Raw genomic sequence first — 57,671 nt, 5'->3', positions numbered from 1 at the left:
ACGAGGCGCAGGAGCTGCTCGCGACCATCGGGCGCAGCTCCAAGCGCGACGTGGAGCTGGGCTCGGGGCGCGAGGAGTTCCTGGGCCAGTTCGGCATCGGGCTGCTCTCGGCGTTCATGGTCGCCGACGAGATCGAGCTCGTGTCGCGCTCCGCCCGCCCGGCGCCCTCGGGAGGACGCGCGGCCCCGGTCCGCTGGCGGGGCCGCGCGGACGGGCGGTACGAGCTCGTCGAGCTGGGCCCGGACGACCCGGACGCGCCCGCGGGGCCGGGGAGCGTCGTGCGGCTGCGCCCGCGCCGGGACACCGAGCACTGGCTCGCACCGGAGACGGTGGTCGCGCTCGCGCAGGACTTCGGCTCGCTCCTGCCCGTCGAGCTGCTCGTCGAGACGCGTCTCGACGGCGAGGCCGCGGACGGCGTGGACGCCCCCGTCGTGCTGCGCCGGCTGAGCGTCGACGAGCTCCCCTGGCGCGCCGCGCACCCGACGCCCGCCGCGCGCGACGCGGCCCTGACGGGCTACGCCGAGCGGACGCTGGGATTCGGGCCGCTCGCCCGGATCGACCTCGACCTGCCCCTCGCAGGCCTGTCCGGCGTGGCGTACGTGCTCCCGGCCGCGGTCGCGCCGACGACCACGGCGCGGCACCGGGTCTACCTCAAGCGCATGCTGCTCGGCAGCGCGGTCGACGACCTGCTGCCCCCGTGGGCGTTCTTCGTCCGGTGCGTCCTCGACGCGTCCGTGCTGCGGCCGACCGCGTCGCGCGAGGGCCTGTACGAGGACGAGGTCCTGCTCGCGACCCGGGACGCGCTCGGCGCGCAGGTCCGCCGGTGGCTGCTCGAGACGCTCGCGGCGGACACCGTCCTCGCGCGACGCTTCCTGGAGACCCACCACCTCGCGGTCCGGGCCCTCGCGCTCACCGACGACGAGATGCTCGACGTCGCGGCGCGCGTGCTGCCGTTCGAGACGACCGCCGGGGCCGGGACGCTCGCCGACCTCGCGGAGGCGCACCCGGAGGGCCGCCTGCTCTACACCTCGAGCGTCGAGGAGTTCCGCCGGATCGCCCCGGTCGCGGCCGCCCAGGGCCTGGCCGTCGTCAACGGCGGGTACGTCTACGACGCGGACCTGCTCGAGCGCGTCGCGGCGCGGTTCCCGCAGTGGCGGCTGTCGCCGGTCTCCGCCACCGACGTCGCGCACGGCCTCGCCGAGGTCGAGCCCCTGCGCGAGCTCGAGGTCGCGGAGGCGCTCGCGTCGGTCGACGCCGCGCTCGCCGACCAGGACTGCGACGTCGTGCTGCGCCGGTACGAGCCGGAGGCCCTGCCCGCGATGCTGCTGCACGACCGTGACGGCGACCACGCGCGGGAGGCGGCCCGCGTGGCCGAGACGGACGACCTGTGGGGCGAGATCCTCGCGGGTCTCAGCGGCCCGGCCCGCCCCCGTCGGCTGGTCCTCAACGACGCGAACGACACGGTGCGCGACCTGCTCGCGAGCCCCGACGCCGAGGTCCGTGCCGCGGGGGCCCGGTCCCTGTACGTCACCGCGGTGCTGGCGTCGGGCAAGGCGCTCCAGCCCGTCGAGGCCGCGCTCATGAACGACTCGCTGTCGCTCCTGCTGGCCCGTGCCCTCGCGCGCCCCCGCACCGAGCAGCACACCGACCAGCACACCGACGAGGAGAACCGATGACCCGGTCCGTGGACCAGGTGAACGCCGCGCTGTACGACGTCCGCCGCATGCCCTACGGCCTCGCCCGCTCCACGGCCGCCGCGGCCGAGGTCGAGCGCGTCGAGGCCGAGGGGCCGGACGGGGCGCGCGCGTACGCGCTCTTCGTCCTCGTCGAGTCCTTCGTCTGGGGTGGCGAGGTCACCAAGGCCTACCTGCCGTTCACCAAGATGCTCCGCTGGTGGGACGAGCACCCCGAGCACTTCGACGCCGAGGACGCGCACTCGCTCTTCTGGTCGTTCAAGTGGATGGTCGGGCACCTCATGGAGTTCCCCTCGGTTCCCGCCGCACAGATCGAGCGCACGCTCGACGACATGGCGCGGCGCTACGCGCTCGCGGGGAACGGGACGAACGCCGTCGAGCTGGAGCGCTTCGAGTGGGCCCGCGAGCGGGGCGGCGCGGACGTCGAGGACGCCTATCGCGCCTGGGTCGCGACCCCGCGGGACGAGTACTCCCAGTGCGAGGCGTGCGAACCGGGCGATCGCGCCGCGTACCTCTTCGAGACGGGCCGCCACGAGGAGGGCATCCGGCTCCTCGAGCAGGTGCTCCAGGGGTCGCCCTCGTGCGCCACGGAGCCAGGTGACATGCTCTCCCACCTCCAGCTCGCGTACCTGGAGGTGGGAGACGCCGAGGCCGCCGCACGCACGCACCGGCGCGGCCTGCGACACCTCGACACCGGTGTGTCGATGACGGGGCCGAAGGGCCGGCACGTCGAGTTCCTCGCGCGCACGGGCAACGCGTCGCGCGCGCTGCGCCTGCTCGGCGAGCACCAGGCGTTCCTCACCGAGGCCGACTCGCCGGGCGACCGCCTCGGCTTCCTCACGAGCGTGAGCGTCGCGACGGGCGTGCTGCGGGCCGAGCACGCGGACGCGCCGCTGGCCCTGCGCGACGTGCCCGCGTCGACCGTCGCGGAGCTCGACGACTGGGTCCGCCGCGAGGCGGCCGAGCTCGCAGCCTCGTTCGACGCCCGCAACGGCACGCTCGCGGCGTCCCAGCGTCTGCGGGCCGCGTGGGACCACGGGTCGCACACGGTCCCCGTCGACCTCTCGGTCCTGTCGGCCGCGCCGGTGCCCGGAGCGGGCGACCCGGTCGGTCTCGCGGTGGACGACGGCGCGGCGGACGTCCGGGCGGCGTCCTCACCGGGCGGCACGACCCCGTCGCTCCCCGGCGGCGCGACCGGGGCAGACCCCGGTACGGAGCACGGCTCCGGGCACGTCGGGCACGCCGCGGCCGAGCCCAGCGACGCCGACGGGCTGCTCCGGCTCGCCGACGACGTCGCGGGCGAGGACCCGGTGCGTGCGGCGCAGCTCCTGCGGCGCGCGTCGACGCTCCTGGAGTCGGCGGGCCACCTCGACCGGGCCGGGTTCGCGCTCGCCGAGGCGGCCCAGCTCGCCGCGGTCGAGGGCGACGCCGAGGGCGCCGCCCCGGCGTTCGTGCACGCCCTCGCGCTCGTCCGCGCGGGCGGGGTCCCACCCCGGTTCGTCGGCCCCGTCGTCCGTGCGTACGCCCGGCTCGAGGCCGAGCGTGGCGACGTGACCGGAGCGCTCGCGCAGCTCCAGCGCACGCTGGACGACCTCGACGCAGCCGGGTCCGCCGTCGCCGAGCAGGCCCCCCGTGCTGCCGACCTCGTCGAGCGGGACGCGGCGGCCGACGCGCAGGAGCGTCGCGACCTGCGGGACACCCGAGCCCGGCTGCTGGCGACCGCGGGAGAGCTCGACGCCGCCGCGACGCTCGCCGAGGACGTGGCAGAAGAGTTCGCGCGCGCGGGGCAGGTCGGCGACGCCGCTCACGCGTTCTGGCTCGCGGGGCGCTCGCGCTGCGAGGCCGGTGCCGACGCCGAGGCCGTCGACCTCCTCGAGTCCGCGATGGAGGGCTTCGCGATCGTCCACGACCGCGACGCCCGGACGCTGGTGGCGAACGAGCTCGTCGCGACCCTGCGTCGCCTCGGTCGCGAGCAGGACGCGGCGGCCGTCGGAGCGGGGCTCAGCGGCTGACGGGCCTGCCGGCCGGGGCGGTGGGAGCGACGTCGTCGTACCAGCGCACCTCGTAGTGGTGCTGCTCGTACTCGCCCGTCGCGACGTGACGGTGACCGGCGTCGGGCGCGGCGCCGAACCCGGCGAGCACCGCGTCGGGCGCCGCGGCCCGCGGGTCGTGCACCACGACGAGGCGCGCGCCCTGCCGGGCGAGGCTCGCGCCGAGCGCGTGCGCGGCGGGCGGGTCGGCGTCGTCGAGCTCGACGACGTCGACGGGGCCCGTCCAGCCCGCGCCGGCCAGCGCGAGAAGCCCCACCGACGCGGCCGTCCCCGCTACCGGGCGGTCCTGCGTACCCGGACGTGTCGCGACGGCCCACGTGGTGTCGAGCCAGGGGTCCGCGACGCCCGCCGCCGCGAGCGACGCCCGCGCCGGACCCCGCGTCTTCGCCGCTCCCGGCGCGACGACGACCACGGGCGCGGTCCCGTCCCCCCGCACGAGCCGGACACCGTCCACGAGTCGGACCAGCGCCGCGAGCGCCGCCGCGCGCGTGTCGTCGAGCACCGTGCTGCCGCCCGCGGCGCCGGGGACGAGGAGCGGGGTACCGGGCAGGACGACGGCGCGGACGGTCACGGGCCCACCGTAGCCGTCGTTGCGACGACCTCGGGCCGACCCGGAGGCCAGCGCCGGACGGCAGCGGCCGGAGGTGCCCCACGGGGTGCACGCGGCGATGCGGCGCGACCGTGCCGTCCCGACGTCGCGCAGCGGTCTGCGCGACCCGGGTGCGCCGCCGCGAGCGCCCGCGGACGAGGTCCGCGATGCGACGTCCAGGGGCGCGCGCGAGTACGGTGGGTGGGTGAGGTTCTTCGGGGCGCGGGACGACGACGACCGGCGGGACGGTGATCCCGGCGAGGTTCCGGACGGCGGGGCGGTACCCGGCCGCGCCGGGGACGAGCTGCAGTCGCAGGTCGAGGACCTCCTGGCGCGAGAGCTGGGACAGGTCGCGACCGACGTGCTGCGCCCCCCGACCCCGCTGGCGCTCTCCCGGGTCGTCGAGTGGATCACGGACAGCGGCTACAGCTACTTCGTCGACTCCGACGGTGACGTGGGCGGGCTGTGGCACGGCCGCCTCTTCTACTTCCTGCTCTTCGGCCACGGTGACGAGATCCTCCAGGTCCGCGGCCAGTGGAACCGCGACCTCGCGCTCGAGCGGCTGGAGGAGATCCTCGAGTTCTGCAACGAGTGGAACGCCGACCGGATCTGGCCCAAGACGTACACGCGCGTGCGCGACAACGGGATGATCCAGGTCTTCACCGAGGTGACCGTCGACCTCGAGCACGGGGTGACGGACGACCAGCTCGACCAGCTCCTCCAGTGCGGGTTGAGCACCGGGTCGATGTTCTTCGACGCGCTCGACGAGTTCTACCCCGACCCCGCGAGGCAGGCGCCATGACGCAGGCCCGCACCAACTGGTTCACGCGCCTGTTCGGCAACCGCCGGCCGAAGGCGCCCGACTCGCTCCCCCGCGAGGAGGAGCTGCCGCGCGCGCTGTCGATGGCGCGCATCGGCGACCACCTCACGCGCCGCGGGTACCACTTCCGCGTGGACGACGACGGCGACATCACCGGGACGTGGGACGGGCACCGGTTCTGGTTCCTGCTGCTCGGCGACCGTTCCGAGATCCTCCAGGTCCGGGGCCGCTGGTCGACGTCGCTCCCCCTCGAGTCGCGGCTCGTGACCCTCCAGGCCGTCAACGACTGGAACCGCGAGCGCATCTGGCCCAAGGTCTACGTCCGCGAGGAGGCGGGCCGGCTCGCACTCTACGCGGAGGTCTCCGTGGACCTCGAGCACGGCGCGACGGACGACCAGCTCGCGCAGACCGTCTCGTGCGGTCTCGGGACCGCCGTGCAGCTCTTCCACGCCATCGGCGCGCAGCTGCCCCCGGGAACGCTGGACGGCTGACGACGGCCGTCGACATCGGCTCACGATCGCGGCTCTGACGCCCGGTCGCGCTCGACGCCGACCTACCCGTCCTGCCTGACCCGCCCGCGCTCGACGTCGGACGTCCGGGGGTTCAGGCGCGGAGCGTGGGGAGGCCCAGGACGACGGGGCCGGACGGGGCGCCGCCGCCGTGTCCGTGCCCGTGGTCGTCTTCGCCCCCGCCGAGGCGGGCGCGCTCGCGCGTCGCCCAGGCGTCGCCGGAGCGGGTGCGGCGCACCGCGAACGTGCCGCCCGCGAGCGCCGAGTCGGCGATGAGGTGGTGGGGGGCCGAGCGCGTGACCTCCACCGTCACGACGTCGCCGGGCCGCGGCAGGCGAGGGTCGAGGCCGTCCGCGAGGCGCGGGTCCGCGGACCCGGGCGTCGCGGCGGACGACGCCGCGGCGACGGCGGGCGCCGTGGGCACGACGTCCGCGGGGAGCGCGAGGTGGACGAGCCGGTTGTCGGGGGCGCGACCGGTCACGCGGTGCGTCGCGCCGTCCTTGCGGCCGGCGCCCTCGCCGACGAGAACGTCGATCGTCCGGCCGACCTGACGGGCCGACTCCTCGCCCGCGATGCGCTCCTGGAGCGCCTGTAGCCGCTCGAAGCGCTCCTGCACGACCTCCTTGGGGAGCTGGCCGTCCATCGTCGCGGCGGGCGTCCCGGGGCGGGGCGAGTACTGGAACATGAAGGCCGAGGAGAAGCGGGAGGCCTCGACGACGCGCATCGTCTCCGCGAAGTCCTCCTCGGTCTCCCCGGGGAACCCGACGATGATGTCGGTCGTGATCGCGGCGTCCGGCATCACGGCGCGCACGCGGTCGAGGATGCCGAGGAAGCGCTCGGAGCGGTAGGAGCGGCGCATGGCGCGCAGGATCCGGTCGGAGCCCGACTGGAGCGGCATGTGGAGCTGGGGCATGACGTTCGGCGTCTCGGCCATCGCCGCGATGACGTCGTCGGTGAACGCGGCCGGGTGCGGCGACGTGAAGCGCACGCGCTCGAGGCCGTCGATCGTCCCGCACGCGCGCAGCAGCTTGGCGAACGCGCCGCGGTCGCCGAACTCCACGCCGTAGCTGTTCACGTTCTGGCCGAGCAGGGTGACCTCGATGGCTCCTGCCTCGACGAGCGCCCCGACCTCGGCGAGGACCTCGCCCGGGCGACGGTCGCGCTCCTTGCCGCGCAGGTGCGGGACGATGCAGAACGTGCACGTGTTGTTGCAGCCGACGCTGATCGAGACCCAGCCGGCGTAGACCGACTCGCGCTTGGTCGGCAGCGTGGACGGGAAGACCTGGAGCGACTCGGCGATCTCGACCTGCGCGGCCTCGTTGTGGCGCGCCCGCTCGAGCAGCACGGGCAGCGCGTCGAGGTTGTGCGTACCGAACACGACGTCGACCCACGGCGCCTTCTCGACGATCGTGCCGCGGTCCTTCTGGGCGAGGCACCCGCCGACGGCGATCTGCATGCCGGGCCGCGCGGCCTTCACCGAGGCGAGCTGGCCGAGGTTCCCGTAGAGGCGCGTCGCGGCGTTCTCCCGCACCGCGCACGTGTTGATCACGACGACGTCGGCGCGGTTCGCGGCCTCGTCGTCCGCGCTCGCGCGCGTGTATCCCGCCTCCTCCAGCATCCCCGCCATGTGCTCGGAGTCGTGGACGTTCATCTGGCAGCCGAGCGTGCGGACGACGTAGGTGCGCGGGTGCGCGTCGTCGACCGGCGCACCGAGGGTGGCACCGGGTGCGAGTGCGGCCGGGACGGGGGCGGGGGCGATCGTGGACATCACCGTCCAGGGTACGGCGCCGGGTGCCGTGTTACTGAACTGTTGCCCGACTGTTGCCGGATGAGGTGGCACCGTGCAACAGAAGGGACATAGTATCCAGGAATGGCCGACGAAACCTCTTCGCCGTCCGACGCGCAGCGCAGCGCGCAGGACGCTCAGCCCCTCCCCGCCGAGCAGGTCCTCGGTGAGCCGCTCGTCGAGCTGCGCGACGTCAACAAGCACTTCGGGGACCTGCACGTGCTGCGGGACATCAACCTCACGGTCCGGCGCGGCGAGGTGCTCGTCGTCATCGGACCGTCCGGCTCCGGCAAGTCGACGCTGTGCCGCGCGATCAACCGGCTGGAGACCATCGACTCCGGGGAGATCCGCGTCGACGGGCAGCCCCTGCCCGAGGAGGGCAAGGAGCTCGCCCGCCTGCGTTCCGACGTCGGCATGGTCTTCCAGTCCTTCAACCTCTTCGCGCACAAGACGATCCTCGACAACGTCACGCTCGGCCCCGTCAAGGTGCGGCGTGAGAAGGGGAAGGTCGCGAAGGACCGCGCCCTCGCGCTGCTCGACCGCGTCGGCGTGATGAACCAGGCGCAGAAGATGCCCGCCCAGCTCTCCGGCGGGCAGCAGCAGCGCGTCGCCATCGCCCGCGCGCTCGCGATGCAGCCCAAGGTCATGCTCTTCGACGAGCCCACCTCGGCGCTCGACCCCGAGATGATCAACGAGGTCCTCGACGTCATGGTCGCCCTCGCCAAGGAGGGCATGACGATGATCGTCGTCACGCACGAGATGGGCTTCGCCCGCAAGGCCGCGAACCGGGTCGTCTTCATGGCCGACGGCCAGATCGTCGAGGAGGCCCACCCCGAGGAGTTCTTCACGGCGCCCAAGAGCGACCGCGCCAAGGACTTCCTCTCGAAGATCCTCACCCACTGAAGCACGCCGGGCGCCCACGGGCCCGGCCCGACAGCCCCAGAACCCGGTCGACCGTCGAGGCACACCTTCGACGGGCGGCCACCACTCACGAAGGGTAGGAACGATGCGCACACGACACGCAGGTGCTGCCGTGCTGGCCGCTCTCACCGCGCTCACGCTCGCGGCGTGCGGCGGCGGCGAGGTCGGCGGCGAGGACACCGCGACCGACGGGGCCACCGACTCGGGCGACACCGGCGGTGGCGCCGAGGGCTCGATCAAGATCGGCATCAAGTTCGACCAGCCGGGTCTCGGGTACCAGGACGGCTCCAGCTACACGGGCTTCGACGTCGACGTCGCCACGTACGTGGCGGGGGAGCTCGGGTACGGCGAGGACCAGATCGAGTGGGTCGAGGCGCCGTCCGCCCAGCGCGAGACGATGCTCCAGACCGGTCAGGTCGACATGATCTTCGCGACCTACTCCATCACCGACACGCGCAAGGAGACGGTCGCGTTCGCCGGGCCGTACTTCGTGGCCGGGCAGGACCTGCTCGTCGCCGAGGACAACACGGACATCACGGGGCCGGAGTCGCTCGAGGGCAAGAACCTGTGCTCCGTCACGGGCTCGACGTCGGCGCAGCGCATCAAGGACGAGTACGCCGCGGGCGTGCAGCTCCTCGAGCGCCCCGGGTACGCCGAGTGCGTCACCGCGCTCACCGCGGGCCAGGTCGACGCCGTCACGACCGACGACATCATCCTCGCGGGCCTCGCCGCCCAGCCCGCCAACGCGGGCAAGGTCAAGGTCGTCGGGGCGCCGTTCTCGACCGAGCGCTACGGCGTCGGGCTCCCCCAGGACAACGACGTCTGCGAGGACGTCAACGCCGCGATCGAGAAGATGATCGAGGACGGCTCCTGGGAGGAGTTCGTCACGAAGAACACCGAGGGCACCGGGTACACGCCCAACGCCAGCGAGAACCCGCCGACGGTCGACCCCTGCGCCTGACCGTCCACGGTCGGGGGAGCCGCGCGCGGGTGCGCCGCTCCCCCGGCCACCGGGCCGTCGACGCGGCCCGGCACGTACCCTCCCGGAGGACCACCAACCGTGGGTGACTACCTGTCGCAGACCTGGGCGCTCGCCCGGGAGTACGACGTGCTCGGCGCGTTCTGGGTCAACATCCAGCTGACGTTCTGGGCCGCGATCCTCTCGCTCGTGCTCGGCACGGCGCTCGCGCTCATGCGGATCTCCCCCGTACCGAGCCTGCGCTGGGCGGGGACCGCGTACGTCAACGTGTTCCGCAACACCCCGCTGACGATCATCATGACGTTCATGGTGCTGGGCCTGTGGGGACAGCTCAACGTCACGCTCGCCCCCGACTTCGCGGCGAACTTCTTCCGGCTCGCCGTCGTGGGCCTGGCGATCTACCACGCCGCGTTCGTGTGCGAGTCGATCCGGTCGGGCGTCAACACGGTGCCGATCGGCCAGGCGGAGGCGGCGCGGGCGATCGGCCTGTCGTTCCTGCCCGCGGCGCGGCTCATCATCCTGCCTCAGGCGTTCCGCGGCTCGGTCGCGCCGCTCGGCAACACGCTCATCGCGCTGCTGAAGAACTCCACCGTCGCGGCGGCGGCGAGCGTCACGACCGAGACCTCGAGCCTCATGAAGACGATGATCGAGTTCAACTCGAACTACATCTACGGGATCTTCCTGACGTTCGCGATCGGCTACGTCATCCTCGTCATCCCCATCGGCCTGCTCACCACGTCCCTCTCCAACCGACTGGCGGTCCGCCGATGAGCACCCAGCAGTCCGTCCTCTTCGACGCCCCAGGTCCCCGCGCGCGCCGCGCGATCCTGCTGGGCAACATCGTCGGCGCCATCGTCGTCCTCGGGGTCGCCGCGCTCGTGCTCGTGGCGCTCGGCAACAAGGGCCAGCTCGCCCCGGAGCTGTGGTCGTCGCTGTTCACGGCCGACGCCTGGCAGTACTACTTCATCCCCGGTCTCCAGAACACGCTGCGGGCCGCCGGGTTCGCCATCGTGGGCGCGCTCGCGTTCGGGCTCCTGTTCGGCACCGGCCGGCTCTCGCACCTGCGCGCCGTGCGCGTCGTGAGCGGCATCGTGGTCGAGTTCTTCCGGGCGGTGCCCGTGCTGCTCATGATGATCTTCTTCTGGCTGCTCCTGGGCTTCAACAACGTCGACGACGCGCCGTTCCTCGCCGTGGTCTTCGCACTCGTGCTCTACAACGGTTCCGTCATCGCCGAGCTCGTGCGGTCGGGCGTCGGCAACCTCCCCAAGGGGCAGGGCGAGGCCGGGCTCGCGATCGGGCTCACCCAGGGTCAGACGCTGCGCTCGGTCCAGCTCCCCCAGGCGCTCATCGCGATGCTCCCCGCACTCGTCTCGCAGCTCGTCGTCGTCCTCAAGGACTCCGCGCTCGGGCAGATCATCACGTACAACGAGCTCCTGCGGGCCGCGCAGCTCTACGGCGTCGGCAACGGCAACATCCTGCAGTCGCTCGTGCTCGCCGCCGTGATCTTCATCGTCATCAACTGGATGCTCACGCTCGTGGCGCGGTGGCTCTCCCGCTTCCTCAGCGGCCGCACGGCCGGCGCGACCGCCGCCGGCCCCGGCATCGGCAACCCCACGGTCGTCGCGGGCGGACCGACCGAGGACGCCCCCGCCGTCTCCGCGACCCGCTGACGGCCTCAGTCGAGCGGGGGTCCGGAGGCCTCGGCGTCGAGCTCCCGCTGGACGATCTCGAACGCCAGCGACGGGCTGTAGCCCTTGCGGGCGAGCGCCCCGACGGTCCGGCGCACCCGCACGTCGCGGTCGAGGCCGCGCGTGCGGGCGAGGCGCGTGCGGGCGAGCTCCAGGGCCGCATCGGCCTCGGAGTCGTCGTCGACCTGCTCGAGCGCCGCTGCGCCGACCTCGCCGTCGATGCCGCGTCGCCGCAGCTCGGTGGAGATCGCCCGGCGTGACAGTCCGCGCTCGGCGTGCCGGGTGCGGACGATCATCTCGGCGTACTGCGCGTCGTCGACGAGACCGACCTCCTCGAACCGGTCGAGGATCGGCAGGACGACGTGCTCGGGATAGCCCTTGCGCGCGAGAGACTGCGCGAGCTCGGCGCGGCTCTTGGGTGCGGCCGTGAGGATGCGCAGCACCGTCTCTCGCGCGCGCTCGGCGAGGTCGGCGTCGCTGATCTCGCCGCGCTCCACGAGCTCGTGCAGGGTCGGGCGCGGGCGCCGCACGGCCTTGCGGCCGGCGCGGCGCCCGTCGTCCTCCTCGGACGGGCCTGACGGCCCGAAGCCGTCCTCGCCGTCCTGCTCGTCGATCAGAACGGCGACTTCTTCCCCTTCGCGGCCGCGGCCGGGGCCTTCGCCGCGGCGGGCGCGGCCGCGCCGTCGGCCGGGACCGTCACGCCCGCGGCCGGGTCGGCCGGAGCGTCGATCTTGGCCCCGACGCCGAGCTTCTCCTTGATCTTCTTCTCGAGCTCGTTGGCGAGGTCCGGGTTGTCGCGCAGGAACGAGCGCGCGTTCTCCTTGCCCTGACCGAGCTGGTCGCCGCCGTAGGTGAACCACGACCCGGACTTGCGCACGAACCCGTGCTCCACGCCCATGTCGATGAGGCCACCCTCGCGGGAGATGCCGACGCCGTAGAGGATGTCGAACTCGGCCTGCTTGAAGGGCGGCGCCATCTTGTTCTTGACGACCTTGACGCGGGTCCGGTTGCCGACCGCGTCGGTGCCCTCCTTGAGCGTCTCGATACGACGGATGTCCAGGCGGACGGACGCGTAGAACTTCAGCGCCTTGCCACCGGTCGTCGTCTCGGGCGAGCCGAAGAACACGCCGATCTTCTCGCGGAGCTGGTTGATGAAGATCGCGGTGGTCCCGGAGGCGCTGAGCGCACCCGTGATCTTGCGCAGCGCCTGCGACATGAGGCGGGCCTGGAGACCGACGTGGCTGTCACCCATCTCGCCCTCGATCTCCGCCTTGGGCACGAGGGCCGCGACGGAGTCGATGACGATGATGTCGAGCGCACCCGAGCGGATCAGCATGTCCGTGATCTCGAGCGCCTGCTCGCCGGTGTCCGGCTGGGAGACCAGGAGCGCGTCCGTGTCGACGCCGAGCTTCTTGGCGTACTCCGGGTCGAGGGCGTGCTCGGCGTCGATGAACGCCGCGATGCCGCCCGCGCGCTGCGCGCTCGCGACGGCGTGCAGCGCGACGGTCGTCTTGCCGGAGGACTCCGGTCCGTACACCTCGATGACGCGACCGCGCGGCAGACCGCCGATGCCGAGCGCGATGTCGAGCGCGATGGAACCCGTGGGGATGACCTCGACGGGGGCGCGGCCCTCCTCGCCGAGGCGCATCACGGAGCCCTTGCCGAAGCTCCGGTCGATCTGGGCGAGGGCTGCCTCGAGCGCCTTCTCGCGGTCTGCGGGTGCGGGCATGTCAGTCCACCTTCGGTTCGACGTTCATCTGTTCGTTGTGGCCCGACGCTACGGGCAGCCACCGACACGCGGCTTCCGGCGACCCTCGAGCCTGTGGACCGTCGTGCCGGACCGGCGTCCTGGACCCGCCGGAGCGCGCCCTGTGCACAACTCTAGCCGAACACGTGTTCGATCCGGGAACCCGCCCCGGCGTGTCACGACCGCGCCGCTCACGCGTCGTCGGACGACGACCACGACTCCCCCGGGCGCAGGACCACGACGCGGGTCCCGGGCGCCTCGCGCTGCGCGGCCGCCTCGAACGCCGCCCCCGCGTGGTCCATCCAGCCGCGCGGGAGGTGCCGCCCGCCCGGCGCGTGGAGCGTGCCCCAGTGGACCGGGATCGCGACGCCCACGCCCACCTCGGCGCACACGCGCGCCGCCTGCGCGGGGCCGAGGTGCCCGCCCGACAGGCGCGGACCCCACCCGCCGACCGGCACGAGCGCGACGTCCACCGGACCGCCCGCGAGCGCCGGCAGGTGGACCATGTCCGGGTAGTGCTCGGTGTCCCCGACCGCCCACACCCGCACGCCGCCCGGGCCGTCCGCTCGCACGAGGTGCCCGTTCGCCGCGTTGGGCCGGTGCGGCATCGGCCGGTGCCCGTGCACCGCCGCCACCAGGCGCACCTCGACCCCCGCCGCGTCCGGCCCGACCGCGTGCCACGCGTCGTCGAGCCCGACCCCGCGCAGGCCCTTGGCGCGCAGCCACCGCGCGTTCGCCGGGGCCGTGAGCACGGGCGCGTCGCCGAGGAGGCGCAGCGAGCGCACCTCCGCGTGGTCGTGGTGCAGGTGGGACAGCAGGACGGCGTCGCTGTCCTGCCACGCCGCGGCGGGCCGCTCCCCGCGCCGCCGCAGCATCCCCGCGTGCCGGTGCAGGAGCGGGTCGGTGACGAGGCGCACGCCCGGCGCCCCCGCGCGGCCGGACCGCACGTCGAGGACGACGCTCGAGTGGCCGAGCCACGTCACGCGGACGCTCACGGCTCCCCCACCCGCCGCCCCACGTCGCCCGCCGCCGGGGCGACGGACCGCACGCCGAGGTCGACGAGCCACGCCACGAGGCGCCGGTGCACCGCCTCCGCGCCGACGAGCATCGGCGTGCCGTCCACGTCCTCGAGCTCGTCGTCGGGCAGCTCGAGGTGCGCGGGGCGCAGCAGGACGGCCTCGTTCTGGGCTCCGCCGAGGCCGCCGTGCGAACCGACCAGCCCTTCGAACGCGTGCACCATCCCGACGTCGTCCACGCGCGAGACGAGCACGAGGTCGCCCGCGTCCTCGAGCCCCGCCACGCGCAGCAGGTCCGCCGCCGCGCGCGACCCGTGGCCCGCGAGCGGGTCCTCGCCCACGACCTCCCCGGTCCGCAGGTCGCGCGAGCCGCCACGCCCGTGGGCACGCACCTCCCCGCCCGCACCGCGCTCGACGACGACGCCGACGGCCGGGTTCGCGACGAGACCCGGGAGCAGCCGCGGCCACCGTTCGCGCACCTCGTCGCCCGTGAGCCGGCGGGGCTCGCGGGGGAACCAGACCATGCCCAGGTTGCCCGACCCCACGACCGCGACCTCCGGGAGCTCGGGCAGCGCGGCGTCCTCGGCGCCGGGGTGCCGCTCGCTCCGGTCCGGACCGACCATCATGCGCCCGTGGCCCGGACGAGCACCGTCGTCCTCGCCCGACGCCCCGGGCCGCAGCGCGTTGAGGGCGGTGTTGGCCGGGCCCCACGACTCGCTGTCCGGCGAGGTGGCCCGACGCCGTCCCTCGGCTCGGGCGGCCTCCCCGCCGCGGCGGACCCCGGCGCGCGGGCCGGGCTCGGGCGCCATGAGGCGCCGGACCTCGTCGAGGAAGGACCGGCCCTCGACCTGCTCGAACGTGGCGCCGAGCGACTGCCCGTGGTCGGACAGCACGACGACGTCGTAGCGGCGGGGTGCGACGGCGGCGACCTGCTCCCAGAGCCCGACGACCCGGTCGAGGCCCTCCAGCGCGCGCAGCGACTCGGGGCGCAGCGGCCCGGCGTGGTGGGCGATCTCGTCGTAGTCGACGAGGTCGACGCACACCACCGGCGCCCCGCGCACGAGCTGCTCCGCGACGAGCGTCGTGTTGAGGTCGCGCAGCACGACGTTCGTCACCGCGCGCAGCACCGGGTACCAGCCGAGGCGCGACACCCGGGGCTCGACGCCCCGCACGGCCTGCTGCCAGCCCTGGTAGAGCTCCTTGAAGAACTCCCCGAGCGCGACGACGACCGCGCGCACGAGCACGAACGGGCTCGCGAAGAAGTGCACGAACATCTGGCCGGGCCCGAGCCCCTCGCGCGCACGGCTCATGACGAGCAGGCTCGTCGCGGCGTCGCCGGAGAACATGGTCGAGACGGCGACGCCGCCACCTGCGAGCAGGCCCGCGCCGTCGCTCGTCCGGGCCTCGACCGCCGCCGCGTCGGCGGGCCGGTTCGTCACGACGAGCCGGCCGAGCGCGCGCGACCACCAGCGGAACGCGGGCACGTGGTCCGTCGAGCCGTGCAGGAGGCCGATCGTGGAGGCCGGCGTCGTCGCGGGCACGCGCGCCCACCATGTCGTGAGGTGGTGGCTCCCGCTGCCCAGCCAGCGCGCGAGCGTCGGGGCGAGCCCGGCCTGGAGCGCGTAGTCGAGCGTCGGGCGCGCGACGCCGTCGAGCAGGACGACGAGCAGTCCCGCCGGGCGCTCGCCCGCACCCGCGGTCCCCGGGTCGCGTCGCGGCACGCCGGCCTGCCGGCGCGCCCTCCGGAGCAGGTCGCCGAGGACGTACTCGTTGTCGCTCGCCCCGACCACCCAGCGCCCGAGCGCCATGAGGACGGCCGCGAGCACCAGCACCGCGAGCACGTCCACCCACGAGCCGCTCCGGAAGCCCGGCAGGTACGTGAGCGCCGCCCACGCGACCGCGAGCTGGGCCACCACGCCGGACACGAGCGCGCCGACCACGCCGAACCGGTGCGCCAGACGCCGGAGCACGGGGCGCAGGAGCACGTCGCCCAGCCCGACCGCGAGCGCCGCGAGGACGAGCGACCACGGGTTGGTGACCTCGACCCCGGGGACGAACCAGATCGCGAGCCCGAGGCCGACGGTCGTCGAGACGAGCGACCAGACGGCTCCGCGCACGTCGGCCACGGTCACGCGGACCGCGGCACGGCCTCGGGCAGGAGCGCTCATGCGGCCATCATCGCGGCGCGCGGCCCGTCGCGCTCCTCGGCCGTCCCCAGTCGGCCGGCGCCGGCGGGGTCAGCGGCGGGGCGGGGCCTGGCGGTGGTCGTCGTGGCCCCAGCGCCGCGCCTCGGGTACGTCGAGCGCGTCGCACAAGGCGTGCCAGACGACGCGCGGCTCGACGCCGTCCTCGAGCGCCTGGGCGGCCGTCCGGTCGTCGAGCGCGGACAGCACCTGCTCGCGGACGTAGGCGCGTCCCAGGGACGCGCCGAACACCTCGTCGACCAGCTCGGAGAACTCGCGGTAGCGCACGGGACCAGCCTCCCACGCCGCGCGCACTCCCGGTCCGCGGCCGAGCGCTGCGTCCGTGCGCGAGCGATGCGTCCCGGGACGCCTCGCTCGCACGCCGACGCAGCGCTCGGACGACTGAGCTCGCGCGGGCGGGCCGACGGTCTCCCGTCACGCGGCGCGTGTGGGTGGTCGCGGCGAGAATGGGCCCGTGACCACGGACCTGCTCGCTCGCTTCGCCGCGCCCACGCGCGCCTGGTTCTCGGGCGCGTTCGACGCCCCGACCGCGGCGCAGGCCGGCGCGTGGGACGCGGTGTCGAGCGACCGGCACGCGCTCGTCGTCGCCCCGACCGGGTCGGGCAAGACGCTCGCGGCGTTCCTGTGGTCGCTCGACCGGATCATGAGCGCGCCCGCGGCCGGCGAGGTCGCACGCGAGCAGCGCTGCCGCGTCGTGTACGTCTCGCCGCTCAAGGCGCTCGCCGCGGACGTCGAGCGCAACCTCCGCTCCCCGCTCGCGGGCATCCGCCAGGCGGCGGTGCGGCTCGGGCTCGAGGTGCCGGACGTCGTCGTCGGCACCCGCACGGGCGACACGCCCACGAGCGAGCGCCGCCGTCTCGCGACGCACCCGCCGGACATCCTCATCACGACGCCCGAGTCGCTGTTCCTCGTGCTGACCTCGCAGGCGCGCGCGGGGCTCGCGGGCGTCGAGACCGTGATCGTCGACGAGATCCACGCCGTGGCGGGGACCAAGCGCGGCGCGCACCTCGCGGTGTCGCTCGAACGTCTCGACGCCTTCCTCGAGGCGCAGGACCGCCCGCCCGCGCAGCGCATCGGGCTCTCGGCGACGGTCCGCCCCGTCGAGGCCGTGGCGACGTTCCTCGGCGGCCACCGCCCGGAGGCGGAGGCGGGTCGCGAGGTCGTCGTCGTGCAGCCGCCCGCGAGCAAGCGCATCGAGGTCGACGTCGTGGTGCCCGTCCCCGACCTCGCGGACCTGGGCACGGCCGCCCTGGTGCCCGACGCCGGTGCGCGCCCGGGCACGGAAGCGGGCGTGGCCCGTGGCGCGGCGTCCGGAGCGACGACCGCGGGCGGGCTGCCGCCCCTGCCGCCAGGCGAGCGGGACCTGTCCGGGCCCGCGACGTCCCGACCGACCGGGGCGCCGGACGTCCGGCCGCAGCGTCCGTCGGTGTGGCCGCACGTCGAGGAGCGCGTCGTCGACCTCGTCGCCGACCACCGCTCGACCCTGGTGTTCACGAACTCCCGACGCGGCGCCGAGCGCCTCACGGCGCGCATGAACGAGGTGTGGGCGGAGCGCCAGGGCGAGGACGTGCTCGACCCGGGGACGATCACCGCTGCCCAGGTGCAGGCGCAGTCGGGCGCGAGCTCCGGCGTCGAGCCGGTCATCGCCCGCGCGCACCACGGGTCGATGAGCCGGGCGGAGCGTACGCGGACGGAGACCGAGCTCAAGGACGGCCGCCTTCCCGCGGTCGTGGCGACGTCGAGCCTCGAGCTCGGCATCGACATGGGCGCGGTCGACCTCGTCGTGCAGGTCGGCGCCCCGCCGTCGGTCGCGTCCGGGCTCCAGCGCATCGGGCGCGCGGGGCACCAGGTGGGGGCCGTGTCGCACGGCGTCGTGTTCCCCACGCACCGGGGTGACCTCGTGCCCTCCGCGGTCGTCGCCGAGCGCATGCGCACCGGCGGCATCGAGGAGCTGCACGTGCTCGCGAACCCGCTCGACGTGCTCGCGCAGCAGGTCGTGGCCATGGTCGCGGTCGACGAGTGGACGGTCGCGGAGCTCGCCACCGTGGTGCGGCGCAGCGCGCCGTACGCCCACCTGGGCGACGCCTCGCTGCACGCGGTGCTCGACATGCTCGCGGGGCGGTATCCGAGCGAGGACTTCGGCGAGCTGCGCGCGCGCATCGTGTGGGACCGCGCGTCGGGCCGGCTCACGGGGAGGCCGGGCGCCCTGCGCCTCGCCGCGACGAGCGGCGGGACCATCCCCGACCGCGGGATGTACGGCGTGTTCCTCGCGACGGACGCCGGGACGGGCACCGTCGCGGGCGACCCGGACACCGCGGGCGGGCGCGCCCCGCGCGGCGGCAAGCGCGTCGGCGAGCTCGACGAGGAGATGGTCTACGAGTCGCGCGTCGGCGACACGTTCACGCTCGGGTCGAGCACCTGGCGCATCGAGGACATCACGCCCGACCGCGTGCTGGTCACGCCCGCGCCGGGCATCCCCGGGCGCCTGCCCTTCTGGAAGGGCGACTCCCCCGGGCGCCCCGCCGAGCTCGGCCGGGCGCTCGGCGCCTGGGTGCGCGAGACCGACGCGCTCGCGGCGGACGACCACGACGCCGCGGCCGACCGGCTGCGCGCCGCCGGGCTCGACGCGTGGGCGAGCGACAACCTCCTCGCGTACCTCCGCGAGCAGCGCGACGCGACCGGGCGCGTGCCCGACGACCGGACGGTCGTCGTCGAGCGGTTCCGGGACGAGCTCGGCGACTGGCGCGTCGTCGTGCACTCGCCGTACGGGGCCAAGGTCCACGCGCCGTGGGCGCTCGTGCTCGCCGCGCGGCTGCGCGAGCGGTACGGGGTCGACGCCGCGGCGATGCACGCCGACGACGGCATCGTCCTGCGGCTGCCGGACACGGGCGACTCGTGGCTCGAGGGATCGACCGACGGGTCGGGCGGCCTCGGCGGGGACGCGCCCGTCGTCGGCGTGGAGGACCTGCTGCTCGACCCGGACGACGTGCTCGACGCGGTGCGCGACGAGCTCGGGGGATCGGTCATGTTCGCCTCCCGGTTCCGCGAGGCCGCGGCGCGCGCGCTCCTGCTCCCGCGGCGCCGCCCGGACCGCCGCCAGCCGCTGTGGCAGCAGCGCCAGCGCTCGGCCCAGCTCCTGTCGGTGGCGTCCGAGTACCCCGAGTTCCCGATCGTGCTCGAGGCGGCGCGCGAGTGCCTCCAGGACGACTTCGACGTCGCGGCGCTCACCGAACTCATGCGCGACCTCGCGGCGGGGCGCGTGCGCCTCGTCGAGGTCACGACGCCCACGCCCTCACCCTTCGCGCAGTCCCTCCTCTTCGGGTACACGGCGCAGTTCCTCTACGACGGCGACGCCCCCCTCGCGGAGCGCCGCGCCGCCGCGCTGTCTCTCGACCCCACGCTGCTCGCCGAGCTGCTGGGCGGCGACGGCGTCGCGGCCCAGCTCGCCGACCTGCTCGACCCGGCGCAGATCGAGCGGACCGAGGCCGAGCTCGGTGCGCTCGCGCCCGAACGGCAGGCCCGGCACGCCGAGGACGTGTGGGACGTGCTGCGCCGGCTGGGACCGCTCACGGACGCCGAGGTCGTGGCCCGCACGCGCGAGGACGTGCGCGACGCCGCGGCCGGCTGGCTCCGCGAGCTCGAGTCCGCCCGGCGCGTGATGCGCGTCCGGATCGCGGGCGTGGACCCCGACCGGGCGCAGCAGTGGGCCGTCGTCGAGGACGCCGGGCGCCTGCGCGACGCGCTGGGCGTCGCGCTGCCCGTCGGCATCCCCGAGGTGTTCACCGAGCCCGTCCCCGACCCGCTGGGCGACCTCGTGCGCCGCCACGCGCGCACGCACGGCCCGTTCACCGCCGCCGACCTCGCCGCGCGCCTCGGCCTCGGCGTCGCCGTCGTCGTGCAGACGCTCGAACGGCTCGAGTCGGCACGGCTCGTCGTCCGGGGACGCCTGCGGCCCGAGTCGATCGGCGGCACCGGGGACGACTGGTGCGACGCGGAGGTGCTGCGCGTGCTGCGACGCCGCTCGCTCGCGGCGCTGCGCGCGGAGGTGGAGCCGGTCCCCGCGGAGACCCTGGGCGTCTTCCTGCCGCGGTGGCAGGGGCTCGGGGCGCTGCGCGGGACCGACGGCCTGCTGCGCGTCGTCGAGCAGCTCTCGGGGGCCGCCGTGCCCGCGTCGGCTCTGGAGACGCTCGTCCTGCCGTCCCGCGTCACCGACTACACGCCGACGATGCTCGACGAGCTGACGACGACCGGAGAGGTCGTCTGGTGCGGCCACGCGGCCCTCCCGGGGTCCGGTGGCGGCGACGGGCTCGTCAGCCTGCACCTCGCGGAGTGGGCGCCGCTCACGCTCCCGGACCCCGGGCCGGCGCCCGAGGCCGGGCTGCACGCGACCCTCCTCGACCTGCTCGACGGCTCGGGCGGGTACTTCCTCCCACGGCTCGCGGAGCGGGCGGGCGCGGACGTCGGCCCGACGCTCGAGGCGTTGTGGGACCTCGTGTGGTCCGGCCACGTGACGAACGACGGGCTGGGCTCGCTGCGCGCGCGGCTCGGCGCCGGGGGCGGCGCCCACCGTGCCCCGCGCACGCCGGCGCGCGCGCGTCCGGTCGGCCGCGGCCGGTTCGCCGGGCTCCGTCCTCCGGTCTCCCCCGACACGAGCCTGCGCGGGGGCGCCGGCCGCTGGTCGGCGCTGCCCGCGCGCGAGGCCGACCTCACCCGCCGGGCGCACGCGCTCGCGCGCGTCCTGCTCGACCGCCACGGCGTGCTCACGCGCGCCGTCGCGCCCGCCGAGGGCGTCGCTGGGTCGTTCCGCGCGGTGTACCGGGTGCTCAGCGAGCTGGAGGCGACCGGGGCCGCACGGCGCGGGTACTTCGTCGAGCACCTCGGCGGCTCGCAGTTCGCGCTCCCGGGCGCGGTCGACCAGCTCCGGACCGACGGACAGGACCGCGAGCGCGCGCTCGAGGCGGCCGCAGCCCGCGGGCTGCGCCGTGCACCCGGTGGCGGTCTCGCCACGGCGTCCGGCGACCCGATGCTCGACGACCCGATGCTCGACGACCCGGTGCTCGGCGGCACCCGGTCCGCGCGCGGCGGTCCGCGCCCGGGCGCCGTCCTCCTCGCCGCGACCGACCCCGCCAACCCGTTCGGCGCGGCGCTGCCGTGGCCGGCGCGGCCGTCCCCCGTCGGGAACGGTGCCGCGACCACCACGACCGTCGCGTCGCACGGCGGCGGCGGTGCCGTGCCGGCGGACCGCGCCGCGACCGGTGCCGACACGTCGCGCGGGCACCGTCCCGGGCGCAAAGCCGGAGCCGTCGTCGTGCTGAGCGACGGCGACCTCGCGCTGTACGTCGAGCGCGGGGGCCGGTCCGTCCTGTCGTTCGTCGACGGCCCGCGGCTCGCGGAGGCGAGCGCCGAGCTCGTCCGGGCGGTCCGCGCGGGGCGGCTCGGCAAGGTCGTCGTGCAGCGGGTGGACGGCGTCGAGGCGCTGGCCGGTGCGGGCACCACGGCCACGTCCGCCGACGACGCGGTGCGCGCGCTCCTCGACGCCGGGTTCCGCGCGACGCCGCGCGGGCTGCGGGCGGCCTGAGGTGACGGCCGAGGGCACGGGGCGCGCTCGCCGCCGCCCCCTCGCGACCGCCAGGGGGTGCGGGCGTGCCCGAGGGTGACATCCTGCGCCTCGTGTCCGCGCGGCTCGACGAGGCCCTCGCCGGCCGGGTCCTCGTGCGCGCGGAGCTGCGCTGGCCGAGCGCCGCCGAGGTCGTCCTGACCGGCCGGACGGTCGTCGAGAACGTGGCGTACGGCAAGCACCTCTTCACGCGCCTGGACGACGGCCGGTCGCTGCACACCCACCTGCGCATGGAGGGTTCGTGGCGCATCGCACGTACGGGTGCGCGGGACGCGCGCGGCGCGGAGCCGAACGTGCGCGTGGTGCTCGCGAACGAGTGGTGGACCGCGGTCGGGAACCGGATCGGCATGCTGCACGTGCTGCGCACCGCGGACGAGCGGGTGATCGTCGGGCCCCTCGGACCCGACGTGCTCGGCGACGACTTCCCGGAGACCGGCCTGCCCGAGGCGGTCGCGCGCCTGCGGGCCGACGACGCGGCGGGCGGGAGCGGCCCCCGGCACCGGCCGGGGCGGGCCGTGACCGGCGTCCCCGTCGCGGAGGCACTCCTCGACCAGCACCTCGTCGCGGGGATCGGCACGATCTACACCGCGGAGTCGCTCTTCGCCGAGCGCGTCTACCCGTGGACGCCCGTGCGCGACGTCGAGGACCTGGAAGGGCTGCTCCTCACGGCCCGCGCGCTCATGCAGCGCACCGTGCGGCACGGGTTCGACCCGCGTGCCGGCGTCGTGCGCCACGTGCACGGGCGCACACGAAAGGCGTGCCACGTGTGCGGCACGCCTGTCGTCGAAGGTACGGCGAACGAGCCGCCGTACGACCGTCCGGTCTTCTGGTGTCCGACGTGCCAGGCGCCGCCCGCGAACCGGTGACGGTGGCGTCGCTGCCCCGGCACCTGCTCCGGGTCGACCCGGCGTCGACCGTCAGCCGACGGGCTGAAGGTCCTCTCGTCGCGCCGTGCCCTCGGGGTTCTGCCGTCCGAGCACCGCGGTCGCGAAGTCGGCCGGGATGGTGTCCGGGATCAGCAGACCCTCGGCGACCGCGACCCGGTCGCTGACCTCGCGCAGCACCAACGACATCGGGATGTCGAGCGCCTCGCAGATGGAGCCGAGGAGCTCCGACGACGCTTCCTTCTGACCGCGCTCGACCTCGCTGAGGTAGCCCAGCGAGACCCGTGCGGCCGAGGACACCTCTCGCAGGGTGCGCCCCTGTCGCTGGCGAGCGTCTCGCAGCACGTCCCCGATCTCTCGTCGAAGAACAATCATCTGGCGACCCCCTTCCGTGTCCCGTGCGCCCCCGGGAGCCGGTGTGGCCCCCACCTGGGTGCGCGAACTGCTCGTGCCGGTCTTCCTGTTCACTGCCCCGCGTGACGGGGTCGTCCTACCGTACCCCGCCCGCGGTCCGCTCACGTCTCCGGTGCGGCGTGCCGGACCGGCCGTCGGCGCGTTGTCCGTGCGGCCCACCGGTCGGTTGACGGTCCTGTTGGCGATCACGTGCTGTGCAACGTCCCGACGTGGGGCCTTGTTCCCGCGGCCGCCTGCCCGGCGTACCCCGCGCGGTACGTTCACGACCTCTCCACGCGCCGCATCCGAGAGGGTGGTCGTCCGGCCCGGGCGACCGCAGATCACCCGCCGTTTTCACCCGGCCCAGCGTCGTTCGCGGAGGGCCCGTCCACCACCGCCCGGGCGAGGTCGATCGCCGCAGCGACCGTCCCGGCGCGGACGGCCGCGCGCTCGCCGGCAAGGCGCAGCCGTCGCACGCGCGTCCCTCGCGGGCCGCTCGCCGCGACGAACACCGTGCCCGGCGGCTGGCCGTCCTGCGGGTCCGGTCCCGCGACGCCCGTGGTCGCGACCCCGACGTCCGCACCGAGCACCTCCCGCACCCGCTCCGCCATCTGTCGCGCGACGTCCCGGTGGACGGCCCCGTGTGCGGCGAGGAGGCCGCCGTCGACCCCGAGCACGGACCGCTTGACGTCCGTCGCGTAGGCGACGACCGCGCCCCTGAACACGCGCGACGCCCCGGGGACGTCGACGATCGTCGCGGAGAGCAGCCCACCGGTGAGCGACTCGGCCGTCGCGAGCGTCCACCCCCGCGCCTCGAGCGTCGTGAGGAGGCCGACGACGTCCGGTCGCGCGACCGAGGCCCCCGTCCCCTCGGCGTCGCGCGCTGCCCCCGTCACGACGCTGCCCCGGTCACGACGCCGACGCGCCGTCCGGGGCCGCCCCGCGCTCGGCGAGGCGGGCCGCGCGGATCGCGTCGCGCCGCAGCCGCCAGCCCTGGTAGGCGTACTCGAGCCCCGTCACGACCGTGACGAGGATCGCTGCGGCGAGCACGACCCAGGCCACGACGCCGATCCACCCCGGCAGGTGCGACAGGGGCAGGAGGAAGAGCGTGATCGCGACGGTCTGGAGCACGGTCTTGAGCTTGCCGCCACGCGACGCGGGCATGACCGCGTACTTGAGGACCGCGAACCGCAGGAGCGTGACGCCGAGCTCGCGCGCGAGCACGACCACGGGCACCCACCACGGCAGCTCCCCGAGCGGCCACGCGAGCAGGACGAGCGCGGTGCCGACGAGCAGCTTGTCCGCGATCGGGTCCAAGAGCTTGCCGAGGTCCGTGACCAGGTCGTACTTGCGCGCCAGGTAGCCGTCGAGCCGGTCCGACGTCGCGGCCAGCACGAAGATGCCCGTCGCGACGAGCCGCCAGGTGACGGACTCCCCACCGTCGACGAGGAGCGCCCACGCGAAGAAGGGGACGAGCAGGATCCTCGCCATGGTGACGAGGTTCGCGGAGTTCCACGGCGAGGGGACGGCGGTGACCACGTGACCAGCCTAGGGGGTCCTCAGGGGTGCCCCGACCCTCGTCCGCCACCGCCACCGCGGCCACGGACGGCGTGCCGGTACCGGGCGGGCTCGGTGGGCACGCGGTGCGCGCTCAGCGCCAGCCCGACTCCACGTCGGCACCGTCGTGGTAGTCGGTCGCGACCGGCGGCATGTGCCCCTCGGTGCCCTCGCCGTAGTCGTGCCCCGCACCGCCACCCGGCGCCGCGGCGGGCGCCTGGCCGTCGAAGACGTCCTGCGCCGGCTCGCCGCGGATCAGCGCGAGCGCCGACGGCAGCTCCTCCGGCGTCACGAGCACCTCGCGCGCCTTGGACCCCTCGGACGGCCCGACGATCTCGCGCGACTCGAGGAGGTCCATGAGGCGACCCGCCTTGGCGAACCCGACGCGCAGCTTGCGCTGGAGCATCGACGTCGAGCCGAACTGCGAGGTCACGACGAGCTCCGTCGCCTGGAGGAGCAGGTCGAGGTCGTCGCCGATGTCCTCGTCGACCTGCTTCTTCGCCGCGGTCTGCGTGACGTCCTCGCGGTAGACCGGCTTGAGCTGCCCCTTGACGTGCTCGACGACCGAGTGCACCTCGGACTCGGAGACCCACGCGCCCTGGACGCGCATGGGCTTCGCGGCGCCCATCGGGAGGAACAGCGCGTCACCCTGGCCGATGAGCTTCTCGGCGCCCGGCTGGTCGAGCACGACGCGCGAGTCCGCGAGCGACGAGGTCGCGAACGCGAGGCGCGACGGCACGTTGGCCTTGATGAGGCCCGTGACGACGTCGACCGACGGTCGCTGCGTCGCGAGCACGAGGTGGATGCCCGCGGCGCGCGCGAGCTGCGTGATGCGCTGGATCGACGCCTCGACGTCGCGCGGGGCGACCATCATGAGGTCCGCGAGCTCGTCGACGACCACGAGGAGGTACGGGTACGGCGCGATCTTGCGCTCGGAGCCCGGCAGCGGCTTGACCTTGCCCGAGCGCACGGCGGCGTTGAAGTCGTCGATGTGCTTGTACCCGAACGCGGCGAGGTCGTCGTACCGGGCGTCCATCTCCCGCACGACCCAGTCGAGGGCCTCGGCGGCCTTCTTCGGGTTGGTGATGATCGGCGTGATGAGGTGCGGGATGCCCTCGTAGATCGTCAGCTCGACGCGCTTGGGGTCCACGAGCACCAGGCGCACCTGCTCGGGCGTCGAACGCATGAGGATCGACGTGATCATGGAGTTGATGAAGCTCGACTTGCCGGCGCCCGTCGCACCCGCGACGAGGATGTGCGGCATCTTCGCGAGGTTCGCGACGACGTAGCCGCCCTCGACGTCCTTGCCCACACCCATGACCATGGGGTGCTCGGTCCGCCGCGCCGCCGACGAGCGGAGCACGTCGCCGAGCACGACCGTCTCGCGGTCGGTGTTGGGGATCTCGATGCCGATCGCCGACTTGCCGGGGATCGGCGCGAGGATGCGCACGTCCGCGCTCGCCACCGCGTAGGCGATGTTGTTCGAGAGCGACGTGATGCGCTCGACCTTGACCTTGGGACCGACCTCGACCTCGTAGCGCGTGACCGTCGGGCCGCGCGTGAAGCCGGTGACCTTCGCGTCGACCTCGAACTGCTCGAACGTCTGGGTCAGCGCCTCGACGACGCGGTCGTTCGCGGCGGAGCGCACCTTGTGCGGCGCGCCCTTGACGAGGGAGTCCTCGTTGGGCAGGAGGTAGACGGTGTCGCCCTCGAGCATCGGCTGCACGCCGCGCGGCAGGGGGCTGCTGGGCGGGGGCGGGGGCACGCTGCCCGCGCCGTCGCCGGGGGCGGGCGCGACGGCGCCCATCGCGGCGGCCGCGGTGTCCTGCGCGGTGCCCTGCCCGACGGCGGGCACCGCCTCCGTGGGCGCGGTGCCTGGCGCCGGCTCGTCCCCACGGCGCTTCTTCCCCCGACCGCGCGGGGAGTCCTCCTCGTAGTCGAGGAACGCCGCCGTCTCGAACGCCTCGTCGCCGGAGAACCCGCCCTCGGGCTTCTCGATCTCGGCGGCCTCCGCCGCGCGCTGCGCCTTGGTCTTCCGGGGCTTGCGCGGGCGACGGCCCGCCGGCACGTCCGTGCCGTCGTGGCGCGAGACGCCTTCCGCGAGCGCGAGCCCGTCGGCGTCCAGCTCCTCGTCGTCCGGGCGGTGGTTGCCCGTGAGGACGTCGTAGAGGCCGCGCAGCCGGCTCGGGATCCGGTGCACCGGGGTCGCGGTGACGACGAGGAGCCCGAAGAAGCCGAGCAGCAGGAAGATGGGGACCGCGAACCACGGCGTGAGCCCGGTGGTCACGGGCGTCGCGGCGAGGTAGCCGACGATCCCGCCCGCGTCCTGCACCGCCTCGAAGCCGTCGCGCGGCGCCGGGAGGTCCTCGGAGATGTGCACGAGCGAGCACACCGACACGACGATGAGCGTGAGCCCGATCGCGACGCGCGAGTTCGCCTGCGCGCGCTCGGGGTGGCGCATGATCCGCACGGCGAGCCAGAGCAGCAGGACGGGCACCGCGACGCCCGCGAGGCCGAACGTGCCGGCGACGACGCCGTGCACGACCCTGCCGAACGTGCCCTCGATGCCCCACCACTCGCGGGCCGCGACGACGACAGCGAGGGCGATGAGGAAGAACGCGACGCCGTCGCGCCGGTGTGCCGGGTCCAGCTCTCTTGCTCCCTTTCCGATGGTGCGCACGAGCGCCCCCACGCCGTGCGCGGCGCCGAGCCAGACCGCCCGCACCGCGCGGACGGGCCACGGCGGCCCCGACGCGGGGCGCCGGGCGGGCCGGCGCGAGGCGGAGGAGGAGGACCGCCCCCGACCGGTGCCGGCGCGCGACGTGCCGCGGGCCGAGGACGAACCGCCGCGCGCCGAGGTGCGGGGCGCTGGCGTGCGGTTGCTCGCGGTCCGACGTGCCTGCGGGGACGTGCGGGTCGCCATAGTGGTCCTAACCTACCTGCGGGGGACGACACGGACGCGGACCCGGCGGCGCGTGTCCCCGCCGGAGTGCTGCCGGGCGGCCGGCGACCTCGCGCGCGACGCCCGTGAGCCGACGACCCGTGACCGACCAGGACCGGAGGAACCGTGCACGAGCCCACGCACCCCCAGCCGAACGACGTCCAGAGCGACCCACCGGGTGGACCGAGCGGACCACCGAGCGACCAGGCCACCGCGGCCACGGTCGGGCCTGCGACCGCACCGCGAGCGCGCGACCTCGTCGAGGCGGCCCCGGGGGTCTGGGTCGCGACGGCGGAGATCTGGACGACGACGTCGACCGTCGTCACCACGCCGGACGGCGAGGCGCTGGTCGTGGACCCGGCGGTGACGGTCGCCGAGGTCGCGGGGCTCGCCGCCGCGGTGCGGGCGCGCGGCTGGCGCGTGACCGCCGGGTTCGCGACGCACCCGCACTGGGACCACGTGCTGTGGTCGCCGGGGCTCGGCGACGCGCCCCGCTGGGCGACGGCGCGCACCGCCGACGCGACGCAGCGGCGGCGGGCCGCGGTGCTCGCGTCGACCGAGGCCGCCGCACCCGGCCACGACCCCGCGCTCGTGGGCGCGCTGACCCCGCTCCCCCGCGGCGCGCGCCGCGTTCCCTGGCCGCAGGCCGCCCGCACGGACCCACGCTCGGTCACCGTGGTCGAGCACGACGCCCACGCGCCAGGCCATGCCGCGCTCGTGGTGCGCACGCCGGACGGGAGGGTGCTCGTGGCGGGCGACATGCTCTCCGACGTCGAGGTGCCGCTCGTCGACACCGACAGCCGGGACCCGGTCGGGGTCTACCGCGGCGCGCTCGACGCGCTCGAGCTCGCCGCGCGCGACGTGGACGCGCTCGTCCCGGGTCACGGGAGCCCCGCCCTCGGACGCGCCGCGGTCTCCGCACGGTTCGCGGCCGACCGCGCCTACCTCGACGCGCTGGACGCCGCTCTCCGCGGCCACACCATGCCCGACGACCGCCGGCTCACGGGCTACGTCGCCGAGTGGCACGACGCGCAGCTCGAGGCGCTGCGCTCGCGCTGAGGCCGCCCTACCCGTCCCTCGGGCGGTGCGGACAGCGACCCGGAGCGCTGCCGACGCAGGTCGCCGGGGATCAGTCGTCGAGCCCGAGCTCCACGGACCGGGCGAGCGCCACGTCGAGCGCTTGCTCGTCCGTGACCAGGCGGTGCAGGTGCCGCGCCGCGGCGTGCAGCGCGCCGAGGTCCGACCCGTAGACGCTCACCATGCCGCCCTCGGGGTCGAACCCGACCGCGCCCAGGACGCTCGGCTCGTGGTCGGTCAGCGTGGCCCGGAGCGCGCCGGAGAAGTCGTACCCGGATCCCTCGATGCCGTGCCGCTCGAGGGCACCCTTGTGCTGGTGCCACTCCGGGCCGCCGGGCGAGTAGATGATGCTCCACCCCTGCGCCTGGGTCACGAGGTGGACGGGTTCGAGCGGGGCGAAGTCCTCGGGGTTCGTCATGCGGGAAACGTAGCGCTGACCACCCACGACGCCGCGGCGGACCTCCGGCGACGCCGCCCGGGCCCGAGCCCGGGCCCGCGCCCGGCCCCACCGTCGTCAGCCGAGGAAGAGCCCGATCGCGAGCGTCACGACGCCCGCGGCGAGGACCACGCCGCCCGCAGGGAGCAGCACGACGGCCCGGTTCGGCGCCTCGCGCCCCGAGCCCACGGCGGAGAGGAAGAATCCGGCGGGCAGGAGGATGGCGGCGACGAGCACCCCGGTGGCGGCGAGCCACCGCCAGAAGCCCGCGAGCTCGGTGGCCTCCGCGAGCAGCAGGCACACGAGCCCCAGGACCACGAGCACGCCCGCGTGCGCGTGCCCGGCGCGGAAGAAGGAGGTCTGGAAGCCCGTCGCCGGCACGCGCCGCGTGACGACCTTGACGAGGAACGCGCCGCCGGACTCGATGCCGACGACCGTGAGGAGGACGACGCCCGCGGTGATGCGGGCGGCGTCGGTGAGCTCGAGCACGAGACCTCCTGGGCTGGCGTGACACCCCGGCACGCAGCGCGCCGCGGGTTTGCGAACATCGTTATAGAACAGCGTTCGCAAACCTGTGTCAAGCCCTCTAGACTCGAGGCGTGGCACGACCTCGACTGCACGACGACGCCCTGCGCGACCGCCTCCTCGACGTGGCGTCCCGAGCCATCTCCGAGCACGGCGAGGGTGCTGTGACGGTCCGCTCGGTGGCGACGGCCGCGGGGACGAGCCCGTCGGCCGTGTACGCGCTCTTCGGCAGCCGCGACGAGCTCGTGGCCGCCGTGTCGGCGGAGGGATTCCGGCGGTTCGCGGCCCACCTGGCGGCCGTCGAGCGGACCGACGACCCGGGTGCCGACCTCGCCGCGCTCGGCGGTGCCTACCGGGGGTTCGCCCTCGCGGACCCGCACTTCTACGCCGTGATGTTCGCGCGCGGGGTCCGTCCCGCCGCGGACCGTCCGCGTGCCGTCGAAGAGGCGACGTTCCTCGTGCTGCGCGACGCCGTCGCACGGCTCGTGCCGGACGCCGCGGCCACCGACGTCGCGCTCGGGCTGTGGGGCCTCGTGCACGGCCTGGTCTCGCTCGAGCTCGCCGGCCTCGTCCCCGGCGACGACGCGGAGCGCGCCGAGCGCTACGGGAGGGCCACGGCCACGGTGGGGCGCGCCCTCGCGGGACGCTGACGGGGCCCGCCAGGGGGGTCAGGACCAGCTGGAGCCCACCGGGGGCGCGGGCGCGACAGCACGCTGACCGTCGCCCACCTCCCGCACGACGCGCGCCCACAGCACGGCGGCGACGACGAGAGCGACGGCCGCGACAGCGTCCAGCACCGGAAGCGCCGACCAGACGTCCGGGGAGTCCGACCTCATCAGCCGACCGCCGGCGTTCGCCGCGAACCCTCCGACGAGCCAGGCCGCCCACCAGCCGCCCAGCCCCGGACGCTCCGTCCGGAGCGTCGCCGCGCGGACGTCGCGCACGACCTGGAGGGGGAACCACAGCGACACGACGGGAACGATCCATCCCAGCCAGACCCAGACGCGCGAGCGCGCGTGCGACCACCACGGCGTCGCGGCCTCGGCGAAGCGCCGGGCACGCCAGAGCCACACGACGGTGACGATCCCGGCCGCGAGCTGGACCGCTCCGAACAGCAGGGCGACGCTGTCGTACGCCGCGAGCACGGCCGTCGACACGCTCCGACCACGGACGAGATCGTGCAGCGTCGAGACCACGGGTACGGCGAGGGCGGCCTGGACCACCGCTCCCCCGGCGACTGCCGCGGCGAGGGCGACGGAGGCCACGCCCAGGCCACGGGGCACCGGTCGCGGTGACCCGGCGGGCGTCCCCGGTACCCCGGCATGACCGGCGAGAACGGGGGCGGCGGCCGGGAAGGAGTGCGGCGCCGGAGCGCCGGCGGCGTGCGGGGAGGACATGGGCGGTCTCCTGAGAGCTCGGACGGAGCGCCAGGATAGGGGTACTTCGCCCCGTTCCGGGCCGGTCGACCGAGGGGCGACCGGCCCGGGGGCTGGCGCTACGCCTCGACGACCACCGGGACGATCATCGGGCGACGCCGCAGCCGGTTGGAGACCCACCGCCCGATGACGCGACGCATGACCTGCTGGAGCTGGTGCGTGTCGGTCGCGCCGCCCGCGATCGCGTCCTCGAGGGCCTTGACGACCTCGGGCTGGATGTCCTGGAACACCTTGTCGTCCTCGGCGAACCCGCGCGCGAGGATCTGCGGCCCGGCGAGCACCTTGCCGGTCGCGGAGTCCACGACGGCGAAGACGGACACGAAGCCCTCCTCGCCGAGGATGCGCCGGTCCTTGAGCTCGGCGTCGGTGATCTCGCCGACGCTCGACCCGTCGACGTACACGTACCCGCAGGGCACCGCGCCGACGACCGACGCCTTGCCGTCCACGAGGTCGACGACGACGCCGTCCTCGGCGAGCACGACCCGGTCGGCGGGCACGCCCGTGCGGACCGCGAGCGCCCCGTTCGCGACGAGGTGGCGGACCTCGCCGTGCACCGGCATGACGTTCTTGGGCTTGAGCACGTTGTAGCAGTAGAGGAGCTCGCCCGCGCTCGCGTGCCCGGACACGTGCACCTTGGCGTTGCCCCCGTGCACGACGCGCGCGCCGAGGCGCGTGAGCCCGTTGATGATGCGGAACACGGCGTTCTCGTTGCCCGGGATGAGCGACGACGCGAGGATCACCGTGTCGCCGTGGCCGACCTGGACCTTGTGGTCGCCGTTGGCCATGCGCGACAGGGCCGCCATGGGCTCGCCCTGGGAGCCGGTGCACATGAGCACGATCTCGTCGTCGCGCAGGGAGTCGACCTTCTTGAGGTCGATCAGCACGCCCTCGGGCACGTGGAGGTAGCCGAGCTCGGCCGCGATCGTCATGTTGCGGACCATCGAGCGCCCGACGAGCGCGACGCGGCGCCCGTGGTGGTGCGCGGCGTTGAGGACCTGCTGCACGCGGTGCACGTGCGAGGAGAACGACGCGACGATGATGCGCTTCTCCGACGCGGCGAACACGTTGTCGAGCACCGGGCCGATCTCGACCTCGGGCGTGACGAACCCGGGGACCTCGGCGTTGGTCGAGTCGACCATGAACAGGTCGACGCCCTGCTCGCCGAGGCGCGCGAACGCCCTCAGGTCGGTGATGCGCCCGTCGAGCGGGAGCTGGTCCATCTTGAAGTCGCCCGTGTGCAGCACGGTCCCGGCGCCCGTCGTCACGGCGACCGCGAGCGCGTCGGGGATCGAGTGGTTGACGGCGACGAACTCGCAGCGGAACACGCCGAGCTGCTCGACCTGGCCCTCCTTGACCGCGAGGGTCACGGGCGAGATGCGGTGCTCCTTGAGCTTCGCCTCGACGAACGCGAGCGTGAGCTGCGACCCGACGAGCGGGATGTCGCGGCGCAGGCGCAGCAGGTACGGGACGGCGCCGATGTGGTCCTCGTGGCCGTGCGTGAGGACGATCGCCTCGATGTCGTCCAGCCGGTCCGCGATGTAGTCGAAGTCCGGGAGGATGAGGTCGACGCCGGGCTGGTTGTCCTCGGGGAAGAGGACGCCGCAGTCGATGACGAGCAGGCGCCCGTCGTACTCGAGGACGGCCATGTTGCGGCCGACCTCCCCGAGCCCGCCGAGGGCGACGATGCGCAGCCCTCCGGTGGGGAGCTCGGGAGGCAGGGAGAGTTCGGGGTGGGGATGGCTCACGGGGCCTCCTGTCGTGGCTGAGCCGGGGGTTTCGAGGGCTCCTGCCCTCGCTAGCTGATGGGTGCGGCGGTGGCCGCCGCGGTGCTCGCGCCGGCGAGCACGCCCGCGGCGACGAGGGCGTCGCGGACCAGCGCGACGTCGTCCTCGGTCGCCGCGACGTTCGGCAGGCGCAGGAAGCGGTTGTCGGTGACGCCGAGCAGCTCGACGGCGGCCTTGGCCATCACGGCCTGGAAGCCCGCGCCGTTGAGCGCGTCGATGACGGGCGTCGTGGTGAGGAAGACCTCGAGCGCGCCCGCGTGGTCGCCCGCGTCGAAGCGGCGCACGACCTCGGCGAACGACCCGGCCACCGCGTGCCCGGAGACGGAGACGATGCCGGCCGCGCCGTGCGCGAGGAACGGCAGCAGCAGGCCGTCGTCGCCGCTGTAGAACGCGAGCCCGGTCGCGGCCGCGAGCTTGGCGGCGGCGTACACGTCGCCCGTCGCGTCCTTGCTCGCGACGACCCGGTCGTGCGCCGCGAGCCGCGCGTACGTCGCGGGCGCGATCCGCACGCCCGTGCGTCCGGGGACGTCGTAGAGCATGACGGGCAGGTCGGTCGCGTCGGCGATCGCCGTCACGTGCCGGTACACGCCCTCCTGGCCGGGGCGCGAGTAGTAGGGCGCGACGACGAGGAGCCCGTCGGCCCCGGCCTCGGCCGCCTGCTCGGCCATGCGCAGGGCGTGGTCGGTGTCGTTGGACCCGGCACCGGCGACGACCGCCGCGCGGTCGCCGACCGCGTCGACGACGACCCGCACGAGGTCCTGCTTCTCCGGCGCGTGCGTCGTGGGCGACTCGCCCGTCGTGCCGCTCAGCACCAGGCCGTCGTTCCCGTCGTCCACCAGGCGCTTCGCGAGCCGGGCCGCCGCCGCGAGGTCGACGGCGCCGTCGGGCGTCATCGGGGTGACCATGGCGGTGAGGACGGCACCGAACGGGCGCGCGGGGGTGGCGGGAAGGACCATGTGCACAAACTACCGTGCGGCGCGTCCGGGCACCGCGCCCGTCCAGGCCCGGGAGCGCGCCGCGCGCCTACCGCCCGGGTGCGTCCAGGCGACCCCGAGGGCGATACTCGGAGCATGTCCCGTCCCGCCTCGACGTCGAACCTCTCCCCCGCCCTCGTCGCGCACGTGCCCACGGGGTTGCTCGTCGACGGCCACTGGGGACCGGCCGAGGGCGGTCGGACGTTCGAGGTCGAGGACCCGGCCACGGAGGAGTCGCTCTTCGACGTCGCCGACGCGAGCCCCGGCGACGCCCTGCGCGCCCTCGACGCCGCGCACCGGGCGGCGCCCGCGTGGCGCGCGACGCCCCCGCGGGAGCGCGGCGAGGTGCTGCGCGCGGTCTACGACCGGGTCGTCGCGCGCGCCGACGACGTCGCCGCGCTCATCACGGCCGAGTGCGGCAAGCCGCTCGCGGAGGCGCGCGCCGAGGTGCTCTACGGCGCCGACTTCCTGCGCTGGTACGCCGAGCAGGCGGTGCGGGCCGAGGGCCTCGCCCGCACGGCCCCCGCCGGAGGCAACCGGCAGCTCGTCTTCCGTCGGCCCGTGGGCCCCGCGCTGCTCGTCACGCCCTGGAACTTCCCCATCGCGATGGCGACGCGCAAGATCGGCCCGGCGCTCGCGGCCGGCTGCACCGTCGTGATCAAGCCGGCGCGGCTCACGCCGCTGACGACGGCGCTCGTGGCCGAGGTCATCCGGTCCGAGCTCGCCGACCGCGGGCTGCCGACCGGGGTCGTCAACGTCGTCCCGTCCTCGCGCGCCGCGGACGTCACCGAGCCGCTCCTCGCTGACGACCGCCTGCGCAAGCTGTCGTTCACGGGCTCCACGGCCGTCGGGCGCACGCTGCTCGAGAAGGCGGCGTCCCAGGTGCTGCGCACGTCGATGGAGCTCGGCGGCAACGCGCCGTTCCTCGTGTTCGCGGACGCGGACCTCGACGCCGCGGTCGAGGGGGCGCTCGTCGCGAAGCTGCGCAACGCGGGCCAGTCGTGCGTCGCGGCCAACCGCTTCCTCGTGCACGACGCCGTCGCGCGCGAGTTCGCCCAGCGGCTCGCCGCCGCGTTCGAGGGCCTGCGGGTCGGCCCGGGCGCGCAGGACGGGACGCAGGTCGGCCCCCTCATCGAGGCGAAGGCGGTGGACAAGGTCGCCGAGCTCGTCGACGCCGCGTCCGACGGCGGCGCGCAGGTCCTCACGGGCGCCGACCGTCCGCGGACCACGGGGTACTTCTACGCCCCGACCGTGCTCTCCGGCGTCGACCCCGACGCGCGCGTCGTCACCGAGGAGATCTTCGGACCCGTGGCGCCCGTGGTCGCGTTCGGCGACGACGACGAGGGCCTCGCGCTCGCGAACGCGACCGAGTACGGCCTGGCCGCCTACGCGTACACGTCCTCGCTCGACCGCGCCGTCCGCGTGTCCGAGGAGGTGGAGGCCGGGATGATCGGCATCAACCGCGGCATGGTGTCCGACGCGAGCGCACCGTTCGGCGGGGTGAAGCAGTCCGGCCTCGGCCGCGAGGGTGGCGAGGCAGGTCTCGAGGAGTACCTCGAGACGGTCTACGTCGCGCTCTGACGCCCGTCGCTCGTGCGACTGCGGGCGTGACCGGCGTCGTCGGGCCGTCACGCGGCGTTGGTAGCCTGACGCTCCCCTGCCACCGACTCCCGGAGAGCCCACGCCCGTGCCCTCGTCGCCCGCGTCGACCATCAGCCCGAACGTCCCCTCGCCCAGCGCCCGCGTCACGACCGTCGGGTACATGATCTTCGCGTCCCGCTGGCTCCAGGCGCCGCTCTACTTCGGCCTCATCGTGGCCCAGGTCGTCTACGTCTGGCAGTTCCTCAAGGAGCTGTGGCACCTCATCGTCGGCGGGTTCACCGGCGAGCACACGGTCGAGGACCCCGCGACGCACGAGATGGTCTCGCACGCGTTCGGCGCGGAGGAGATCATGCTCGCCGTCCTCGGGCTCGTCGACGTCGTCATGATCTCCAACCTGCTCATCATGGTCATCGTCGGCGGCTACGAGACGTTCGTCTCGCGCATCCGGCTCGACGGCCACCCGGACCAGCCCGAGTGGCTCAGCCACGTCAACGCGAACGTGCTCAAGACCAAGCTCGCGATGTCGATCATCGGCATCTCGTCGATCCACCTGCTGCGCACCTTCATCGAGTCGTCCACGGGCCGGATCACCGGCGAGGTCATGATGTGGCAGGTGATCATCCACCTCGCGTTCGTCGTGTCCGCGCTCGCGCTCGCGGCGATCGACCGCATGTCCCTCACGGCGCACCAGCGCGCGGCGAACGCCGCCGCGGCGGGCGAGGGCCCGGCCGACCCGCACGCATGAGCCGGCCCGACGACGTCCCGCGCCGCGACGCCGACGCACCTGCGTCGTTCGACGCCGAGGTGACGGACGCCGTCGAGCACGCGGTCGAGGACGAGGTCCGCGCCGCGGTCCGCCAGGCCGTCTCGGTGTCCGTCGCGACGGGCCTGTACGGCATCTCCTTCGGGGCGCTGTCGGTGGTCGCCGGCCTCGACGTCGCGCAGACGATGGCGCTGAGCCTGCTCATGTTCTCGGGCGGCTCGCAGTTCGCGCTCATCGGCGTGGTCGGCGCGGGCGGCGCGCCTGCGGCCGCGATCGCGACCGCAGGGTTCCTCGGGGTCCGCAACGCCCTGTATAGTGCCCAGCTCGGCCCGCTCCTCGCGCTGCGGTCGTGGCACAAGGTCGTCGCGGCGCAGTTCACGATCGACGAGTCGACCGCGGTCGCGACCGCACAGCGCTCGCGCCGCGCCGTCCGGGCGGGGTTCTGGTGGACCGGCGTCGGCATCTTCGTGCTGTGGAACGCCATGACGCTCGTCGGGGCGCTCGCCGGCGACGCGCTCGGCGACCCGCGCGCGTGGGGCCTCGACGCCGCCGCGGCGGCCGCGTTCCTCGCCCTGCTGTGGCCCCGGCTCGCGGCGCGGGCGATGCAGCTCACCGCGGCGGCGGCAGTCCTCGTCGCGGTCCTGCTCATCCCGGTCGCGCCGGGCGGCGTCCCGGTGCTGGCGGCCGCCGCGGTCGCGATCCTCATCGGGCAGGTGGACGCGCGACGCCGGCGCGACGCCGCGGGCGGGCCGCCCTCGTCGTCCACGGACGGACCCGCGGGAACGGAGACCTCATGACGTCAGCGACCGTCTGGGTCGTCGTGCTGACCGCGTCGGCGGTGTGCTTCGCGCTCAAGCTCGCCGGTCACCTCGTGCCCGAGCACTGGCTCGCCGACGAGCGCGTCGCGCGCACGGCGGCGCTCGTGACCGCGGCGCTCCTCGCCGCGCTCGTCGCGGTGCAGACGGTGGGCGACGGGCAGGCCCTGGTCGTCGACGCGCGCCTGCCCGCGCTCGGCGTCGCGGCGGTCGCGCTCGCGCTGCGCGCGCCCTTCGTCGTCGTCGTGGTCCTCGCCGCCGCCACGGCCGCGGGCCTGCGCGCCCTCGGCTGGGGCTGATCCCGGCCGAAGGGACCCCCGAGGTCTCGTAGGGTGAACCCGTGAGCCTCTTCCGCGAGACCGCCGACGTCTCGGTCCGCCCTGCCGTGCCCGGCGACGACGTCGCGATGACCGCGATCCAGGTGGGCGCGTGGCGCTCGTCGCACGAGGAGGTCCTCGGCGAGGAGGTGCTCGACGCGCTCGACACGGTGCGGATGCGCGAGCAGTGGGCCGCCGCGATCTCCTCTCCCCCGGGTCCCGGCTTCGGCGTGCTCGTCGCGTGCGCGGGCGCGGACGTCGTCGGGTTCGCCGCCGTGGCGCCCGGACAGGTCCTCGCGCTCGAGGTGGAGCCGCGGCACCAGCGCGGCGGGCACGGGTCGCGCCTGCTGTCGGCCGCGGTCGACCGGCTGCGGCGGGACGGCTCCGCGGAGGTCGTCACCTGGGTGCTCGACGGCGACACGGCGCGCGAGACGTTCCTCGCCGGCGCCGGCCTCGGGCCCGACGGGCGGACCCGCACGCTCGCGACCGGGGTGCGCGACGTCGTCGAACGGCGCTGGACGGCCGAGATCTGAGGGTCGCGCCCGTGCTCGTCACGCACCCGTGACACCGCCGTGACCCGTTCGCGCGCCTGACCTGCGAGGATCGACCGCCATGGGCATCCTCACCGACTACTTCACCGCTCCTGACGACGCGCAGGCCGGCAGCGCGGCACGTACGGGCCCCAGCAGCCCCGACCCGCTGACGAACCAGCCGGTGTTTCCCACGGTCGAGCTCAAGGGCATCGACCCGTTCGTCGTGCTGGGCACGCTCGCGGGCCTCCTCACGGACCGACCGTACGCCGAGGCGAAGCGCGACCCCCGGCACGGGGAGCTCGTCGCGAGCGCGGGAGACGAGGGCCCGTGGGTCGTCGCGGTCACCGCGGAGCTCGTCACGGTGCTCGCCGCGGCGACCCCGACCGACCTCGACGCCGTCGCCGTGCGCTGGGCCGCCACCGACGAGCTGGAGGGCTCCGACCCCGCCGACCTGGCCGGTGCCCTGCGCCGGCTCGCGACCCTGTGCGTCCAGGCGGACGACGCGGGCCACCGGCTCTACTGCTGGACCAGCCTCTGACCTCGTGCCCGGTCGCCGTCAGGCGCGGCGGCGCGAGCGGTAGAGCGCCGCGGCCTTGCGCAGGGCCTCGCGCGCCCGGCGGCGGTCGCGCGCCGCGTCGTAGGCGAACGCCAGGTGGTACCACGCCTCCCAGCTCTGCGGGTCGGCGTCGACCGCGTCGCGGTAGGGTCCGAACGCCGCGTCCGCGGACTCCCGGTCGATCCGGCCACCGGGCGAGCGGGGCAGGTCGTCGACCGGCAGCCGGCCCCGGGCGGCGAGATCGTCCGCCATGCGCTGCACGGTGCCCGCGAGCGCGAACTCGCGCCCGACCAAACCCACGACGAGCAGGGGCAGCACGAGCACGCCCGCGCCGATCGCCATCGCCACCGGCTCGCCCGTGCCGATGAGCGCGGCGGCACGCCCCGCCACCTGCCACACGTAGAGCGCGAGCAAGATCGTCACGAGCACCGCGCCGACGATCGCCTTCCAGGGCCGGGCGGCGCGCGACCGTCCGGTCGTCCCCTGCGGACGATCGTCCTCGCTGCCGCCGTCGGCGTCGGGACCGACCGGACCGCCGGGGGCGCTCACGCCAGGTCCAGCACGTTCTCGAGGCCGACGGTCAGGCCCGGCCGGCCGACGACCTCGCGGACGGCGAGCAGGACGCCCGGCATGAACGAGACGCGGTCGAACGAGTCCTGCCGGATGACGAGCTGCTCGCCCGTGTTGCCGAACAGGATCTCCTCGTGCGCGACGAGGCCGCGCAGGCGCACCGCGTGGACGCGCACACCGTCGACGTCGGCGCCTCGCGCCTCCCAGCCCGTCTCCGTCGCGTCAGGGCTCGGCGCGACGCCGGCGTCGGCGCGTGCCGCGGCGATCGCCGCCGCGGTGTGCCGCGCCGTGCCGGACGGCGCGTCCACCTTGTCGGGGTGGTGGAGCTCGATCACCTCGGCCGACTCGAAGTAGCGGGCGGCCTTGGCGGCGAACGTCATCGCGAGGACGGCCGAGAGGCCGAAGTTCGGCGCGATGAGCACGCCCAGCCCGGGTGCGCCGGCCGCGGCGGCGCGGCCGAGGTGCGCGACGACGCGCCCACGGCTCTCCTCCGTCCAGCCCGTGGTCCCGACGACGGCGTGCACGCCCGCGTCGATCAGCGCGTGGACGTTCGCCTCGGTCGCGGACGGGACGGTGAAGTCGACGGCGACGTCCGCACCGCCGAGCGTGGAGACCGCGACCTCGTCCCCCGCGTCGAGGCGAGCGACGAGCTCGAGGTCCGCCGCGCCCTCGACGGCGGCGCAGACCGTGGCTCCCATGCGCCCGGCGGCACCCAGGACCGCCACCCGCAGCGGGCGACCGGGCTCCTTGCCGGGGGCGGTCGGGGCGGGATCGGGCGCGGGGATGCTCTGGTCGCTCACGCCCGTCACCCTATCGCCGGTGCGCGGGCGGACCGGTGCCGCGTCCGCCACGCCGGGCAGTGGGTCTGCCCACAGCACGACGGCGGCCGCCCTCCGGGAGGAGGACGGCCGCCGCGAGACGCCGTGGGAGGCGGGAGATCAGCCGCCGAACGGTCCGACACGCACGACCGACCGCGGCCGCGAGGCGAGCTCGCCCGCCAGCTTCTGCACGTCGTCGGCCGTGACCGACCGGACGGCGTCGAGCGACTCCTCGACGCTCAGGAGCTCGCCGTAGACGAGCTCGGCCTTGCCGAGCCTGCTCATGCGCGAGCCGGAGTCCTCGAGCCCGAGCACCATGCCACCGCAGAGCTGGCCGATGCTGCGGTCGAGCTCGGCGCCGGTGATGCCGTCGTCCGCGAGCCGGTCGAGCTCGGAGTGGAGCAGGGCCGTGACCTCGTCCACCTTCGACGGCGCGCACCCGGCGTAGAGGCCGAAGGTGCCGATGCCGCCGTGGCCGGACGCGAACGAGTACGTCGAGTACGCGAGGCCGCGCTTCTCGCGGATCTCCTGGAACAGGCGCGAGCTCATGCCGCCGCCCAGCACCGCGCTGAGCACGGAGAGCGTGAAGCGGCGGTCGTCGGTCGCGGACAGGCCCGTGCCGCCGATGACGACGTTCGCCTGCTCCACGGCCCGGTGCACCGACAGCTCGACGCCCGCCGTCCCGACGCCCGCCAGGGCGGGGTCGGCCGGGTCGCGCCGCGCGCGCGGCGCGCTGCCGGCGTCGAGCGACCAGCCGCCGTCGTGCAGCGCCTGGCCCACCTGGGCGACCAGCGTGTCGTGGTCGACGCCGCCCGCCGCCGCGACGACGAGCGTCTCGGGGCGGTAGTGCCAGCGGTAGTGCTCCCAGACGGCGTCGCGCGGGACCGCGTTGATCGTGTCCGGGGTGCCGCCGATGGGGCGGCCGAGCGGGTGCCCGCCGAGCACGGCCGCCGCGAACTCCTCGTGCACGACGTCCGAGGGGTCGTCGTCGTTCATGGCGAGCTCTTCGAGGATCACGCCGCGCTCGGTCTCGAGCTCGTCGGGGTCCAGGCGCGCGGACGTCACCATGTCGGCGATGACGTCGACCGCCATGGGCAGGTCGGCGTCGAGCACGCGCGCGTAGTAGCACGTGTGCTCCTTGCCGGTCGCGGCGTTGGCCTCGCCGCCGACGGCGTCGAACGCCTCGGCGATGTCCATCGCCGAGCGGCGCGCGGTGCCCTTGAACAGCAGGTGCTCGAGGAAGTGCGTCGAGCCGAAGTGGCCGTCGGTCTCGTCGCGCGAGCCGACGCCGACCCACGCGCCCATCGTCGCCGAGCGCAGGCCCGGCATGGACTCGGTGAGCACGCGGACCCCGCCGGGCAGGACCGAGCGACGGATCGTCGCGCCGTCCTGCCCGGCGGTCAGCTCGGCCCCGGCGTCACCCGCCGGGACGAGCGGGAGGTCCCAGGGCACGTCAGGCGTCCGCGCCCTCGGTCGCGGGAGCGTCGGCCGGAGCCTCCTCCTCGACCACGGCGTGCAGCGAGAGCTTGCCGCGCGGGTCGATCTCGCCGATCTCGACCTGGACCTTCTGGCCGATGGACAGCACGTCCTCGACGTTCTCGACGCGCTTGCCGCCCACGAGCTTGCGGATCTGGCTGATGTGCAGCAGACCGTCCTTGCCCGGGGAGAGCGAGATGAACGCGCCGAACGACGTCGTCTTGACGACCGTGCCGACGAAGCGCTCGCCGATCTCCGGGACGTGCGGGTTGGCGATCGCGTTGATCGCCGCGCGGGCGGCCTCGGCCGACGGGCCGTCGGTGGCACCGATGTACACGGTGCCGTCGTCCTCGATGGAGATGTCCGCGCCCGTCTCCTCCTGGATCTGGTTGATCATCTTGCCCTTGGGGCCGATGACCTCGCCGATCTTGTCGACCGGCACCTTCACGGAGATGACGCGCGGGGCGTTCGGGGACATCTCGTCGGGCACGTCGATGGCCTCGGCGAGGACGTCGAGGATCGTCAGGCGCGCGTCGCGCGCCTGGGTCAGCGCACCGGCGAGCACCGAGGCGGGGATGCCGTCGAGCTTGGTGTCGAGCTGGATGGCCGTGACGAACTCGCGGGTACCGGCGACCTTGAAGTCCATGTCGCCGAACGCGTCCTCGGCCCCGAGGATGTCGGTGAGCGCCGCGTAGCGGGTCTCACCGTCCACCGTGTCGGAGATGAGGCCCATCGCGATGCCCGCGACGGGGGCGCGCAGCGGCACGCCCGCGTTGAGGAGCGAGAGCGTCGAGGCGCACACGGAGCCCATGGACGTCGAGCCGTTGGAGCCGAGCGCCTCGGACACCTGGCGGATCGCGTAGGGGAACTCCTCGCGGCTCGGGAGCACCGGCACGAGCGCACGCTCGGCGAGCGCGCCGTGGCCGATCTCGCGGCGCTTGGGGCTGCCCACGCGGCCGGTCTCGCCGGTCGAGTAGGGCGGGAAGTTGTAGTTGTGCATGTAGCGCTTGCGCGTCTCCGGACCGAGCGAGTCGATCTGCTGCTCCATGCGGAGCATGTTCAGCGTGGTGACGCCCATGATCTGGGTCTCGCCACGCTCGAAGAGCGCGGAGCCGTGCACGCGCGGGAGCACCTCGACCTCGGCCGACAGGGTGCGGATGTCCGCGAGCCCACGGCCGTCGATGCGCACGCCCTCGGTGAGCACGCGCTGGCGCACGAGCTTCTTCTGCAGCGAGCGGTACGCGGCGGAGAGCTCCTTCTCGCGGCCGTCGAACCCGGCCTGGAGCTTGCCGACCATCTCGTTCTTGATCTCGTCGAGACGGTTCTCGCGGTCCTGCTTGTCCGCGATGGCGAGCGCGGCGCGCAGGTCCGTCGCGACCTCGGCCTCGACCGCGGCGAACGCGTCGTCCTGGTAGTCCAGGAAGACCGGGTACTCCTTGACGGGCTTCGCGGCCTGCGCGGCGAGCGCCGACTGCGCGTCGCACAGCGCCTTGATGAACGGCTTGGCCGCCTCGATGCCCTCGGCGACGACCTCCTCGGTCGGCGCGCCGACGCCCTCGTCCTTGACGAGGCCCCAGGCACCGTCGGTGGCCTCGGCCTCGATCATCGCGATCGCGACGTCGTCGCCGACCACGCGCCCGGCCACGACCATGTCGAAGACCGCGCGCTCCTTGTCGGAGTACTTGGGGAACGCGACCCACTGGCCGTCGACGAGCGCGATGCGGACCGCGCCGACCGGGCCGGAGAACGGCAGGCCGGAGATCTGCGTCGACGCCGAGGCGGCGTTGATCGCGAGCGTGTCGTACGCGTCGTCCGGGTGGAGCGCGAGGACCGTGATGACGACCTGGACCTCGTTGCGCAGGCCCTTGACGAACAGCGGGCGCAGCGGGCGGTCGATGAGGCGGCACGCGAGGATCGCGTCCGTCGAGGGGCGGCCCTCGCGGCGGAAGAACGAGCCGGGGATGCGGCCCGCGGCGTACATGCGCTCCTCGACGTCCACCGTCAGCGGGAAGAAGTCGAACTGCTCCTTGGGGTGCTTGCCGGCCGTCGTGGCCGACAGGAGCATGGTCTCGTCGTCGAGGTACGCAGCGACGGAGCCTGCGGCCTGACGGGCGAGGCGCCCGGTCTCGAACCGGACGGTGCGGGTGCCGAAGCGACCGTTGTCGATCGTGGCCTCGGCGAACTGGATCTCGGGACCCTCCACGGGTGCCCTCCCTTTCTCGAAGCGCCGCCCGGGTAGCCCTGTCGAGGGTTCCGGTCCGTGCCCCGGCGCGCGTGGCGCGGGGCTCCGGTCGCACTCGACGCTCGGCGGTCTTCGATCGAGGTCCACGGCGGTTCCCGTACCGGCTTCCGTCCGAGACGGGGCCGTGGGGGTCCGTGAGCCACTACCGAGGACCGAACGAGAGGCCGGCGGCGCGGTGTGGGTGGTGTCGGCTGAGGGTGTCAGCCGTGGTGTGACAGGTACATCACACCAGACCAGCCCGGTCCCCGCAGGGACCGGGCTGGCGGTGTCGTGTCAGCGACGCAGACCGAGGCGCTCGATGAGGCTGCGGTAGCGGTTGATGTCGACCTTCTGCAGGTAGCCGAGCAGGCGACGGCGCTGGCCGACGAGGAGGAGCAGACCACGACGGCTGTGGTGGTCGTGCTTGTGCTCCTTGAGGTGCTCGGTGAGGTCCTTGATGCGCTGCGTGAGGAGCGCGACCTGGACCTCGGGCGAACCGGTGTCGCCCTCGCTCGTCGCGTACTCGGTCATGATGCGCTGCTTCGTGGCAGTGTCGAGCGGCACGGTTCTCCTTCGGGTTCGTTGCGCGGTGCGCCGGGGACGGTTCTCCCGGGCTCTCTGGATCCGCGGCCGGTCAGACGGCGCATCCATCGTACCAGCGCACGGCCGCACCGCCGGCGACGGGCGGTGCGGCCGTCGTTCGAGCGCACCTCCGCCGACGGCGCGGCCGCACCGCCCCCGGCGCTCAGGCCCCGTCGTGCCCGGCCGTCCCGTCGCCGCGGAACCGGCCCGTCGCGTCGGGCAGGACGCCCGCGAACCGGAGCAGGTCCGGCAGGGTGAGGACGAGGGACCCGTCCTCGAAGTGCACGCCCTGCGCCGGCGTCCAGTGGTTGCTCGCCCGGACGTAGGACGTGTCGTCCTGGCGCAGCAGGTACACGAACGTCTCCGCGAGCACGCGGCTGCCGACCTCGCCGAGGAAGCTCCCGTTGCCCTGGAGCTCGGCCTCCTTGAGGACGTAGTACCACAGCGGGGTGCCGCCGTGGTCGCCGTCCCGCAGGGCCGCGAGCGCCTGCTTCACGTCGTCGCCCGCTCGGTCCTCGAGCTGGGCCGGGGTGAGCGGGGTGACCCCGAGCGCCGAGGCGACGGCCTCGCCGGTGGGCAGCGCGAGCATGTAGCCGCGCAGCAGGTTGCGTTGCGCGAGCTGCTTCTGCAGCGCGCTGGCCACGAGCTGGGCCGGTGTGTGCGCGGGCGGCTCGGGCGGCAGCGCGCCCTCCTTGACGAGGTCACCGAGGCTCGGTGCGAGGAACGTGTCGATCTTCTCCGCGGCCCGGAAGGGCGAGGGGTCGCCCTTGTCGACGAACCGCGCCCACTCGACCGGCCAGTTCGACGGCAGCGCGGGGACGCCCGCGGGGCCGGGGCGCAGGCTGCCGCCGTTGCCCGTGAACTGGAAGAGCTGGACGAGGCTCGCGTTCCGGGGCGGCGGGCCCGTGAAGTTGACGTTGAAGTCGTAGGTGTCGCGGATCATCGAGTGCCCGAACCGGAACGCCGCGACGGCGAACTCCAGGGGCATCGAGATCGGGTAGCGGGGCCGGAAGAACGAGGTGTCGCGCAGGAGCGTCGCGTCGAGCACCCCCGGCTTGGTGAGGGTGCGCAGGTAGTCGTTGACCACGAGCCACTGGTAGTGCCAGCGCACGAGCTGGCTCGCGCGCTCGAAGACGCCGCGCTCCCCACCCGTGACCCGCGCCCACGGCTCGAGCTCGTCCACCCAGTCCACGACGGCGTTGTGGAAGCGGATCATCGCGAGGTGGAACTGCGCCACGACGAGGTTCTCGTCGTTGCGCCCGTCCGGGACGAGCGGTGCTCCCTGCTCGTCGCGCGGCAGGTCGCGCTGGGCGTCGCCGCCGGGCTCGACGAGCGAGAACGACGGCCCGCCCGGGATCACGAGCGGCTCGGTGGAGATGCGCCCGAGCCGGAGCTTGGCGGACCCCGGGACGTAGGACGCCTCGCTGCGGGTGGTCCGGTAGCCGCGTTCCCCCGCGAACACCGGGCCGCTCCCGTAGAGCGAGTCGAGGTTGAGCGCGGGATGCCGCCCGTTGTGGAGCGAGCGCACGACGACGCGCGGCGCGAAGACCTGGAAGGGGACGGCGTCGACGTCTCCGAGCGCCTGGTCGCCGTCCCGGCCGGCCGTCGTGTCCGGGCCGTTCGTGTTGAGCGTGATGTCGTGGTCGATGAACTGGCCCCAGTACGTGTACACCGCCGGGACGTGGGAGTTGAGGTCGCGCGGCGGCTGACCGGGCGGGGCGACCGGCCGGGCGACCATGGACGCCCCGAGCGCCTTGAGCGCCTCGACGGTGGCCGTCGTCGCGCCGTCGCCGACCGGCAGGTGGAACGCGGGAAAGCTCTCCGCGAGCTCCGGGAACAGGTAGTCGAACGCGGTCGTGGAGTCGTAGCGGTGGAGCTCGTGGTCCCGGGCGACCGCGGCCTCGGCCGCGGGCAGGAGCGGGGCGTTCGACGCCGCGGGGTCCACGTCCGCGTGCGCGTCCGCACTGATCACGGCGCCGTCGGGTGCGACGGCCGAGCCGTGACCGACGCTCCGGACGGTCCGGCCGACCGGGGTGGACGCCTGGTCGACCGCGTCGGGGGCGACGTCGTCGACCACCGTCTCGGCGATGGTGCCTGCGCCGGGTGGCGCCGCGTGCTGCTGAGCCTCCATGGCTCTGCCTCTCTGTGGGAGGTCGTCGTGCGGCCCGCGCGGCGGGCCACCGAGCGCCCCGCGGGCGGCTCGCGCTCGCGCAGGGGCGTGTGCGACCGCCCCTGGACAGCGGCCCGGGGATCACGCGGCCGCGACGGACGCCGTGCACGACGGCGCCGCTCACCCGGAGAGAGGGAGCGCGCCCGGTCCCGTGACACGCGGCGGTCGACGACGGCGGACCCGCCCTCGACGGGCTCCGTCCGCTACCCGCGCAGGAGGCCGCGCCGCCGGGCCTCGGCGACCGCCGCGGTGCGCGACGGCGCGCCGAGCTTGTCGTAGACGTGCACGAGGTGGGTCTTCACGGTCGCGCGCGAGAGGAACAGCTCGCGCGCGATCTCGTCGTTGGTGCGTCCCTCGGCGACGAGCGCGAGCACCTCGAGCTCGCGCGCGGTGAGCGCCGTGCCGGGGCTGCGCAGGCGGCCGAGGAGCCGTCGCTGGACCGCGGGGCCGAGCGCGACCTCGCCCGCCGCGGCGGCACGCACGGCGGCGACGAGCTCGTGCGTCGGGGCGTCCTTGAGGAGGTAGCCACGCGCGCCCGCCTCGACCGCCGCGAGGATGTCGGCGTCGGTGTCGTAGGTCGTCACGACGAGCACGGCCGGGCCACCGGCGGCGACGATCTCCCGGACCGCGTCGACGCCCCCGAGCCGGCCCGGGCCGAACTGGAGGTCGAGCAGCACGACGTCGGCGCGCAGCCCGCCGCGCAGCCGCGCCAGGAGCTCCTCGGCCGAGCCGACCTCCGCGACGACGCGCACGTCGGGCTCGGCCTCGAGCACCGCCCGCAGACCCGTGCGCACGACCGGGTGGTCGTCCGCGAGGACGACGTCGACGACGGCGGGGCCGGTCACCGCTCCCCCTCGTCCTCGGCGGGCGCGAGCGGCACCCAGGCCGCGACCGCGGTGCCCGCGCCCGGTGCGGACTCCACGGACAGCGTGCCGCCGAGCTCCGCGAGCCGCGCGCGCATGGCGACGAGCCCGAACCCGCCCGTGGTGCCCCCCGCTGCCTGCTCGGACTTCTCGGGCAGCCCGTCCGGGTCGAAGCCGCGGCCGTCGTCGACCACGTCGAGGGCGACCGCCTCCTCCCCCGGCGCCGCGCCCGCGAGGAAGCTCAGCGTGACCGCGACGCGGGACGCGTCCGCGTGCCGCTCGGCGTTGGCGAGCGCGGACTGGGCGACGCGCAGCAGGGCGGCCTCGACGTCGGTCGGCAACGGCACCGCGTCCCCGCTCACCCGCACGACCACGGCCGGCCCGCCGCCGCCCGCACGACCCGAGGACCGGGCGGCGGTGCGGCGCAGGGCGTCGACGAGGTTCGACGACGCGAGGTCGGCGGGCGCGAGCGCACGGACCACGCGGCGCGCCTCGGCGAGGTTGTGCCGCGCGACGTCCCGCGTCTGCTCGACGTACCGGCGCGCGGTGGCCACGTCGCCGTCGTCGAGCGCAGTCTGCGCGGCACGCAGGAGCAGCTCGGCCGAGGAGAAACCCTGGGCGAGCGTGTCGTGGATCTCGCGCGCGAGGCGTTCCCGCTCGCCCGCGACGGCGCGCTCGCGCTCGGCCGTCGCGAGCTCGTCGCGCGTGCGGACGAGCTCGTCGAGCGTGCGCTGGCGCTCCTGCGACTCGCGCACGACCGCCTCGAGCGCGAGCACGACGACGACCGCGACGGCCCCGCCGATCGCGGGACCCAGCACGAACGGCAGCGCGAGGTTCGCCGTGTACGCGACCATGACCGCGACCACGAGGAGCACGATCACGCCGACGGCGACCGGGCCGCGCCGCGGGCCGAGCACGTGCATCGCGACGAACATCAGCGGGAACGCGACCCACACCGCCGTGACCGAGGCCAGGCACAGCGCGACCCACAGCACCACGAGCCCGGTCACCCACACGCCCCCGGGCCACCAGGCGCCCCGGGGCGCTCCGACGTCGTCCGGGAGCGGCAGGCGGCGCCGGCCCAGCACGTAGAGCGCGAGCAGCGCGGCGCACAGCACGACGGCGACGACACCCCGCGCCGTGCTCGCCGTGGCAAGAGCACCGGCGAGCGACAGCGCGAGCAGGCCGACGAGGAGGACGTCCAGGCCGCGGCGCAGCCACCGGGTGGCCGTCGGCACGACGCGCGCGCCGTGCCCGACGGGCGAGGCGGGGGTCGGGGACGCGGCCGTGGTCACGCCGACACCCTAGCCACGCCGCCCCGGCCCGGCATCGTCCGAACGGTCGAGGGGCGGCTCCACCCCGCGGCGACGCAGGACCGATCGCCGCGGCGATCCGGGGCGCGCCGTGCCGCGAGACCGTGGACGGGACGTCGGGACGCCCGCGGCGCGCGACCGGATCGCGGTCGCCGCGCCGCGGCCCGCCACCTGCACCCCATCGACCCAGGAGGTCTTCCGCGTGTTCCTCGCCCTGCGCGACCTGCGCCACGCCCGCGGGCGCTTCGCGCTCATGATCACGGTCGTCGCGCTCATCACGTTCCTCGTCGCGTTCCTCGCGGCGCTCACCGCCGGGCTCGGCCGCGCGAGCACGTCGGCCGTGACGGACCTGCCCGTCGACCGCCTCGCCTTCGCGCCGCCGGCCGAGGGCGCCTCGCCGACCTTCACCGAGTCCGAGGTCACGTCCGCCCAGCAGGACGCGTGGGCCGACGTCCCCGGCGTCCGGACCGCGGAGCCGCTCGGCGTCGCGACCGTGCGCGCGTCCGGCGAGAGCACGGCCGCCGTCACCGCGTTCGGCGTCCGGCCGGGCTCGGGCCTGGTGCCAGGAGCGGGCGACGAGGGCGCCGACGTCTCCGCCGGGACGGTCGTGCTCTCGCGCGGCGCCGCCGACGCACTGGGCGCGGACGTCGGCGACCAGGTCGGAGCCGGCCCGCTCGACCTGCGCGTCGCCGCGGTCGAGGACGTCGAGGCGGACTTCTCCCACACGCCGGTCGTGTGGGTCTCCCTCGACGACTGGCAGGCGGTCGGCGCGCGCGGCGGCGCCGCGGGCGACGCGCAGGAGGGCCCGACCGCGACCGTCGTCGCGCTCCGGTTCGGCGACGACCCGCCGACGGCGGACGCCCTCGCCGCGGCCGACGCGGAGCTCGGGACGGTCACCGCGACGCCGCGCGAGGCGCGCTCGGCCATCTCCTCGTTCACCGCCGAGAACCTCTCGCTGACCCTCATGCAGGTGTTCCTCCTCGCCATCTCCGCGCTCGTCGTCGGTGCGTTCTTCACGGTCTGGACGATCCAGCGCGCCGGAGACGTCGCCGTGCTGCGGGCGCTCGGCGCCTCGACGCGCTATCTCCTGCGCGACGCGATCGGCCAGGCGGGCGTCGTGCTCGGCGTCGGCGTCGGGCTCGGCACGGCGCTCGCGGCCGGGGCCGGCCTGCTCGCGGCCCGCGTCATGCCCGTCGTCGTCGACGTCTCGACGACGCTCGTCCCCGCCGTCGTGCTCGTCGCCCTCGGCGGGCTCGGCGCGATGCTCGCCGTGACGCGGGTCGCGCGCGTGGACCCGCACGCCGCCCTCGCCGCGCGCTGACCGGCGTCCGGCCGCCGCCCTCGCCCGCACCGAACCCGTCCCCCCGACATCCCCCAGTCCCGAGACCCCAGGAGCACCCCGTGGACCTCACGCTTGACCACATCCGCCTCGCGTACCCCGACGGCGACGGCGTCCTCGTCGCCGTGGACGACGTCACGCTCACCGTGCCGTCGGGCACGACCACGGCGCTGCTCGGCCCCTCCGGCGCCGGCAAGTCCAGCCTGCTCGCGGTCGCCGCGACCCTCACGCCGCCCACGTCCGGCGTCGTGCGGGTCGGGGACGACGTCGTCAGCGCGCCGCTCGGCGCGCCGGACGACGCCGCCGGTGCGCCGCGGGCCGGACGCGGGCCCCGCCGCCGGGCGCGGCGTGCCGCGGACCGCGCGGCGGCCCTGCGCCGCGAGCGCATCGGGATCGTCTTCCAGCAGCCGCAGCTCGTGGCGTCCCTCACCGTGCTCGAGCAGCTCGAGCTCATGAGCCACCTGCGCGGCAGACCCGCCGCGTCACGCCGCGCGCACGCGCTCGCCCTGCTCGACGCCGTGGGCGTCGCGGACCGCGCGGACCGCCGTCCCGAGCACCTCTCGGGCGGCCAGCGCCAGCGGGTGGCGATCGCGCGGGCGCTCATGAACGACCCGCAGGTGCTCCTCGTCGACGAGCCCACGTCGGCGCTCGACCACGAGCGCGGCGTGCAGGTCGTGGAGCTCGTCGTCCGGCTCGCGCGCGAGCTCGACGCCGCGACGCTGCTCGTCACGCACGACGAGGCGACCCTCGACCCGGTCGACGCGCGCGTGCACCTGGCGGACGGCCGGGTCGTCGAGGCGCCGGTCGTCGCCTGACGTCTCCCCGGCCGCCGGCCGCGGTCAGCGCGCCGCGCGCACGTGGGTCGCGACCGCGAGCGCCACCACCGCCGCGAGCGCCTGCGCGACGAGCGCACCCCCGCCGGGAGCACCGACGAGGAGCGCCACGCCCAGGGGGACGGCGCCGAGGACCGCGACGTCCGGCCCCTTGCGCAGCACCGCGGCGGCGCCCGTGGGGACGCCGCCCGCGGGCGTCGCGAGCAGCGGGCCACCCCAGTTCGGCGGCTCGCGGTAGGCGCTGCGCACGGCGGCTGCGCCCTGCACGACGGCCGTGAGCGCGCCGAGCGCGACCCACCGAGCGTCTCCCGTCGCGACCACCAGAGGCGCCGACCCCGCGAGGAGGCACGCGGTGGCCGTGAGCGTGGGGACGACGGCACGCGCGAGCCGGGTCCAGCGCGCGGCGAGCGGCACGAGGGAGTCGACGACGGGCGCCATCTCCGCCGTACGCGCTCCCTCGGCGCCGAGCACGGCGGCGCCGAGGCCCGCGACGACCAGCACCGCGAAGAGGCCGAACCCCGAGCCGAGGCCGGGGACCTGCTGGGCGACGACCGTCAGCGCGCCGAGTCCGACGAGCTGCGCGAGGGCGGACGAGCTGCGCCCGAGGAGGACGAGGTCGGCGGCCACCACCGCGCCGAACGCGCCGCGCACCGCGGCGAACCGGCGCGGGTGCCGGACGCGCACCCGGGCCGCCCCGGCACGGCGCAGGGCGCGACCGAGGTCGCGCGTGTCGAACGAGAGCACGGCGCCGCCCACCTGGTCCGCGACCGAGCTCTGTGCGCGCAGGACGGTCGCGCCGAGCGACTCCAGCCCGCGCCACCAGCGCAGCACGAGCACCGCGGCGACCGCGAGGAGGCCGACCGCGACGAGCGGGGGCGCGGCGAGCGCGGGCAGCCCGGAGCGGCCGACGACGACGAGCACGAGGCCCGCGACCGGCACGGCCGCGACGGCGACGTCGCTCGCGCGGGCGAGCGCCGCCGCCGCGCGGGGCGAGGGCTGGGCGAGGCCCGCGACCGAGACGAGCAGGAGGCCGAGGGCACCGCCCGTGAGCGCGCCCCGCAACGCCGGGCCTGCGTCGAGCCCTGCGGCGACCGCGACGACGGCGGTCCCGACCGCGCCGACGACACCGCCGAGCAGCACCGCTCGGACGAACGACGGCGCGACGAGCCCGCGCCGGTCCGCCGGGGTGGGTACCCACCAGCGGACTCCCCCGCTGCCCGCGCCCACCGGGCCCAGGCGCACGGCCGTCCCCGTGAGGAACGCGAGCAGCGCGGCCGTCCCGAGCGCCTGGATCCCGCCCGGACCGAGCACCTGCTCGGAGCCGATCGCGGTGCCGGTGTCCAGGGAGGAGCGCAGCATCGTGGCGAGGCCCACCACCCAGACCGTCGCGAGCGCGACGGAGACGACGGCGTAGGCGACGTCGACGACGATCTCCCCCGGCCCGGCGTCGGCCCGCGCCGCCGCGGCGCGCGCCGTCAGGCGCCGCAGCTCACGGCCGGTGAGCAGCTCGTCGGGGTCGGTGCGCAGCCCGTCCGCCGCGAGGTCGGGACCGTCGACGCGGCTCGCGCGGCGGGTCTCTCCGGGAGGTCCGTCAGGGTGCGGGCCGGTCACCGTCAGCGCACCGCCAGGAGCGCGTCGTGGGTGTCCGCCGGGTCGAGCGCGACGCACGCGTCGTCGCCGACCAGGAGGCCGCGCGCGCCGGTCCGCGCGACGAGGTCGGGGTCGTGGGTGGCGAGGACGACCGCGACACCGCTGCGCGCGTCGTCCACGAGCAGCGCCGCGAGCCGCTCGCGCATGCCGGGATCGAGTCGCTGCTCGGGCTCGTCGAGCACCAGCAGCTCACGGGGCCGGACGAGGCCCGAGGCGAGGAGGAAGCGGCGCCGCTGGCCCGACGAGAGCGCCGACGGCAGCGACGCCGCCTGCTCCGCGATCCCGAACCGGTCCAGGAGCGCGTCCACGGCCGCCCCCGCCCCGACGACGCCGTGCCCGCGCGCGACGAGGACGAGGTGCTCGCGCACCGTGAGCGCGGGGAAGAACGCGTCGTCGTCGAGCACGCCCGCGACGCGCGCGCGGAAGTCCCGCTCGCGCTCGTCGACGACCCGTCCGAACGCCCGCACGGCGCCGCCGAGCGGGGGTTGCAGCCCGAGCACCGTGCGCAGGAGCGTCGACTTCCCGCTGCCGTTCGCGCCGATGACGACGACCAGCTCGCCGCGCTGCACGGTGAGGTCGACCGGCGCGCACACGGCGACGTCGGCGTAGCCGACGCGCAGCGCGCGCGCCTCGAGCACGGGGGCCGGGACCGGGGCCGCCACGGTCAGGACCCCGTGGTCGTCGCGACCGGCTCCCCGTCCGCGCCGGCGAGGATCGCGCGGGCGCGGGCGACGTCGTCGTGCATCTGCGCGACGAGCGGCTCGATGCCGTCGAAGCGCAGCGTCGGGCGCAGGCGCTCGACCAGCTCCAGGACGACGTCCTCGTCGTACAGGTCGAGGTCGGCACGGTCGAGGACGTAGGCCTCGACGCGGCGCTCGACGCCGTCGAACGTCGGGTTGGTGCCGATCGAGATCGCGGCCGGGAGGCGGACGTCGGCGTGCTCGGGGTCCGCGCCCGCGAGCTGCGGCCGCTCCAGCCACCCCGCGTACACGCCGTCGGCCGGGACCATGCCGCTGATGGCGCCGAGGTTCGCCGTCGGGAAGCCGAGCTCGCGGCCCCGGGCGTCGCCGTGCACGACCGTGCCCCGCACGCGGTGCGACCGGCCGAGGATGCGGGCCGCCTCGCGCACGTCGCCCGCCGCGAGCAGCGCCCGCACGCCCGTGGAGGACCAGCGCACCTGGGAGTCGCCCGGCGTGGCCTCGTCCGTGACGGGCACGCCCTGGTGCTGCCCGACGTCGTCGATCGCCACGACCTCGAAGCCGAACCGCGCCCCGAGCTCGACCATGGTCTCGATCGTCCCGGCGTTGTCGCGGCCGAAGCGCACGTCGTGCCCCACGACGACGGTCCCGACGCGGAGCCCGTCGACGAGGTACGTGCGCACGAACTCCTCCGGCGTCTGGCGCGCGAACTCGAGCGTGTACTCCACGAGGAGGACGGCGTCCAGGCCGGTCTCCGCGAGCAGCTCGACCCGGTCGGCGATGCCCGTGATGAGCTCCGGTGCGCTCTCGGGGCGGTGCACGACCGCCGGGTGCGGGTGGAACGTCACGGCGACCGCGCGCGCGTCGCGCGCGCGGGCGAGGTCGACGATCCGGCCGAGCACCTGGGCGTGGCCGCGGTGGACGCCGTCGAAGTTGCCGATCGTCACGACCGACGGGCCGAAACCCGGGGGAACCTGGCTCAGGTCCGTCCACAGGTGCACGCGAGAACTCCTCCGGTGAGGGGGTGGGTCGGGCGCGCCGGCAGGGAGTCGTCGGCGCCGCTGGACAAGACTGCCACGCCCCGGCCCCGACGCCGAACCGAGGAGCGTCAGGCGGGCGCCAGGACGAGCACGGGCTTCGCGAGCTCGGCGCCGCCGCGGCGCGTGTCCTCGACGAGGGCGACGAGCTCGCCGGCCGGGGAGATCGCCGCCGTGGTCCCGGGCGTCCCGGTCCCGGGGATCCACTGCCCGTACGACAGCGCCGTGGCCTCCTGCGGCGTGAGCTCGCGCACGGGGAACGTCGCGCGCGCCGCGTCGGCGAGCGGCAGCGTGGCGAGGACGCCGTCGCGGTCGGCCTGCGCCTCGAGCTCCTCGAGCGTCGAGGCGACGTCGAGCCCGTACCCGCCGACGCGCGTGCGCCGCAGGGCCGTGAGGTGCCCGCCGACGCCGAGCGCCGCGCCGAGGTCGCGCGCGAGCGCGCGCACGTACGTGCCCGACGACACGGTCACGGCGACGTCCACGTCCAGGGCGGGGGGCGCTCCGTCGGGCGTCTCCCCCGGCCCCGCCGGGCGCACGTCGAGGACCTCGAACCGCGAGACGACGACGGGGCGCGCCGCGAGCGCGACGTCCTCGCCCGCGCGGGCACGGGCGTAGGCGCGCTTCCCGTCCACCTTGATCGCGCTCACCGTGCTCGGCACCTGGAGGATCTCGCCCGTGAGGTCGGCGATCGCGCGCTCGAGGTCCGCACGTCCGACGCCGGACGCGTCCGCGGACGCGACGACCTCGCCCTCGGCGTCGTCGGTCGTCGTGGCGGCGCCGAGCCGGATCGTCGCGTCGTAGTCCTTGTCCGCGCCGACGACGTACGTGAGCAGCTTCGTCGCCCGGCCGACGCCGAGCACGAGCACGCCCGTCGCCATGGGGTCGAGCGTGCCGGCGTGGCCGACCTTGCGCGTACCGGCGAGCCGGCGTCCGCGACCCACGACGTCGTGGCTCGTCCAGCCGCCCGGCTTGTCGACGACGACCAGGCCGTCGGGCGCCGTCGGGCGGCGGGGCGCCTGGTCGCGCGGACGCTCGGTGCGTGCGGCGGTCATCGGTTCCCCTCCGTCGCCGCGCGGCCGGGGAGGTCCGTCGGGTCGACCGTGCACCGGACGAGCAGCGCGAGCGCCGGGTCGTCGTCGGCGTGGGACGGGGCCTCGACGGCGAACAGCGTGTTGAGCAGCATCCCGCGCGCCACGAAGTCGCGCGCCTCCTCGTCGCTCGCCCCGGCGCGCGTGCGGTAGAGGTCGAACGCCTGTGCCAGCACCGCGCGCGCCCGGGTGCCGAGCACCGGGTCGGCGCCGAGCACGAACCCGTGCATGAGGACGCGGAGCTGGTCCGGGTCGGCGATGAGGCGCGTGTACGCCTCGCCCATCGCGGCCTTGGCGTCCGGGCCGGGCGGGACGGCCTCGAACCGCGCGACGATCTCGCTCGCGACGCGGTCGAACACCTCGCGGAACAGCTCCTCCTTGGTCCCGAAGAGCCGCACGACGTAGGGCTGGGACACGTGCGCCGCGCGTGCGACCTGGTCGGTGCTGGTGCCCGCGTAGCCGCCCTCCGCGAACACCGCGGTGGCGGCGTCGAGGATCTGCTCGCGGCGCTCGTCGCGCGTCATGCGCCGGGCCGGTGCGTCGGAACTCATGGTTGACAGGTTATCAGTCGATTACTAGCGTCGCCCAGGTAGTAATCAATCAATGCTTACTCCTTCCTCGGAGGCACGACCATGACACTTCCCTCGACCGAACCGTCGGCCACCGCCTCGACCGACGCCCGGCTCGACGACCTGCCCGACGACGTGCGCCCCGCGCGCGCGGCCGTCGCGGACGCACCGGAGCTCCGCCCGCCCACACCGCGGGCGCCCCACCCCTTCCCAGAGCCCACGGCACGGCGCGCGCGCCCCGTCGCCCTCGCGCTCGTCGCCGCGTCGCTGCCCATGTTCATGGCCACGCTCGACAACCTCGTCGTCACCGGCGCGCTCCCCGTGATCTCGGAGGCGCTCCGGCCGACCGTCGAGCAGCTCCAGTGGTTCGTCAACGCCTACACGCTCGCGTTCGCGACGCTCATGCTGCCCGCGGCCGCGCTCGGCGACCGCCTCGGCCGCCGCCGGGTGTTCGTCGGCGGGATCGCGCTCTTCACGCTCGCGTCGGCGGCCGCCGCCCTCGCGGACACCCCCGGCGCGCTCGTCGCGGCCCGGGCGGTCCAGGGCGCCGGTGCCGCGGCGATCTTCCCGCTGTCGCTCACGCTGCTCGTCGGCGCCGTCCCGGTCGCACGGCGCGCGCTCGCGATCGGGGTCTGGGGCGGCGTCTCCGGCCTCGGCGTCGCGCTCGGCCCGCTCGTCGGCGGCGCCGTCGTCGAGGGCCTGAGCTGGCAGGCGATCTTCTGGCTCAACGTCCCGGTCGCCGTCGTCGCCGTGCCGCTCGTCCTCGCGGCGCTGCGCGAGTCGTTCGGGCGTCGGCAGCCGTTCGACGTCCCGGGGCTGCTCCTCGCGGGCGGCGGCGTCCTGCTCGCCGTGTGGGGCATCGTCGACGCCGAGCGGCGTGGATGGGGATCAGCGGCCACGATCGCGACCCTCGCGGTGGCGACTGCCCTGCTCGTGCTCTTCGTCGTCCGGGAAGCCCGCACCGCGCACCCGCTCGTCCCCCTGCGCCTGTTCCGCTCGCGGAGCTTCAGCGCGGCCAACGTCGCGAGCCTCGCGTTCGCCGTCGGGATGTTCGGCGCGGTCTTCCTGCTCACGCAGTTCCTCCAGGTGGGCCAGGGCTACTCCCCCCTCGAGGCGGGGGTGCGGACCCTGCCGTGGACGGCCGCGCCCATGGTGGTCGCCCCGCTCGCGGGTGCGCTCGCGTCCCGGGTCGGCGTGCGCCCCCTCGTCGTCACCGGCCTCGCCCTCCAGACCGTCGCGCTCGGCTGGATGGCGTACCTCGTGGACGCCGACCCGACCGTCTACGGCGCGCTCGTGCCCGCGTTCGTGCTCGCCGGCGTCGGCATGGGCCTCACGTTCGCGCCCGTCGCGACGGCGGTGCTCGCCGGGGTCGCGGACGCCGACCACGCGACGGCGAGCAGCGTCAACGCGACGCTGCGGGAGATCGGCGTCGCGCTCGGGGTCGCGGTGCTGACCGCCGTCTTCCTCGCCGCGGGCGGCGCGCTGACACCGGCCGCCTTCGCGACCGGGCTGGTACCGGCCCTCGCCGTCGGCGCCGCCGTGCTCGCGGTCGCCACCGCGGCCGCGCTCTTCCTCCCCCGGGGCACGGGCCGCTGACCGGGCCCGCCGGGCGACGCCCCTCCGCCTCCCGGTCCGCCCGAGGGAACGACCGAGGGCCGGTGGCGGCACGCGTCGCGTGTCGCCACCGGCCCTCGGCGCGGTGCGGGGTCGGAGGTCAGCGCTCGGCCGACTCCCCCTCCTCCTCGGCCGTGCGGTACGGGTCCGCTTCCCCGGCGAAGGCCTTGCCCTCGCGCAGGGCCGCGAGCTCGGCGTCACGACGGCGCGCCTCGACGAGCGCGGCGTCGAGGTGCGCGGCCGTCTCGGGGACGGAGTCGAGGTGGAACTCGATCGTCGGCGTCAGGCGGATCCCCGTCTGCTTGCCGACCTCGGACCGGATGAGGCCCTTCGCGCTCTCCAGCGCGGCGGCCGTGCCGGCCCGCTCCTCGTCCGTGCCGTACACGGTGTAGAACACGGACGCGTTCTGCAGGTCACCGGTGACGCGCACGTCCGTCACCGTGACGAACCCGAGGCGCGGGTCCTTGATCCGCGTGTCGAGCATCTGCGCGACGATCTCCTTGATGCGGTCGGCGAGCTTCCTCGCCCGAGGGTGATCCACCATGGCTTCTTCCTTTCGTGCCGAGCGTTCCGGCGACGGTCCTGACGACCGTACGCCGAACGGTCCCCGTCGGCC

Annotated in this window: 51 protein-coding genes (1 of these 51 running past the window's edge); 21 read left to right on the top strand and 30 right to left on the bottom strand. The window is 75.2% G+C overall.

What is annotated here, in order from left to right; all coding sequences use genetic code 11:
• Positions 1–1,676 carry the 3' portion of an HSP90 family protein gene (locus CCE02nite_RS10870; RefSeq protein WP_443092603.1) on the top strand. It extends 190 nt beyond the left edge of the window, so only the last 1,676 of its 1,866 coding nucleotides appear in the window; its start codon lies beyond the left edge, outside the window; its stop codon occupies positions 1,674–1,676.
• Positions 1,673–3,706 carry a hypothetical protein gene (locus CCE02nite_RS10865; protein ID WP_141389660.1) on the top strand — a complete coding sequence of 678 codons (2,034 nt, stop codon included), beginning with the start codon at positions 1,673–1,675 and terminating at the stop codon, positions 3,704–3,706. The genes CCE02nite_RS10870 and CCE02nite_RS10865 overlap by 4 nt, the downstream gene beginning before the upstream one ends.
• Here the strand turns inward: CCE02nite_RS10865 and CCE02nite_RS10860 are convergent.
• Complete coding sequence (locus tag CCE02nite_RS10860; RefSeq protein WP_141389659.1) at positions 3,696–4,316, bottom strand: hypothetical protein; 621 nt, start codon at positions 4,314–4,316, stop codon at positions 3,696–3,698. The two genes, CCE02nite_RS10865 and CCE02nite_RS10860, sit on opposite strands and share 11 nt — an antisense overlap.
• 223 nt (positions 4,317–4,539) lie before the next feature.
• On the opposite strand from CCE02nite_RS10860, the gene CCE02nite_RS21015 reads away from it, so the two are divergent.
• Positions 4,540–5,136, top strand: coding sequence for a type III secretion system chaperone family protein (locus CCE02nite_RS21015; protein ID WP_371861918.1), 597 nt, complete (start codon positions 4,540–4,542; stop codon positions 5,134–5,136).
• A complete protein-coding gene (locus CCE02nite_RS10850; RefSeq protein WP_141389658.1) occupies positions 5,133–5,645 on the top strand; it encodes a type III secretion system chaperone family protein in 513 nt (170 codons plus the stop codon). The genes CCE02nite_RS21015 and CCE02nite_RS10850 overlap by 4 nt, the downstream gene beginning before the upstream one ends.
• A 112-nt stretch (positions 5,646–5,757) precedes the next feature.
• Here CCE02nite_RS10850 and miaB read toward each other — a convergent pair whose 3' ends face one another.
• A complete protein-coding gene (gene miaB / locus CCE02nite_RS10845) occupies positions 5,758–7,431 on the bottom strand; it encodes a tRNA (N6-isopentenyl adenosine(37)-C2)-methylthiotransferase MiaB (protein WP_141389657.1) in 1,674 nt (557 codons plus the stop codon).
• Between the two features lie 102 nt (positions 7,432–7,533).
• On the opposite strand from miaB, the gene CCE02nite_RS10840 reads away from it, so the two are divergent.
• From CCE02nite_RS10840 to CCE02nite_RS10825, 4 genes are all read left to right on the top strand, one after another.
• Entirely contained in the window at positions 7,534–8,352 is an 819-nt protein-coding gene (locus tag CCE02nite_RS10840; RefSeq protein ID WP_082141369.1) for an amino acid ABC transporter ATP-binding protein, read from the top strand.
• A 103-nt stretch (positions 8,353–8,455) separates the two neighbouring features.
• The gene (locus tag CCE02nite_RS10835) at positions 8,456–9,331 is read left to right on the top strand and encodes a glutamate ABC transporter substrate-binding protein (protein ID WP_141389656.1); all 876 of its coding nucleotides are present in this window, start codon (positions 8,456–8,458) and stop codon (positions 9,329–9,331) included.
• 99 nt (positions 9,332–9,430) lie between these two features.
• Positions 9,431–10,120, top strand: a complete 690-nt coding sequence (locus tag CCE02nite_RS10830; RefSeq protein WP_141389655.1) for an amino acid ABC transporter permease — start codon at positions 9,431–9,433, stop codon at positions 10,118–10,120.
• Positions 10,117–11,019 carry an amino acid ABC transporter permease gene (locus tag CCE02nite_RS10825; protein WP_141389654.1) on the top strand — a complete coding sequence of 301 codons (903 nt, stop codon included), beginning with the start codon at positions 10,117–10,119 and terminating at the stop codon, positions 11,017–11,019. Before CCE02nite_RS10830 ends, CCE02nite_RS10825 begins: the two co-directional genes overlap by 4 nt.
• Before the next feature lie 5 nt (positions 11,020–11,024).
• Here the strand turns inward: CCE02nite_RS10825 and CCE02nite_RS10820 are convergent, their stop codons facing one another.
• From CCE02nite_RS10820 to CCE02nite_RS10800, 5 genes are all read right to left on the bottom strand, one after another.
• The gene (locus tag CCE02nite_RS10820; RefSeq protein ID WP_255318797.1) at positions 11,025–11,567 is read right to left on the bottom strand and encodes a regulatory protein RecX; all 543 of its coding nucleotides are present in this window, start codon (positions 11,565–11,567) and stop codon (positions 11,025–11,027) included.
• An 83-nt stretch (positions 11,568–11,650) separates the two neighbouring features.
• Positions 11,651–12,766 carry a recombinase RecA gene (recA, locus tag CCE02nite_RS10815; protein ID WP_141389653.1) on the bottom strand — a complete coding sequence of 372 codons (1,116 nt, stop codon included), beginning with the start codon at positions 12,764–12,766 and terminating at the stop codon, positions 11,651–11,653.
• 209 nt (positions 12,767–12,975) lie between these two features.
• The gene (locus CCE02nite_RS10810) at positions 12,976–13,779 is read right to left on the bottom strand and encodes an MBL fold metallo-hydrolase (RefSeq protein WP_141389652.1); all 804 of its coding nucleotides are present in this window, start codon (positions 13,777–13,779) and stop codon (positions 12,976–12,978) included.
• Positions 13,776–15,968, bottom strand: coding sequence for a phage holin family protein (locus CCE02nite_RS10805; protein ID WP_141389651.1), 2,193 nt, complete (start codon positions 15,966–15,968; stop codon positions 13,776–13,778). The genes CCE02nite_RS10810 and CCE02nite_RS10805 overlap by 4 nt, the downstream gene beginning before the upstream one ends.
• 69 nt (positions 15,969–16,037) lie before the next feature.
• Positions 16,038–16,271, bottom strand: a complete 234-nt coding sequence (locus tag CCE02nite_RS10800) for a DUF3046 domain-containing protein (RefSeq protein ID WP_141389650.1) — start codon at positions 16,269–16,271, stop codon at positions 16,038–16,040.
• A gap of 187 nt (positions 16,272–16,458) precedes the next feature.
• Between CCE02nite_RS10800 and CCE02nite_RS10795 the strand changes: the two genes are divergently transcribed.
• Both CCE02nite_RS10795 and CCE02nite_RS10790 read left to right on the top strand, forming a co-directional pair.
• Positions 16,459–21,582 carry a DEAD/DEAH box helicase gene (locus tag CCE02nite_RS10795; RefSeq protein ID WP_141389649.1) on the top strand — a complete coding sequence of 1,708 codons (5,124 nt, stop codon included), beginning with the start codon at positions 16,459–16,461 and terminating at the stop codon, positions 21,580–21,582.
• 65 nt (positions 21,583–21,647) lie between these two features.
• Complete coding sequence (locus CCE02nite_RS10790; protein WP_141389648.1) at positions 21,648–22,487, top strand: DNA-formamidopyrimidine glycosylase family protein; 840 nt, start codon at positions 21,648–21,650, stop codon at positions 22,485–22,487.
• A 51-nt stretch (positions 22,488–22,538) separates the two neighbouring features.
• Here the strand turns inward: CCE02nite_RS10790 and CCE02nite_RS10785 are convergent, their stop codons facing one another.
• The 4 genes from CCE02nite_RS10785 to CCE02nite_RS10770 all read right to left on the bottom strand — a co-directional run bounded on the left by CCE02nite_RS10785 (position 22,539) and on the right by CCE02nite_RS10770 (position 27,378).
• Positions 22,539–22,880: a helix-turn-helix domain-containing protein gene (locus CCE02nite_RS10785; RefSeq protein ID WP_047234712.1), complete on the bottom strand. Its 342-nt coding sequence runs from the start codon at positions 22,878–22,880 to the stop codon at positions 22,539–22,541.
• Positions 22,881–23,239: 359 nt separating this feature from the next.
• Positions 23,240–23,794, bottom strand: a complete 555-nt coding sequence (locus CCE02nite_RS10780) for a CinA family protein (protein ID WP_141389647.1) — start codon at positions 23,792–23,794, stop codon at positions 23,240–23,242.
• 13 nt (positions 23,795–23,807) lie between these two features.
• Positions 23,808–24,437 (bottom strand): CDP-diacylglycerol--glycerol-3-phosphate 3-phosphatidyltransferase, encoded by a 630-nt coding sequence (gene pgsA, locus CCE02nite_RS10775; protein ID WP_141389646.1) that lies wholly within the window; start codon positions 24,435–24,437, stop codon positions 23,808–23,810.
• Positions 24,438–24,549: 112 nt separating this feature from the next.
• Entirely contained in the window at positions 24,550–27,378 is a 2,829-nt protein-coding gene (locus CCE02nite_RS10770; RefSeq protein WP_371861917.1) for an FtsK/SpoIIIE family DNA translocase, read from the bottom strand.
• Between the two features lie 144 nt (positions 27,379–27,522).
• Here CCE02nite_RS10770 and CCE02nite_RS10765 point away from each other — a divergent pair, with 144 nt between their 5' ends.
• Complete coding sequence (locus tag CCE02nite_RS10765) at positions 27,523–28,455, top strand: MBL fold metallo-hydrolase (protein ID WP_141389644.1); 933 nt, start codon at positions 27,523–27,525, stop codon at positions 28,453–28,455.
• A 70-nt stretch (positions 28,456–28,525) separates the two neighbouring features.
• Here the strand turns inward: CCE02nite_RS10765 and CCE02nite_RS10760 are convergent, their stop codons facing one another.
• A complete protein-coding gene (locus tag CCE02nite_RS10760; protein ID WP_141389643.1) occupies positions 28,526–28,891 on the bottom strand; it encodes an Imm51 family immunity protein in 366 nt (121 codons plus the stop codon).
• Positions 28,892–28,987: 96 nt separating this feature from the next.
• On the bottom strand, positions 28,988–29,398 hold the full coding sequence (locus tag CCE02nite_RS10755; RefSeq protein WP_141389642.1) for a hypothetical protein: 411 nt from the start codon (positions 29,396–29,398) through the stop codon (positions 28,988–28,990).
• 110 nt (positions 29,399–29,508) lie between these two features.
• Between CCE02nite_RS10755 and CCE02nite_RS10750 the strand changes: the two genes are divergently transcribed.
• Positions 29,509–30,084, top strand: a complete 576-nt coding sequence (locus CCE02nite_RS10750; protein ID WP_141389641.1) for a TetR/AcrR family transcriptional regulator — start codon at positions 29,509–29,511, stop codon at positions 30,082–30,084.
• Positions 30,085–30,102: 18 nt separating this feature from the next.
• Here CCE02nite_RS10750 and CCE02nite_RS10745 read toward each other — a convergent pair whose 3' ends face one another.
• The 3 genes from CCE02nite_RS10745 to dapA form a co-directional block, all read right to left on the bottom strand.
• Positions 30,103–30,699: a DUF4328 domain-containing protein gene (locus tag CCE02nite_RS10745; RefSeq protein ID WP_170227291.1), complete on the bottom strand. Its 597-nt coding sequence runs from the start codon at positions 30,697–30,699 to the stop codon at positions 30,103–30,105.
• Positions 30,700–30,929: 230 nt separating this feature from the next.
• On the bottom strand, positions 30,930–32,615 hold the full coding sequence (locus CCE02nite_RS10740; protein ID WP_047234710.1) for a ribonuclease J: 1,686 nt from the start codon (positions 32,613–32,615) through the stop codon (positions 30,930–30,932).
• A 50-nt stretch (positions 32,616–32,665) separates the two neighbouring features.
• Complete coding sequence (gene dapA / locus CCE02nite_RS10735; RefSeq protein ID WP_141389639.1) at positions 32,666–33,610, bottom strand: 4-hydroxy-tetrahydrodipicolinate synthase; 945 nt, start codon at positions 33,608–33,610, stop codon at positions 32,666–32,668.
• Between the two features lie 114 nt (positions 33,611–33,724).
• On the opposite strand from dapA, the gene CCE02nite_RS10730 reads away from it, so the two are divergent.
• The 6 genes from CCE02nite_RS10730 (at position 33,725) to CCE02nite_RS10705 (ending at position 38,196) form a co-directional block, all read left to right on the top strand.
• Positions 33,725–35,209, top strand: a complete 1,485-nt coding sequence (locus tag CCE02nite_RS10730; RefSeq protein ID WP_141389638.1) for an NAD-dependent succinate-semialdehyde dehydrogenase — start codon at positions 33,725–33,727, stop codon at positions 35,207–35,209.
• Positions 35,210–35,315: 106 nt separating this feature from the next.
• Complete coding sequence (locus CCE02nite_RS10725; protein ID WP_141389637.1) at positions 35,316–35,975, top strand: TIGR00645 family protein; 660 nt, start codon at positions 35,316–35,318, stop codon at positions 35,973–35,975.
• Positions 35,972–36,790 carry an AzlC family ABC transporter permease gene (locus CCE02nite_RS10720; protein ID WP_141389636.1) on the top strand — a complete coding sequence of 273 codons (819 nt, stop codon included), beginning with the start codon at positions 35,972–35,974 and terminating at the stop codon, positions 36,788–36,790. The genes CCE02nite_RS10725 and CCE02nite_RS10720 overlap by 4 nt, the downstream gene beginning before the upstream one ends.
• Complete coding sequence (locus CCE02nite_RS20645; RefSeq protein ID WP_141389635.1) at positions 36,787–37,107, top strand: AzlD domain-containing protein; 321 nt, start codon at positions 36,787–36,789, stop codon at positions 37,105–37,107. Before CCE02nite_RS10720 ends, CCE02nite_RS20645 begins: the two co-directional genes overlap by 4 nt.
• Positions 37,108–37,148: 41 nt before the next feature.
• Complete coding sequence (locus tag CCE02nite_RS10710) at positions 37,149–37,658, top strand: GNAT family N-acetyltransferase (RefSeq protein WP_141389634.1); 510 nt, start codon at positions 37,149–37,151, stop codon at positions 37,656–37,658.
• A 79-nt stretch (positions 37,659–37,737) separates the two neighbouring features.
• Entirely contained in the window at positions 37,738–38,196 is a 459-nt protein-coding gene (locus CCE02nite_RS10705; RefSeq protein ID WP_141389633.1) for a hypothetical protein, read from the top strand.
• Positions 38,197–38,214: 18 nt separating this feature from the next.
• Here the strand turns inward: CCE02nite_RS10705 and CCE02nite_RS10700 are convergent, their stop codons facing one another.
• The 8 genes from CCE02nite_RS10700 to CCE02nite_RS10665 form a co-directional block, all read right to left on the bottom strand.
• Positions 38,215–38,655 (bottom strand): hypothetical protein, encoded by a 441-nt coding sequence (locus CCE02nite_RS10700; protein WP_141389707.1) that lies wholly within the window; start codon positions 38,653–38,655, stop codon positions 38,215–38,217.
• Between the two features lie 104 nt (positions 38,656–38,759).
• Positions 38,760–39,515, bottom strand: a complete 756-nt coding sequence (gene dapB / locus CCE02nite_RS10695) for a 4-hydroxy-tetrahydrodipicolinate reductase (RefSeq protein ID WP_255318803.1) — start codon at positions 39,513–39,515, stop codon at positions 38,760–38,762.
• Positions 39,516–39,722: 207 nt separating this feature from the next.
• Positions 39,723–41,054, bottom strand: a complete 1,332-nt coding sequence (locus CCE02nite_RS10690) for a M16 family metallopeptidase (protein WP_141389632.1) — start codon at positions 41,052–41,054, stop codon at positions 39,723–39,725.
• Position 41,055: 1 nt separating this feature from the next.
• Positions 41,056–43,281, bottom strand: a complete 2,226-nt coding sequence (locus CCE02nite_RS10685) for a polyribonucleotide nucleotidyltransferase (protein WP_141389631.1) — start codon at positions 43,279–43,281, stop codon at positions 41,056–41,058.
• A 312-nt stretch (positions 43,282–43,593) separates the two neighbouring features.
• A complete protein-coding gene (rpsO, locus tag CCE02nite_RS10680) occupies positions 43,594–43,863 on the bottom strand; it encodes a 30S ribosomal protein S15 (protein WP_021479897.1) in 270 nt (89 codons plus the stop codon).
• Between the two features lie 181 nt (positions 43,864–44,044).
• Positions 44,045–46,012: a peroxidase family protein gene (locus CCE02nite_RS10675; protein WP_141389630.1), complete on the bottom strand. Its 1,968-nt coding sequence runs from the start codon at positions 46,010–46,012 to the stop codon at positions 44,045–44,047.
• Between the two features lie 242 nt (positions 46,013–46,254).
• Positions 46,255–46,896, bottom strand: a complete 642-nt coding sequence (locus CCE02nite_RS10670) for a response regulator transcription factor (RefSeq protein ID WP_141389629.1) — start codon at positions 46,894–46,896, stop codon at positions 46,255–46,257.
• Positions 46,893–48,209, bottom strand: a complete 1,317-nt coding sequence (locus CCE02nite_RS10665; RefSeq protein ID WP_255318796.1) for a sensor histidine kinase — start codon at positions 48,207–48,209, stop codon at positions 46,893–46,895. The genes CCE02nite_RS10670 and CCE02nite_RS10665 overlap by 4 nt, the downstream gene beginning before the upstream one ends.
• Before the next feature lie 220 nt (positions 48,210–48,429).
• Here CCE02nite_RS10665 and CCE02nite_RS10660 point away from each other — a divergent pair, with 220 nt between their 5' ends.
• Positions 48,430–49,548, top strand: a complete 1,119-nt coding sequence (locus tag CCE02nite_RS10660; RefSeq protein ID WP_141389704.1) for an ABC transporter permease — start codon at positions 48,430–48,432, stop codon at positions 49,546–49,548.
• An 80-nt stretch (positions 49,549–49,628) separates the two neighbouring features.
• Positions 49,629–50,381 (top strand): ABC transporter ATP-binding protein, encoded by a 753-nt coding sequence (locus tag CCE02nite_RS10655; RefSeq protein ID WP_141389628.1) that lies wholly within the window; start codon positions 49,629–49,631, stop codon positions 50,379–50,381.
• Positions 50,382–50,405: 24 nt separating this feature from the next.
• Here CCE02nite_RS10655 and CCE02nite_RS10650 read toward each other — a convergent pair whose 3' ends face one another.
• The 5 genes from CCE02nite_RS10650 to CCE02nite_RS10630 all read right to left on the bottom strand — a co-directional run bounded on the left by CCE02nite_RS10650 (position 50,406) and on the right by CCE02nite_RS10630 (position 55,423).
• Positions 50,406–52,010 (bottom strand): DUF6297 family protein, encoded by a 1,605-nt coding sequence (locus tag CCE02nite_RS10650; protein WP_141389627.1) that lies wholly within the window; start codon positions 52,008–52,010, stop codon positions 50,406–50,408.
• A 2-nt stretch (positions 52,011–52,012) separates the two neighbouring features.
• A complete protein-coding gene (locus CCE02nite_RS10645) occupies positions 52,013–52,711 on the bottom strand; it encodes an ABC transporter ATP-binding protein (protein WP_141389626.1) in 699 nt (232 codons plus the stop codon).
• A 2-nt stretch (positions 52,712–52,713) separates the two neighbouring features.
• A complete protein-coding gene (locus CCE02nite_RS10640) occupies positions 52,714–53,748 on the bottom strand; it encodes a bifunctional riboflavin kinase/FAD synthetase (protein WP_141389625.1) in 1,035 nt (344 codons plus the stop codon).
• Positions 53,749–53,855: 107 nt separating this feature from the next.
• Positions 53,856–54,836 (bottom strand): tRNA pseudouridine(55) synthase TruB, encoded by a 981-nt coding sequence (truB, locus tag CCE02nite_RS10635; RefSeq protein WP_141389624.1) that lies wholly within the window; start codon positions 54,834–54,836, stop codon positions 53,856–53,858.
• Complete coding sequence (locus CCE02nite_RS10630; protein WP_141389623.1) at positions 54,833–55,423, bottom strand: TetR/AcrR family transcriptional regulator; 591 nt, start codon at positions 55,421–55,423, stop codon at positions 54,833–54,835. Before CCE02nite_RS10630 ends, truB begins: the two co-directional genes overlap by 4 nt.
• An 81-nt stretch (positions 55,424–55,504) precedes the next feature.
• On the opposite strand from CCE02nite_RS10630, the gene CCE02nite_RS10625 reads away from it, so the two are divergent.
• Positions 55,505–57,037, top strand: coding sequence for an MFS transporter (locus CCE02nite_RS10625; protein WP_141389622.1), 1,533 nt, complete (start codon positions 55,505–55,507; stop codon positions 57,035–57,037).
• A gap of 118 nt (positions 57,038–57,155) precedes the next feature.
• Here CCE02nite_RS10625 and rbfA read toward each other — a convergent pair whose 3' ends face one another.
• Complete coding sequence (rbfA, locus tag CCE02nite_RS10620) at positions 57,156–57,599, bottom strand: 30S ribosome-binding factor RbfA (protein WP_141389621.1); 444 nt, start codon at positions 57,597–57,599, stop codon at positions 57,156–57,158.
• Between the last annotated feature and the right edge of the window lie 72 nt (positions 57,600–57,671).

It is taken from the genome of Cellulosimicrobium cellulans (assembly GCF_006539945.1).
In the GTDB taxonomy this organism is placed as follows: Bacteria; Actinomycetota; Actinomycetes; order Actinomycetales; family Cellulomonadaceae; genus Cellulosimicrobium; species Cellulosimicrobium cellulans.
This window is presented reverse-complemented; position numbering and strand designations above follow the sequence as displayed.

Bases quoted from the DNA above. Each gene is read 5' to 3' on its own strand.
- CCE02nite_RS10865 (WP_141389660.1), top strand. From the start codon at position 1,673: ATGACCCGGTCCGTGGACCAGGTGAACGCCGCGCTGTACGACGTCCGC.
- CCE02nite_RS10785 (WP_047234712.1), bottom strand. From the start codon at position 22,880: ATGATTGTTCTTCGACGAGAGATCGGGGACGTGCTGCGAGACGCTCGC.
- CCE02nite_RS10720 (WP_141389636.1), top strand. From the start codon at position 35,972: ATGAGCCGGCCCGACGACGTCCCGCGCCGCGACGCCGACGCACCTGCG.
- CCE02nite_RS10805 (WP_141389651.1), bottom strand. From the start codon at position 15,968: ATGAGCGCTCCTGCCCGAGGCCGTGCCGCGGTCCGCGTGACCGTGGCC.
- CCE02nite_RS10675 (WP_141389630.1), bottom strand. From the start codon at position 46,012: ATGGAGGCTCAGCAGCACGCGGCGCCACCCGGCGCAGGCACCATCGCC.
- dapA (WP_141389639.1), bottom strand. From the start codon at position 33,610: ATGGTCCTTCCCGCCACCCCCGCGCGCCCGTTCGGTGCCGTCCTCACC.
- CCE02nite_RS10630 (WP_141389623.1), bottom strand. From the start codon at position 55,423: ATGAGTTCCGACGCACCGGCCCGGCGCATGACGCGCGACGAGCGCCGC.
- CCE02nite_RS10625 (WP_141389622.1), top strand. From the start codon at position 55,505: ATGACACTTCCCTCGACCGAACCGTCGGCCACCGCCTCGACCGACGCC.
- CCE02nite_RS10840 (WP_082141369.1), top strand. From the start codon at position 7,534: ATGGCCGACGAAACCTCTTCGCCGTCCGACGCGCAGCGCAGCGCGCAG.
- CCE02nite_RS10760 (WP_141389643.1), bottom strand. From the start codon at position 28,891: ATGACGAACCCCGAGGACTTCGCCCCGCTCGAACCCGTCCACCTCGTG.
- recA (WP_141389653.1), bottom strand. From the start codon at position 12,766: ATGCCCGCACCCGCAGACCGCGAGAAGGCGCTCGAGGCAGCCCTCGCC.
- CCE02nite_RS20645 (WP_141389635.1), top strand. From the start codon at position 36,787: ATGACGTCAGCGACCGTCTGGGTCGTCGTGCTGACCGCGTCGGCGGTG.
- miaB (WP_141389657.1), bottom strand. From the start codon at position 7,431: ATGTCCACGATCGCCCCCGCCCCCGTCCCGGCCGCACTCGCACCCGGT.
- CCE02nite_RS10705 (WP_141389633.1), top strand. From the start codon at position 37,738: ATGGGCATCCTCACCGACTACTTCACCGCTCCTGACGACGCGCAGGCC.
- rbfA (WP_141389621.1), bottom strand. From the start codon at position 57,599: ATGGTGGATCACCCTCGGGCGAGGAAGCTCGCCGACCGCATCAAGGAG.
- CCE02nite_RS10850 (WP_141389658.1), top strand. From the start codon at position 5,133: ATGACGCAGGCCCGCACCAACTGGTTCACGCGCCTGTTCGGCAACCGC.
- CCE02nite_RS10825 (WP_141389654.1), top strand. From the start codon at position 10,117: ATGAGCACCCAGCAGTCCGTCCTCTTCGACGCCCCAGGTCCCCGCGCG.
- CCE02nite_RS10835 (WP_141389656.1), top strand. From the start codon at position 8,456: ATGCGCACACGACACGCAGGTGCTGCCGTGCTGGCCGCTCTCACCGCG.
- truB (WP_141389624.1), bottom strand. From the start codon at position 54,836: ATGACCGCCGCACGCACCGAGCGTCCGCGCGACCAGGCGCCCCGCCGC.
- CCE02nite_RS10730 (WP_141389638.1), top strand. From the start codon at position 33,725: ATGTCCCGTCCCGCCTCGACGTCGAACCTCTCCCCCGCCCTCGTCGCG.
- CCE02nite_RS10770 (WP_371861917.1), bottom strand. From the start codon at position 27,378: ATGGCGACCCGCACGTCCCCGCAGGCACGTCGGACCGCGAGCAACCGC.